The sequence below is a fragment of the Dyella sp. PARNA 12/25 genome, from assembly GCF_055702865.1.
Genome location: NZ_JBVQCI010000006.1, coordinates 115,343 through 172,472 on the forward strand (window position 1 = coordinate 115,343; position 57,130 = coordinate 172,472).

Annotated in this window: 50 protein-coding genes and 1 other RNA gene (1 of these 51 only partly in view); 28 read left to right on the forward strand and 23 right to left on the reverse strand. The window is 62.0% G+C overall.

Features of this window, described 5'->3' with window-relative positions; genetic code table 11:
- The 6 genes from AC0GUR_RS13535 to AC0GUR_RS13560 all read right to left on the reverse strand — a co-directional run.
- Positions 1-178 carry the beginning of a hypothetical protein gene (locus tag AC0GUR_RS13535; RefSeq protein WP_472878015.1) on the reverse strand. The gene continues 218 nt to the left of window position 1, outside the view, so only the first 178 of its 396 coding nucleotides appear in the window; its start codon is at positions 176-178; the stop codon falls past the left edge of the window.
- A 65-nt stretch (positions 179-243) separates the two neighbouring features.
- The gene (locus AC0GUR_RS13540; protein WP_472878016.1) at positions 244-1,149 is read right to left on the reverse strand and encodes a hypothetical protein; all 906 of its coding nucleotides are present in this window, start codon (positions 1,147-1,149) and stop codon (positions 244-246) included.
- Between the two features lie 576 nt (positions 1,150-1,725).
- Entirely contained in the window at positions 1,726-2,304 is a 579-nt protein-coding gene (locus tag AC0GUR_RS13545) for a methyltransferase family protein (protein ID WP_472878017.1), read from the reverse strand.
- Positions 2,305-2,464: 160 nt separating this feature from the next.
- Positions 2,465-3,490, reverse strand: a complete 1,026-nt coding sequence (locus AC0GUR_RS13550) for a hypothetical protein (protein WP_472878018.1) — start codon at positions 3,488-3,490, stop codon at positions 2,465-2,467.
- Positions 3,491-3,844: 354 nt separating this feature from the next.
- Complete coding sequence (locus AC0GUR_RS13555) at positions 3,845-4,876, reverse strand: IS110 family RNA-guided transposase (protein ID WP_472878019.1); 1,032 nt, start codon at positions 4,874-4,876, stop codon at positions 3,845-3,847.
- Between the two features lie 207 nt (positions 4,877-5,083).
- Positions 5,084-11,227 carry a putative Ig domain-containing protein gene (locus tag AC0GUR_RS13560; RefSeq protein WP_472878020.1) on the reverse strand — a complete coding sequence of 2,048 codons (6,144 nt, stop codon included), beginning with the start codon at positions 11,225-11,227 and terminating at the stop codon, positions 5,084-5,086.
- Positions 11,228-11,566: 339 nt separating this feature from the next.
- Here AC0GUR_RS13560 and AC0GUR_RS13565 point away from each other — a divergent pair, with 339 nt between their 5' ends.
- The 4 genes from AC0GUR_RS13565 to AC0GUR_RS13580 are packed head-to-tail and all read left to right on the forward strand — an operon-like array spanning position 11,567 to position 13,788.
- Positions 11,567-12,073, forward strand: coding sequence for a phage tail protein (locus tag AC0GUR_RS13565; protein WP_472878021.1), 507 nt, complete (start codon positions 11,567-11,569; stop codon positions 12,071-12,073).
- Positions 12,074-12,091: 18 nt separating this feature from the next.
- Positions 12,092-12,619, forward strand: coding sequence for a phage tail protein (locus AC0GUR_RS13570; RefSeq protein ID WP_472878022.1), 528 nt, complete (start codon positions 12,092-12,094; stop codon positions 12,617-12,619).
- Positions 12,620-12,670: 51 nt separating this feature from the next.
- Positions 12,671-13,210, forward strand: coding sequence for a phage tail protein (locus AC0GUR_RS13575; RefSeq protein ID WP_472878023.1), 540 nt, complete (start codon positions 12,671-12,673; stop codon positions 13,208-13,210).
- Between the two features lie 8 nt (positions 13,211-13,218).
- A complete protein-coding gene (locus tag AC0GUR_RS13580) occupies positions 13,219-13,788 on the forward strand; it encodes a GNAT family N-acetyltransferase (RefSeq protein ID WP_472878024.1) in 570 nt (189 codons plus the stop codon).
- On the opposite strand, the gene AC0GUR_RS13585 is transcribed toward AC0GUR_RS13580, so the two are convergent.
- Together AC0GUR_RS13585 and AC0GUR_RS13590 are read right to left on the reverse strand one after the other, a co-directional pair.
- Positions 13,781-14,083, reverse strand: a complete 303-nt coding sequence (locus AC0GUR_RS13585) for a DUF6916 family protein (protein WP_472878025.1) — start codon at positions 14,081-14,083, stop codon at positions 13,781-13,783. The two genes, AC0GUR_RS13580 and AC0GUR_RS13585, sit on opposite strands and share 8 nt — an antisense overlap.
- A 925-nt stretch (positions 14,084-15,008) precedes the next feature.
- A complete protein-coding gene (locus AC0GUR_RS13590) occupies positions 15,009-15,938 on the reverse strand; it encodes a LysR family transcriptional regulator (RefSeq protein WP_472878026.1) in 930 nt (309 codons plus the stop codon).
- Positions 15,939-16,076: 138 nt separating this feature from the next.
- Here AC0GUR_RS13590 and AC0GUR_RS13595 point away from each other — a divergent pair, with 138 nt between their 5' ends.
- The 3 genes from AC0GUR_RS13595 (at position 16,077) to AC0GUR_RS13605 (ending at position 19,069) form a co-directional block, all read left to right on the forward strand.
- On the forward strand, positions 16,077-16,622 hold the full coding sequence (locus AC0GUR_RS13595; protein WP_472878027.1) for a lipocalin-like domain-containing protein: 546 nt from the start codon (positions 16,077-16,079) through the stop codon (positions 16,620-16,622).
- Between the two features lie 754 nt (positions 16,623-17,376).
- Positions 17,377-18,480: an AI-2E family transporter gene (locus AC0GUR_RS13600; protein WP_472878028.1), complete on the forward strand. Its 1,104-nt coding sequence runs from the start codon at positions 17,377-17,379 to the stop codon at positions 18,478-18,480.
- A gap of 205 nt (positions 18,481-18,685) precedes the next feature.
- Positions 18,686-19,069: a potassium channel family protein gene (locus AC0GUR_RS13605; RefSeq protein ID WP_472878029.1), complete on the forward strand. Its 384-nt coding sequence runs from the start codon at positions 18,686-18,688 to the stop codon at positions 19,067-19,069.
- Positions 19,070-19,134: 65 nt separating this feature from the next.
- Here the strand turns inward: AC0GUR_RS13605 and AC0GUR_RS13610 are convergent, their stop codons facing one another.
- Positions 19,135-19,593: a hypothetical protein gene (locus AC0GUR_RS13610; protein WP_472878030.1), complete on the reverse strand. Its 459-nt coding sequence runs from the start codon at positions 19,591-19,593 to the stop codon at positions 19,135-19,137.
- A gap of 455 nt (positions 19,594-20,048) precedes the next feature.
- On the opposite strand from AC0GUR_RS13610, the gene AC0GUR_RS13615 reads away from it, so the two are divergent.
- The 3 genes from AC0GUR_RS13615 to AC0GUR_RS13625 all read left to right on the forward strand — a co-directional run bounded on the left by AC0GUR_RS13615 (position 20,049) and on the right by AC0GUR_RS13625 (position 23,795).
- Positions 20,049-21,611 carry an efflux transporter outer membrane subunit gene (locus AC0GUR_RS13615; RefSeq protein ID WP_472878031.1) on the forward strand — a complete coding sequence of 521 codons (1,563 nt, stop codon included), beginning with the start codon at positions 20,049-20,051 and terminating at the stop codon, positions 21,609-21,611.
- Positions 21,612-21,732: 121 nt separating this feature from the next.
- On the forward strand, positions 21,733-22,782 hold the full coding sequence (locus tag AC0GUR_RS13620) for an HlyD family secretion protein (protein ID WP_472878032.1): 1,050 nt from the start codon (positions 21,733-21,735) through the stop codon (positions 22,780-22,782).
- Positions 22,779-23,795 (forward strand): DUF2955 domain-containing protein, encoded by a 1,017-nt coding sequence (locus AC0GUR_RS13625; RefSeq protein ID WP_472878033.1) that lies wholly within the window; start codon positions 22,779-22,781, stop codon positions 23,793-23,795. The genes AC0GUR_RS13620 and AC0GUR_RS13625 overlap by 4 nt, the downstream gene beginning before the upstream one ends.
- A gap of 141 nt (positions 23,796-23,936) precedes the next feature.
- On the opposite strand, the gene dcp is transcribed toward AC0GUR_RS13625, so the two are convergent.
- From dcp to bioD, 3 genes are all read right to left on the reverse strand, one after another.
- The gene (gene dcp, locus AC0GUR_RS13630; RefSeq protein WP_472878034.1) at positions 23,937-26,144 is read right to left on the reverse strand and encodes a peptidyl-dipeptidase Dcp; all 2,208 of its coding nucleotides are present in this window, start codon (positions 26,142-26,144) and stop codon (positions 23,937-23,939) included.
- A 232-nt stretch (positions 26,145-26,376) separates the two neighbouring features.
- The gene (locus AC0GUR_RS13635; protein WP_472878035.1) at positions 26,377-26,727 is read right to left on the reverse strand and encodes a hypothetical protein; all 351 of its coding nucleotides are present in this window, start codon (positions 26,725-26,727) and stop codon (positions 26,377-26,379) included.
- Between the two features lie 55 nt (positions 26,728-26,782).
- Entirely contained in the window at positions 26,783-27,454 is a 672-nt protein-coding gene (gene bioD / locus AC0GUR_RS13640; protein WP_472878036.1) for a dethiobiotin synthase, read from the reverse strand.
- A gap of 77 nt (positions 27,455-27,531) precedes the next feature.
- Between bioD and AC0GUR_RS13645 the strand changes: the two genes are divergently transcribed.
- Positions 27,532-28,023 carry a GAF domain-containing protein gene (locus tag AC0GUR_RS13645; RefSeq protein WP_472878037.1) on the forward strand — a complete coding sequence of 164 codons (492 nt, stop codon included), beginning with the start codon at positions 27,532-27,534 and terminating at the stop codon, positions 28,021-28,023.
- A 30-nt stretch (positions 28,024-28,053) separates the two neighbouring features.
- On the opposite strand, the gene AC0GUR_RS13650 is transcribed toward AC0GUR_RS13645, so the two are convergent.
- Together AC0GUR_RS13650 and yihA are read right to left on the reverse strand one after the other, a co-directional pair.
- Positions 28,054-28,129: non-coding RNA, sX9 sRNA (locus tag AC0GUR_RS13650), on the reverse strand.
- Between the two features lie 61 nt (positions 28,130-28,190).
- Positions 28,191-28,826, reverse strand: coding sequence for a ribosome biogenesis GTP-binding protein YihA/YsxC (gene yihA, locus AC0GUR_RS13655; RefSeq protein WP_472878038.1), 636 nt, complete (start codon positions 28,824-28,826; stop codon positions 28,191-28,193).
- A gap of 110 nt (positions 28,827-28,936) precedes the next feature.
- Here yihA and AC0GUR_RS13660 point away from each other — a divergent pair, with 110 nt between their 5' ends.
- The 5 genes from AC0GUR_RS13660 (at position 28,937) to AC0GUR_RS13680 (ending at position 32,705) form a co-directional block, all read left to right on the forward strand.
- The gene (locus tag AC0GUR_RS13660) at positions 28,937-29,716 is read left to right on the forward strand and encodes a c-type cytochrome (protein ID WP_472878039.1); all 780 of its coding nucleotides are present in this window, start codon (positions 28,937-28,939) and stop codon (positions 29,714-29,716) included.
- 72 nt (positions 29,717-29,788) lie between these two features.
- A complete protein-coding gene (locus tag AC0GUR_RS13665; protein ID WP_472878040.1) occupies positions 29,789-30,649 on the forward strand; it encodes a thiol:disulfide interchange protein DsbA/DsbL in 861 nt (286 codons plus the stop codon).
- Positions 30,650-30,697: 48 nt separating this feature from the next.
- Positions 30,698-31,354, forward strand: a complete 657-nt coding sequence (locus AC0GUR_RS13670) for a thiol:disulfide interchange protein DsbA/DsbL (RefSeq protein WP_472878041.1) — start codon at positions 30,698-30,700, stop codon at positions 31,352-31,354.
- 110 nt (positions 31,355-31,464) lie between these two features.
- Complete coding sequence (locus AC0GUR_RS13675) at positions 31,465-32,274, forward strand: endonuclease/exonuclease/phosphatase family protein (RefSeq protein WP_472878042.1); 810 nt, start codon at positions 31,465-31,467, stop codon at positions 32,272-32,274.
- Positions 32,271-32,705, forward strand: coding sequence for a hypothetical protein (locus AC0GUR_RS13680; protein WP_472878043.1), 435 nt, complete (start codon positions 32,271-32,273; stop codon positions 32,703-32,705). The genes AC0GUR_RS13675 and AC0GUR_RS13680 overlap by 4 nt, the downstream gene beginning before the upstream one ends.
- Here AC0GUR_RS13680 and AC0GUR_RS13685 read toward each other — a convergent pair.
- Positions 32,607-34,226, reverse strand: a complete 1,620-nt coding sequence (locus tag AC0GUR_RS13685; RefSeq protein ID WP_472878044.1) for a glycoside hydrolase family 17 protein — start codon at positions 34,224-34,226, stop codon at positions 32,607-32,609. The genes AC0GUR_RS13680 and AC0GUR_RS13685 overlap by 99 nt on opposite strands.
- A 204-nt stretch (positions 34,227-34,430) precedes the next feature.
- On the opposite strand from AC0GUR_RS13685, the gene AC0GUR_RS13690 reads away from it, so the two are divergent.
- The 4 genes from AC0GUR_RS13690 to AC0GUR_RS13705 all read left to right on the forward strand — a co-directional run bounded on the left by AC0GUR_RS13690 (position 34,431) and on the right by AC0GUR_RS13705 (position 40,923).
- A complete protein-coding gene (locus AC0GUR_RS13690; protein ID WP_472878045.1) occupies positions 34,431-36,500 on the forward strand; it encodes a transglycosylase SLT domain-containing protein in 2,070 nt (689 codons plus the stop codon).
- A 14-nt stretch (positions 36,501-36,514) separates the two neighbouring features.
- Positions 36,515-37,459 (forward strand): complex I NDUFA9 subunit family protein, encoded by a 945-nt coding sequence (locus AC0GUR_RS13695; RefSeq protein WP_472878046.1) that lies wholly within the window; start codon positions 36,515-36,517, stop codon positions 37,457-37,459.
- Positions 37,460-37,555: 96 nt separating this feature from the next.
- Complete coding sequence (locus AC0GUR_RS13700) at positions 37,556-38,800, forward strand: multifunctional CCA addition/repair protein (protein WP_472878047.1); 1,245 nt, start codon at positions 37,556-37,558, stop codon at positions 38,798-38,800.
- A gap of 140 nt (positions 38,801-38,940) precedes the next feature.
- On the forward strand, positions 38,941-40,923 hold the full coding sequence (locus AC0GUR_RS13705; RefSeq protein WP_472878048.1) for an LTA synthase family protein: 1,983 nt from the start codon (positions 38,941-38,943) through the stop codon (positions 40,921-40,923).
- A 39-nt stretch (positions 40,924-40,962) separates the two neighbouring features.
- Here the strand turns inward: AC0GUR_RS13705 and AC0GUR_RS13710 are convergent, their stop codons facing one another.
- Both AC0GUR_RS13710 and AC0GUR_RS13715 read right to left on the reverse strand, forming a co-directional pair.
- Positions 40,963-42,156, reverse strand: a complete 1,194-nt coding sequence (locus AC0GUR_RS13710; RefSeq protein ID WP_472878049.1) for a class I SAM-dependent methyltransferase — start codon at positions 42,154-42,156, stop codon at positions 40,963-40,965.
- A 100-nt stretch (positions 42,157-42,256) separates the two neighbouring features.
- Positions 42,257-44,458: a TonB-dependent receptor gene (locus AC0GUR_RS13715; RefSeq protein ID WP_472878050.1), complete on the reverse strand. Its 2,202-nt coding sequence runs from the start codon at positions 44,456-44,458 to the stop codon at positions 42,257-42,259.
- A gap of 694 nt (positions 44,459-45,152) precedes the next feature.
- Between AC0GUR_RS13715 and AC0GUR_RS13720 the strand changes: the two genes are divergently transcribed.
- Complete coding sequence (locus tag AC0GUR_RS13720) at positions 45,153-45,716, forward strand: OmpA/MotB family protein (protein ID WP_472878051.1); 564 nt, start codon at positions 45,153-45,155, stop codon at positions 45,714-45,716.
- Positions 45,717-45,780: 64 nt separating this feature from the next.
- Here the strand turns inward: AC0GUR_RS13720 and AC0GUR_RS13725 are convergent, their stop codons facing one another.
- Complete coding sequence (locus tag AC0GUR_RS13725) at positions 45,781-46,704, reverse strand: transporter (protein ID WP_472878052.1); 924 nt, start codon at positions 46,702-46,704, stop codon at positions 45,781-45,783.
- Positions 46,705-47,095: 391 nt separating this feature from the next.
- Here AC0GUR_RS13725 and AC0GUR_RS13730 point away from each other — a divergent pair, with 391 nt between their 5' ends.
- Positions 47,096-47,722: a hypothetical protein gene (locus tag AC0GUR_RS13730; protein WP_472878053.1), complete on the forward strand. Its 627-nt coding sequence runs from the start codon at positions 47,096-47,098 to the stop codon at positions 47,720-47,722.
- A 58-nt stretch (positions 47,723-47,780) separates the two neighbouring features.
- Complete coding sequence (locus AC0GUR_RS13735) at positions 47,781-48,527, forward strand: pteridine reductase (protein WP_472878054.1); 747 nt, start codon at positions 47,781-47,783, stop codon at positions 48,525-48,527.
- A gap of 46 nt (positions 48,528-48,573) precedes the next feature.
- Here the strand turns inward: AC0GUR_RS13735 and AC0GUR_RS13740 are convergent, their stop codons facing one another.
- The 3 genes from AC0GUR_RS13740 to folB form a co-directional block, all read right to left on the reverse strand.
- Entirely contained in the window at positions 48,574-49,431 is an 858-nt protein-coding gene (locus tag AC0GUR_RS13740) for a DUF6159 family protein (RefSeq protein WP_472878055.1), read from the reverse strand.
- Positions 49,432-49,616: 185 nt separating this feature from the next.
- A complete protein-coding gene (folK, locus tag AC0GUR_RS13745) occupies positions 49,617-50,099 on the reverse strand; it encodes a 2-amino-4-hydroxy-6-hydroxymethyldihydropteridine diphosphokinase (protein WP_472878056.1) in 483 nt (160 codons plus the stop codon).
- Positions 50,100-50,109: 10 nt separating this feature from the next.
- The gene (gene folB / locus AC0GUR_RS13750) at positions 50,110-50,469 is read right to left on the reverse strand and encodes a dihydroneopterin aldolase (protein ID WP_472878057.1); all 360 of its coding nucleotides are present in this window, start codon (positions 50,467-50,469) and stop codon (positions 50,110-50,112) included.
- A 214-nt stretch (positions 50,470-50,683) separates the two neighbouring features.
- Here folB and AC0GUR_RS13755 point away from each other — a divergent pair, with 214 nt between their 5' ends.
- A complete protein-coding gene (locus AC0GUR_RS13755; protein WP_472878058.1) occupies positions 50,684-51,439 on the forward strand; it encodes a hypothetical protein in 756 nt (251 codons plus the stop codon).
- Between the two features lie 137 nt (positions 51,440-51,576).
- Here the strand turns inward: AC0GUR_RS13755 and tsaD are convergent, their stop codons facing one another.
- A complete protein-coding gene (gene tsaD, locus AC0GUR_RS13760) occupies positions 51,577-52,620 on the reverse strand; it encodes a tRNA (adenosine(37)-N6)-threonylcarbamoyltransferase complex transferase subunit TsaD (protein WP_472878059.1) in 1,044 nt (347 codons plus the stop codon).
- Positions 52,621-52,725: 105 nt separating this feature from the next.
- Here tsaD and rpsU point away from each other — a divergent pair, with 105 nt between their 5' ends.
- Positions 52,726-52,941, forward strand: a complete 216-nt coding sequence (gene rpsU, locus AC0GUR_RS13765) for a 30S ribosomal protein S21 (RefSeq protein ID WP_014404075.1) — start codon at positions 52,726-52,728, stop codon at positions 52,939-52,941.
- A 168-nt stretch (positions 52,942-53,109) separates the two neighbouring features.
- On the forward strand, positions 53,110-53,556 hold the full coding sequence (locus AC0GUR_RS13770; RefSeq protein WP_472878060.1) for a GatB/YqeY domain-containing protein: 447 nt from the start codon (positions 53,110-53,112) through the stop codon (positions 53,554-53,556).
- Positions 53,557-53,623: 67 nt separating this feature from the next.
- Here the strand turns inward: AC0GUR_RS13770 and AC0GUR_RS13775 are convergent, their stop codons facing one another.
- Positions 53,624-54,280: a GNAT family N-acetyltransferase gene (locus AC0GUR_RS13775; protein WP_472878061.1), complete on the reverse strand. Its 657-nt coding sequence runs from the start codon at positions 54,278-54,280 to the stop codon at positions 53,624-53,626.
- Between the two features lie 160 nt (positions 54,281-54,440).
- Here AC0GUR_RS13775 and dnaG point away from each other — a divergent pair, with 160 nt between their 5' ends.
- Both dnaG and AC0GUR_RS13785 read left to right on the forward strand, forming a co-directional pair.
- Entirely contained in the window at positions 54,441-56,231 is a 1,791-nt protein-coding gene (gene dnaG, locus AC0GUR_RS13780; RefSeq protein WP_472878062.1) for a DNA primase, read from the forward strand.
- Between the two features lie 222 nt (positions 56,232-56,453).
- Positions 56,454-57,080 carry a DedA family protein gene (locus tag AC0GUR_RS13785; RefSeq protein WP_472878063.1) on the forward strand — a complete coding sequence of 209 codons (627 nt, stop codon included), beginning with the start codon at positions 56,454-56,456 and terminating at the stop codon, positions 57,078-57,080.
- Positions 57,081-57,130: the final 50 nt, after the last annotated feature.

Below are 57,130 nucleotides of genomic sequence, written 5' to 3' on the forward strand. Positions count from 1 at the left end.
GGTCGGAAATGGATGCCGTCACCGCGTAGGTATCGACCCCTTCTGTGCGCTTTACTTGAATCTCAACCTTGGGACGCGCGTGACTCCAGTCGGTCGCCATACTGCCGCCAGCCGTGCCTTCGGCGAAAGCTAGTGATGCGATGCAAAAGAGGCCTACAGCTAGAACAAACTTGCCCATTACTTACTCCTGTTAGTAGAGGGTTGCATCAATGTAACTGACCCAGGACGCCTACCTTAGGTTCGCTATGGGTCGTTCGACGACATCCCCCGATAAGCGCCAGTTGTAAAGCGAGTCTTGGTTGAAGGCCGCCGATCCGGCTTGGTGCATTCATCGCCGAACAAGTTCATGGTGCCAACGGCGCGAGTTGGTGTCGTTTGTTCTAGGGTGATGCGATTTCCTGCACAGACTCCGGTCGCCAGAAGGTCCATCCCAGCCGCCAGACCGTCGTTAGCACCGTGGTCTAGTTCCACCCGATACCGGCACTCGAATTGCTCGGCATGGTTATCGTGCAGCCGATGCGCTGAAACCACGCCGACTTCCAACGGCACTTCGTGAATCAGCGACTGCTGAGCAGGTGGCAGGATAGGCATGCCGAATACCTTGCGCCGTTCATCTCCCTTGCGCATGAGAAACAAGCCCTGCGCTTCTTTCCGCGGCTCATCACCAAAATTCACTGCGCTGGCGAACGCGGGAAGTTCCTTCTCGGAAATCATGTACATGCGTTCGCCCCAGGCGACAGGCACTACGTGGTCAGCAAAGCCGATACCCCTCTGATCGTTGGGCTGCTCATACTTCAGCATCAGACTGCCGTCCGCTTGAGGAATCACCCTTCCCTTGTTAGCGGTGTAGGTACCAAGGCATCCCTGCCATGTGGCAGCAACGCCAGAAACGGGCGCGATAGATAGGGACACGTTCGCGCCCTCACCATCGCCGAAATAATAGTCGCCAGCCCAGGGAACTCTCGGAGTCGTCGAATTTTCTTTGGCTATAGCGGCGCGCTGTGCGTCAACGGCATGTTGGAAGGCTTCCTGTGTTGCGATGCTTTGGGGGTTCTCCGTCTGAGGTGACGCTGGCTGGGCTGAGAATGCATTGCCAGGCGACGCGACGGCCAGCAAGCACGCAAAAGCAAAAATCCTTTTGTATCGCATGTCCTCCTCCCTAGAACGTGACTATAAAGATCATCACCCGTTAGGTCCGCTATGGGTCGGAAGCGGACGTCCCTCAATTCTGCTTGCAGGGATATTTCTTTTGAAGATCCCGTATAGCTGACCAAAGACCAAATCTATCGGCTGTACCAGTATCTATGCATATGCCGTTAACCGATGCGCCGGACCAAGAGACGCGCACCTGACCGTTCGCTCTGTCTATTAGCAAGTAGTAGTCGAACCCGGTCACGGGCCGAGCAGAAGTAACGATTTCGCGTACTTGCTCCTCAGCCGCCTCCCCAAGCAGAACCTTTTCAGGCTTGAAGGTGAGGCGATATGTCCCATCAATAATGATGGTGTGCGTGGGCGGCGTGACATCTTCAACGCCCACCAACCGAGCCAAGACAAATGCAGCGCCAGGGGATGCCGCTGAGGCTCCAGATGACCCCAATAGAAAGGGGATGATCAGACTCGCTAACCGAACCTTCATCTGATTGCCTCACCTGCCAAAGGGATAGAAATTTGGGGTATTCCCTGATGTCCGCAATGGGTCGGAAGCGGACGTTGGCTATCCGTCTACTACAACAATCCGGGAATGAGCGCCTTTGTTCGGGCGGCATACTGACTGTATGCCTCACCAAAGAGTTCGGACAGCCAGCGTTCTTCGAGACGAAGCTTCCACCAGAACGAGAAGAACACGATGGCGACCGCCATAAGCCCACGCCAGTCACCTACAAGCACGGCGTTGCCGAGGAATAGCAGTAAGAGCCCCGTGTAAATTGGATGTCGGATGACCCTATAGGGCCCGCTCTTGATCAACTGGTGATCGTCCTTCAGTTGAACTGTGGCGCTCCAGTTCTCACCGAGGAGATGTCGCGACCAACAGGCAATAGCTGCACCGACAATGCAGAGGAACAGCCCCAGTGACTGAAAGGCCATGGAGTGCGGCACAAACTGCTCCCTGAGTGGGCATCCCGCGAACCACTCGCCCGGACCAAGGAGCACTACCGCGACAATCAATGGCAACCAATAGGCAACGAAGCGCTTGATCAGAGACTCGGTTTGCGCCGATGGTTTCACTCGGCGAGCGCTCCATAGCCAGTAGCCAAGGAGAGTCAACCAGACCACGTTCAGGGCGGTACCGAATCTGGGATCCATGCGATTCCTTTCGTTGGAGTTACGCTTGATAGCTGACTTTGCCTTAGGTCAGTCCTGCCGAGCAATGTCTGCTTTGGGTCGGAAGCGGACCTTTCGCTACCGTCAAGCTTTAGGCCAAGCTGACGCCAACTATCCCCAATTCGAAGCCTCTGGTCGCGGCTCAGTTCAGCCAGCCGGCGTCCGTGAGTCGGTCCAGAATCACGCTGCCATCACCGAGGTCATAAAGCTGCGTGCCTCCCCTGGCGAATGGATAGAACAGCAGATAACGCCCCCTTATCTTCGCGTCGAACTGGACGTTCGTGATGTCGAGAAGACGATCATCAGGTGCTTCGAGCTCCAAACCCATGGTCACGACGCCGTCGACGGTGTCGCCCATCGCGCGATAACTTAGCTTGGTGTAGCGCCCGTCGATCCGGAACACGATAGCGTTATTCTCCCTCATGCTCCCATCAAAACGTGCTAAGGCGACGCTCTTCGGTATGCGCTTCGCCACGTAAGGATCGCCTGCAACCGCATCGCTCCAGATTTCGTCGCGCCCCTTCCCGGATAAGTCGTCCAGGGCATGAGAGTCGAATGCCTGCTTGAACGGACAGCCGTTCTGGGGTGGAGGACAATGCACCTGCTCCACTACCGTCCAGGCCGTATCCTTGCGAAGGTAGAGGCGTTCGTCTGACGATGAATCGCCGTTACCCACGACCACTCGCAGTGCCAGCGCACCGTTTGGCGTGTAGCCGGCAAGAAGCGCTTGCGTATTCAGATTCATCGGCACGCCATCCGGCAACGGTACCGGCGTTCCGAGTTGGCCGGTGTTGAGATCGAACGTCTGGAGACCGGCGTCGCCGATCAATACAAGAACACGTGCATGTGCGGTCAAGCTCACTGCCTTGGGACATTTGGTCACGACCGAATTCAATAGCGCCTTCCCTTCCTTGGTGTCCCACAAACCCGCGACGCAGCCGCTATCCCGTTGCTGCACATAGAGCAGTCTGCCGTTCGTGGGCAGGGATGCCACCCCGTCGGCAAGGGCCGGCACTGGGTGCGCCATGACGCCCGCCAGGATCATGTTCGCCAAGCTGGCCACTGTGCAAATCCGTAGAGACGCCTGCTCTTTACCTAGCCTTGAGCAGATTCGGACGATCACCAGCGTGGTGACAAGAATCAGGACTGGCGCAGCAAAGGCGATCAACAGAGTCTCCCAATATGGTGAAGTTGAAGCCAACGTAACAACGCTCAAGACAATGGGCTCTCTGTATCGGCTCGACACATCCATCGTGCGTAATGTCCGTATATGGACTCCTCCCCTTTGCCAAGCATCCCCTAGCCCTGGCGTCCGTGTCGACTGCCTACGTATATCCGGCCTCTAGATGCTGCACCGCCAGGCGGTGCCGGGCCACGATGAGCTAGTCGCGCATCGGCTCCCAATCGCTATGGCGTGCTCGAAGCACACGGACATTTCAGGGGTTTGCCGACGCCGGTCCGACCGGTACGTCATCACTCGGGAGCTTCGCAATCGTGGAAGAGATGGTTTCGGACGTTCCTCTCAGGCGGCCGCCAGGGCCGGTTGGTAGTTAGTTCCATGGCGCAGCATGGCCCAGGCCATGCGTGCCGTCTTGTTGGCCATCGCAACGCAGGCCACGTTCGGATGAGCGCGGGCCGAGAGGCGGGTGACCCAGCGACTCAGTGGATCGTCATGACGCGGCGCCGTTCGCAACATGGCGCGCGCACCGTGCACTAACAACGAGCGCATATAGGCATCGCCTCGTTTGCTGATCCCCAGCAGGCGATCTTTGCCGCCCGAGCTGTGTTGCCGTGGCGTCAACCCCAGCGACGCAGCCATCTGTCGGCCGTTGGCAAATTGCCTGGCGTCACCGACGCACGCCACCAGCGCCGTGGCAACGACAGGACCCACGCCGCGCAACTGCTGCAGTCGACGCGCATTGGGATCGGACTTGGCCGCTTCGTTGATTTGGCCGTCCAGTTCCGCAATCCGCTCATCGAGCGTACGCAGGTCGCCCCACAAACCATCGAGCAATTGCCGGAAGCGCAGGCTCAAACCGTTGTCCGCATCTTCGAGCCAGTTAGGGATGGCGTGGCGCAGCGATGACATTTCCTTGGACGCAACCAGTCCGTATTCGGCGACCAAGCCGCGAATCTGGTTGCCCTTCGCGGTGCGTTGCTCCACCAAGCTCGCTCGCACCCGATGCATCGCCTGCAGATCCTGTTGGTCGACGCTCTTCACGCTCACGAAGCGCATGCTCGGCCGACTCATTGCCTCGCAGATCGCCTCGGCGTCATTCGCGTCGTTCTTGTTGCTCTTCACGTACGGCTTCACGAACTGCGGCGCGATCAACTTCACGCGAACACCGCGCGCTTGCAGTTGCCGCGCCCAGTGATGCGCACCGCCGCACGCCTCCATGCCGATCTCACAACCCGGCCCGGCCACATCTAACACGGCCTTCAGCCAACGATCTCGCGACAAGCGGCGACGCCATACCGGCTGCTCTTGCTTATCGACCCCGTGGACCTGGAAGACCTGCTTGGCCACGTCGACTCCAATGCGCGTAAGCTTCATGAGTGGACTCCTCTTCGTTCGCGACTGGTTCTATCGCTTCCAGTCTGGCACTTGATGCCGAAGACGGAGAGGAGTCCATCTCATTGCTATGGTTCGCGACTTCAGCCGGTCAACGCAACACACTATAGACGTGCAAGCGGAAGCATTGCTGCGTTGAGCGGCTGACGTCGCAGTCAGAAGCGGACATCTATGAATGCATTTCTCCAACTAGGGCTGGAACCTCTGCTCCACTCCGAACAAAATCGACTGATTGTCGTGACTGCTGTTGTCCAACAGATTCTGGTATTCGAATCGAAGCATTAATCCGCGCAGGGTTTGCAGCTGCACACCCAGACCCAGCAGCGTGTGGTTACGGGCCTGCTGATTGAGGGTGGCGCTGTAAAGCGGTCCTGTCAGGAGATCGGCGTAACGCATGGTGGCCTGGCTCGATCCTTCGAAGTCGCGTTGGTACTCGATACGGAAGCGTGGCATCCACACGCCATAATCGCGTTTGATCATGAAGTCACCGCGCAAACCGATGCTGCCTGTGCTGCTATCCACCGTTTGGCGCTGATAGTTCAGGGCGTAGACTCCGTCGCCATTCTCACCATAGGCGTCGAGCGTGGCATGCGCCACGTCCAGCCGTGCATATGGCGATAGCACCCAGGTATCCTGGCGTCGTTCGTAACCCACCGAAAGCGAACCAAACACCTGGTTGCCATCGCGGCTGCCCTGCGTTGTGCCGCCGTTGTCGGTGACGTAGCGGCGCGCATCGAACGAGAGCCATTGATAGCCGATCAGTGCATCGATATAGGTTGACACGGTCGGAACATAGCTTGCGTACGCTGCCACGTTGTAGCTGTCGACCGTGCTGCGACTGCCGTTGTGGCCGATGTCTGACGCGTCGTGGCCGTAGCCCACGCCCGCACCCAGCGCAAGCGAGTGATTGATCTGCTTGTCGGCGCCAACGCTGAGACCCGAGGTGGTGAAGTCGATGCCGTTGGCGCTGCCACCCAGCTCTCGCGTACCGAAGTTGGCTGCACCGCCGGTCCAAACCGAGATATCACCCGGCAAGCCACCACCACCTGCCGTGCCACCGGACCGCGTCGTCGTGGCCGTCGATGCATCCGGCTGTACGAGGTAGCGTCGATTCCACTCTTCGTCGCCGCTGGGGGACATCATTCCCATCAGCGGATCGTGCGTGCGGCGCCCACCGTCGGGCACCAGCGTGATGCCATTGCTGAAGCCACTGGCCACGTTGCCGGCATGCAGGCTTTCCAGGCGCCGCTGGAAGTTGTTGATCTGCCCCACGGCCAGTCGCCGTGTCGCATCGGCTTGCGCATCGAGAATTCCCAAGACCTCGGCATTCTTCGAAGGATCGCTGCGCGGCGTCACGGAAATGGTCACCGTTGCCGGTGCCGAAGTTGCGTAAGCATTGCTGAGGGTAAAGGCAATTTGGGCCGTGCCGCCGAAACCCGCAGCAGCGGTGAAGTCGAGCTCGTAGCCGTTGCCCGTACTCCGAATGCTCGCGTTGCCCGCTTGTGCCGGAGTCATCGACAGCATGCTGGCGGAAGTGAACGGACCACCCGTCGCACCACTCGTCAGGTCGATTTGCACTGCAGTTCCGGCCACGGCTTGCGCCGTCAGCGAGGCGGCGGGCTGTGGCAGCGGATTGATCGTGATGGTGATATTCGCAGGCAGGGAATGGCCGAACGCATTGGCCACGCTATAGCCGAAAGTGATCGAACCCGATGCATTGGCTGGTGGCGTGTAAACGATATCCATGCCCGAGACCGTCGCCGTGCCGGTACCCGGAGGCGTGGTGAGCATCACCGCGGTGAAGGGTCCACCCGTAGCGCCGTTGGTGACAGGAAGAGTAATCGGTTTGCCGGCCAGCACAGTCGCGTTCAACGGCATGACCACCGGTATCGCAAGCGGCGTCACCGTGATGGTGACGGTAGCTGGCGCAGAGGTTCCCCCCGGCCCCGTTGCCGTATACGTCAGCGTGTCTGTGCCAAAGAAATTGCTGGCCGGTGTGTAGGTCACCGACAAGCCGTTGATGCTCGCCGAACCATGTGCCGGCGCCTGCGCGACCGCCACACTGGTGATCGGCCCGGTGTCGTTGGCGGTCACCGCAACAGTCACTGGCGCATTGGCCTGCGTGGTGGCGTTGTCGTTAACCGCTACCGGCACCGGCTGATTCACGCCGACCGTGAAACTCTGCAATCCGGTGAAGCCGAAGCCATCCTTCGCAGTGATGATGAAGGAATAGCTTCCTGCCGCGCTTGGCATACCGGTCAGCGCGCCGTTGCTGGCAAGACTGAGCCCGGTCGGCAACGTGCCACCACTCACGCTGAACGTATAACTTCCGTTGCCGCCACTGGCGGTGAATTGCTGATTGAAGGCGGCTCCGACCTGCGCCGCTCCCAGCGTGCCTGGGCTCACGGTGATGCCAGGTGCATTGACGGTCAGCGTGTAACTGCGGGTGGCAAAGAAGGGAGCACCCACGCCGGTACTGCTGTCGTTAGCGTGAATGGTGATATTGAAGGTTCCCGCCGCGGTGGGTGTACCGGACAACACACCGGCCGAGCTCAATGACATACCTGGCGGCAATGTGCCTGCGTTGAGAGCGTAGGTGTACGGCGCGGTACCACCACTGGCAGTTAGCGTTTGCACATAGGCGCTCTCCGCCGTTGCGGTTGGCAAGGCTGCGGGGTTCAGCACCACCGATGGTGCGTTGATAGCTCCGCTAAACGCTTGCGCGCCGGTGAAACCCAAACCATCTGTCGCCCTGATGGTGAAGCTGTAGCTGTCGGCCATCGTTGGCGTACCTGCGAGCAACCCTGCCGAACTCAGCGTCATGCCCGCCGGCAGGCTTCCCCCACTCACCGTATAGGTGTAACTGCCATTGCCGCCGCCGGCGGTCATCTGTTGACTAAAGGCAACGCCCAGTTGCGTGGGGTTCAATGTTGCAGGGCTTACGGTAATGGTCGGCGCATTGACTGTCACCGTGTAGCTTTGCGTAGCGAAGAACGGCGCACCCGTACCGGTACTGCTGTCGGTGGCACGAATGGTGAAGCTGTAGGTTCCGGTTGCGGTGGGTGTACCCGACAGCACACCGTTGCTGGCATTCAGCGACAGGCCAGCAGGTAACGCACCAGCACTAATCGCAAATGTGTAAGGCGCTGTGCCGCCAGCAGCCAGCATGTATTGAGTGTAATTTGATTCGGCAGAAGCAGCCGGCAAGCTTGATGGTGCCAACACCACGACGGCCCCAGAAGTGACCAGGCTGTACGACTGCGCGCCAGTGGCACCGTGCGCATCGGTGGCCCGCACTGTGAAATTGAACGTACCGGCGGCAGTCGGTGTGCCACTGATGGCACCTGCACCACTCAGGCTAACCCCAGCCGGCAAGCTGCCCGAAATGATGGAAAACGTGTACGACGCGACACCACCGCTGGCGGTCAGGGTTTGATTGAAAGGTAGACCCACGGCTCCAGACAGCAGCGTGCTACTGGGTGTGATGGTGATGGTCGGCGTAGCAATGGTCAGCGTGTAGCTGCTTGATACAGTGAAAGGGGCGTTGGTACCCGTACTGCTATCGGTCGCTGTAATGGTGATCGGGAAACTGCCGGGTTGAGTCGGCGTACCGGAAAGCGTGCCGGTCGAGGCATTCCACGCGACACCGGCCGGCAAGGTACCGCTCTCGTTATACGCATACGGGCCCGCGCCACCGCTCGCCGCGAATGTCTGCGAGTAGGCCTGTCCGTAATTGCCACTGAGCGTCGAACCGGCGGGCGCCAGCACCACGGTGGGCGAGGCCACCGTGACACTGTACGTTTGCACGCCGGCATACGGACCCGATCCGGTGCTGCTGTCCAGCGCCTGCACCGTGAAGTTGTAGGTGCCGACACCACTGGGGACACCCGACAACGCACCATTGATTGCAAGGCTCAGGCCGGGCGGCAGCGCCCCCGCCGTCACACTGTATGTATAAGACGCCGTACCCCCGGTACCGCTAAAGGTTTGCGAATACGCCACACCATCCTTTGCCGAAGGCAGCGATACCGGACTAACCGTGACGGTCGGCGGGTTGGTTGTCAGCGTGTAGCTCTGGCTACCCGTATTGCTGTTGGCATCGGTAGCCGTCACGGTGAACGAGAAGTTGCCGCCGGCCGTCGGGGTACCGGACAACACGCCAGCACTGCTCAACGTCAAACCAGCGGGCAACGCGCCGGTAGTTACCGCATAGGTGTACGGGCCACTGCCGCCACTCGCCGCGATGAACTGGCTGTATGAAGCGCCCACCGACGCCGCCGGCAGGCTACCTGCGGGACTCAGCGTGATGGTCGGCGTACTCACTGTCACCGAGTACGACTGCGTGCCCGTATAGGGTCCGGAACCGGTACTCGAATCGGTCGCAGTAATAGTGAAGTTGTAGGTGCCGTTGATGGTCGCATTGCCACTCAGAACACCAGCGCTGCTAAGCAACATCCCGGGAGGAAGCGCGCCACTGGTCACGCCGAAGGTATAAGGGGCCGTACCACCCGAAGCGTTCACCGTCTGACTATAGGCAGCGTGCAAAGCCGTCGCGGGCAGCGTAGCGGGCCCCAACGTGATGGTTGCTGCATTGATAACCAGCGAGTACGTCTGCGTACCTGTGTTACTCAGTGCGTCGGTGACTGTGATCGACAGCGGAAACGTGCCACCGGCTGTCGGTGTGCCGGAAAGCACACCCGTACCGGTGTTCAAACTAAGCCCTGCGGGCAAACTCCCCGAGGTCACGGCAAACGTAAGCGGCGCGTTGCCATTGCTGACACCAATGGCCTGGCTATAGGAGGCTCCGACCGATCCCGCAGGCAGTGAGCCAGTCGTGATGACTGGCGCGAGCGCACGCACGGACAAAGAGTAGCTACGGCTCCCGGTATAAGGACCCGTGCCGGTGCTGCTATCCGTCGCGGTGACCTGGAACGTAAATGAGCCCGATTGCGTCGGCGTACCGGTAAGCGCGCCGCCGCTGGACAGCAACATGCCCGCCGGCAAGGAACCGGAGGTCACGGCATACGAATAGGTAGACGTGCCGCCGCTGGCAGTCACCGTCTGCGAATAACTGCTGTTTTGCGTGGCTACGGGCAACGTCGACGGTGACACAACGATGGTAGGCGCTGCTACCGTCAAGCTATAGGCCTGCGAGCCCACGCTCAAGCCCGCATCGTGCGCGGAGAGGGTGAAGTTGTAGGTGCCACCGGCGGTCGGCGTGCCCGAGAGCGTACCGCTGGATGTGTTCAAGGTCATGCCCGCCGGCAGACTGCCTGCGGCAATACTGTATGTGTACGGCGCGGTCCCGCCACTAGCGGTAACCGGGGCGCTGTACACCGAGGCGACCTGGGCATTGCTCAGAGAGCTTGGCGACAGCGTCAACGGTGGCGGCGCCAGCACGGTGACATTGTAGGTACGCGAGTTGAAATACGGCCCGCCCGCGCTGCTGTCAGTCGCGCGTATGGTGAAGCTGTAGGCGCCCTGCGTTGTGGGTGTACCCGACACCACGCCACTGGAACTCAGGGTTAAACCTGGCGGCAACGGGCCAACGTCCACGCTATAGGTATACGGCGCGATGCCGCCACCGGAGCTCAGAGTCTGGCTGTACGGCGCACCCCGCACCGGATTGGGCAGGGCGCTCAGCGAAATGGTGGGCACCGGCACGGTGACGGAGTAGCCCTTGGTCACCACCACGCTACTTGCATCAGTCACCTTGATGGAAAACGCATAACTGCCCGACGTCGTGGGCGTACCCGAAATCACATTGCCGCTCATAGTCAGACCAGGCGGAAGGCTGCCGGTGCTCAATGCATACGTATAGGGCGACGTACCACCGGAGGCGCCGAGCGCAACGCTATAGGCCGATCCAACGTTTGGCGTTGTCAACGAAGTCGGAGTGACGGTAATCGGCGACGCGGCCGATCCGATCGTCACGTTGACGGTAATTGGGTTGCCGGTGCTGTCGCTGAAGACAAAGCTGTCGCTTGTCGCGCCATCGCCAAAATTGACATAGGTGATGGAGTCGCTACCGCCGTTGCTTATCGTCGCGCTGCCATGCGCGGGTGGCGTAGTAACCCCACCGACACCCACAATACCCGGCGCAGAATCGCACGCAGTGACATTGATCGATATCGTTCCGTTGGACGCCATCGGTGATGTTGATGGCGTGGTATTCGAATCGGGAACGTTGAAGTTGGGACAGAGTCCGGCATGTGCTGGTGCCGTCCACAGGATCGCAATGCACAGCAATGCGAAGGCGCCGATCCGGCGCATCCAGAGCGCATTACTCCCCAACAGCACCGCGATGCGGCGCACCCAGCGACCAAACTCCATGTCCTTCCCCCTGATTGCGACTTCGACTGCGTGGTCAATCGCGCACACCAACCGTCGCCATCTGGCGACGGTTTGAAATCACTTGAAACCCCTGCTTCTTATCCCCCGGGCCTAATCACCCGAGGTGCACCTTGCGTGGAAGGACTGTCGTCTTGGGCAAAATCGAGTGGCAATACAGCGCCCAACATCAACCAGGTGGTCATGACAACCGCCTTACACCACGGCATACGACTGAACATAGTAGGTCGTCACGGAATGCACTTGTCAAGCTCTCAGCACTTGAGACAGAGTACGCGGCGCATGTCGGCCAGGAGCGCCGGCATCTTTCAGGGGGACAACATGGCAGATGTTTTTCTCGGGCAGATCATGCTCATGCCGTTCGGCGTGGTGCCCAAAGGCATGGCCCGGTGCGACGGTGCAGCTCTTCCCATCAACCAGAACCAGGCTTTGTTCTCGTTGCTCGGGACGTATTACGGCGGCGACGGAAGAACTTACTTCAATCTTCCCGATCTGCGCGGGCGCACACCACTCGGTATCGGCCCGAGCAATACCATCGGCCAAGTCGCCGGCGTGGAAGGCGTTACGCTGAATTCGCAACAGATACCGCAACACACGCATTTGGCCAATGCGAGCACCAATGACGGCAGTGCCCGCAGTCCGGCACAAGGTCTTTATGGCAAAACGGGCAGCGCAAACATCTACGGTCCGTCTGCCGGCAGCCCTGTCGTGCTCAATTCGGCCACCCTGGATGGGGGTGGGCAGAACCAAGCGCATACCAACATGCAGCCGTATCTCGTGCTCAACTTCTGCATCGCGCTGACCGGCATTTATCCGTCGCGCGGCTGACGCCACCGGAGTATTTCAATGACACCGTATCTCGGAGAAATCCGGCTGCTGGCGTTTACGTTTGCGCCTCTTGGCTGGGCCAACTGTGATGGTTCGCTGCTCAGCATTGCAGACAATGCTGCGCTGTTTACACTGCTCGGCACCACTTTCGGTGGCGACGGGGTGCAAACGTTCGCCTTGCCCGATCTGCGTGGCCGCGTGCCCCTGCATCAGGGCCAAGGCCAAGGACTTAGCGTGCGCATCCTGGGTGAGAAGGACGGCTACGAAGCCGTGACCCTTACGACCAACCAGCTGCCGGCGCACGTGCACGCATTTGCCGCCACCAGTGCCGCCGCCAATGCGGCCATACCGGGTGGCACCGTCGAGTTGGGAGCCTTGTCCGGCGACGTTATGTACACCGGCGATATCACAGGCAGCGCCAGTGTCTCTCCAGCAGCGACCATGATCTCCACTGCCGGCGCCAGCGTGCCCCACGACAACACGATGCCAACACTCACGGTGCGTTTTTGCATCGCGACCGAAGGCATGTATCCGTCACCGAATTGATGACAAACCTAGGCGCTCCGCAGAGCGATTGGTAGCGACAGGGATCACATCATGACCACACCGTTTATCGGCGAAATTCAGCTGTTCGGCTTCAACTTTGCACCCTATAACTGGGCGCAGTGCAACGGGCAAGTCATGCCCATTCAACAGTACGCGGCCTTGTTCTCGTTGATTGGCGTGACTTACGGCGGCAATGGCACAAGCAATTTCCAGCTGCCGAATTTTCAGGGCAATTTGCCTTGTTCAGTCGGACAGGGGCCGGGCTTGAGCATGCGCGACCAGGGCGAGACCTTCGGCGCGACCAGCGTCACGCTGGATAATTCTCAGATGGCCTCGCACAGCCACAGGATGCACATTTTTGGCCAGACGGATGCATCAAAGCGCCACGGTACGCCAGCCGCGGGGGATGCCGTATTGATACCCGGCAGCGCATCGACGACACCGTTCACCAAAGACAGCACATCCAACGCCTCCTTTCCCCAAGCCATGATCGGGGTTAGTGGTGGTGGTCAGGCACACGAGAATCAACAACCCTATCTCGCCGTCAATTTCTGCATCGCCCTGGTGGGTGAGTTCCCGCAACGGCCTTGAGCTCCGCCATGCTCACGACGCTGGCGTTTCCGGCGAGTCAGGAACCCGTGCTCCGCCTGCCCGAGTCGATCCGGGCAGGTGGTTTTTCTGCGCGCCCCGCCTGCGATGCGGACGTGCCTTTCATGCGTGGGCTCTATGGTGAACTGCGTCAGGGAGAGCTGGATCCACTCCCTTGGCCGGAGTCAGCAAAACAGGTGTTTCTGGATCACCAGTTCGCGATGCAGCACCGCCACTACACGCGCTACTACGCACCAGTCGACTTTCTGTTGATCGAACACAACGGAGCGCCCATTGGCCGGCTGTATTTGCACTACGGAACGCAAGACTTCCTGCTGGTCGACATTGCACTGTCGCCAGCTTGGCGCAGCCATGGTTTAGGCACCGCCCTGATCCAAGCAGCACAGGAGACCGCCCAGCGGGCATCGGTGCGTGGCCTCATCCTGCATGTCGAGCTGCGAAATACAGCTGCGCGTCGGCTCTATGAGCGGCTGGGATTTACCCTTTGCGGCGAAAGCGACGGCCAACGCGTCGAAATGCGCTGGCCGTGTCGCACCCATGGTGCCGAAACGCTCAATTGAACAGCGCCTGGTAGATGAAACCATGCTTGTCGCGCGCAATGGGCACCAGGAAGATCCCGAACTCGCCCATCGCATCGTGCGTCATCGGGTAGGTCTTCTGCGGAAACAGAATCGCCGATTCATTACGGAAGAGCAGCGAAAACGGCGCACGCACCATGCCCGGAAACAGGCGCTCGTCTTTCGCTAGTGGCCGCGCTTCGACCAGAACAAACGGCGCCCGGCTATCACCTTCAATCGACGCCATGAAAGTCTCGTTGAGGTGCGGAGCAAATTCATCCAGGGTAAAGAACTTCATTGCATTGTCGCCTTTTATGTATTGAGACAGCTCGAGCTTGGGGCATCATTGGAAGACCCGTCTTGGTTCATTCCTTAGTGATCAAAGCCCCCTAGCGCGCACTTTTGTCGGGTCCACCAGGGTGTTGCATGGGTCGGATGAAACGGCAGCCGGGAGCGGGCCTTGGCTACGTTGTTAGACGGCCCGGCGAACGAGGACAAGTTCATCGTCCTGTTGCGGGTAGTGCACCAGTCCGGCGAAATCCGTATCGACCATGGCGCCTGCGAGAACCCGTTGACCATCGGTGTACTTCATCGCCAGCCTCCGCGCCGCCAACCGGCAAAATATCAAGGTCCGCCTGGCGGCGGAAGCAGGCCATCATTCTTTCTCTGACGCAGCCCTTTTCTCTGACAGCCAACTCGCCAGGCGACCAAGGATTGCTAGAGCGATGCCAACGGGTATCAGCCAATGGAGAAGAACGTTTTGCAACGAAGTTATGTAGACATCGTGGCCATGATTTGGCACAGGCACGACGCGCTGTGTAGCTGGATCTGGCGATAGCGGCCCATTCACTATCGCCAGCCAAACCCAAAACCATGTCAACACCATTGAAGCTGTCGCCCAACGCAACACGGTGGATGCCACTTGCAAGACCTTGCCTGAAATCACCACGCCCCTCCCTCCTTGCGTTGGTCTTTGATGATGTTGCGATGATCGAAAAGCATCGTGCCTCCCCATGGATCAGTTCGCCGTAGTGCGTCGACGGGAGGAGGTCCGCTCCAACGTGCCGTACGGCGCGAGGACATCAAACGTGCGCAAAAGCCAGGCTACAACCTGGCATTCCAAGCGCATGGCGTAGTGACTGCATGCAGCCAGGAAGAACAAGTGCTCATGGAAGACAATGTCAGCGCTGAGTTGCGACTTCCGTTGACAGCGGACGTTTAGGTCATGGCCCCTTTTTGCATGCCGACACCAAGGCGTCCTCGCCCCCGGTGGGAAACCGCTGAGAGAATTCTGCCTGAAGGAAATCGACGAAGCGACGTACGCGTGATGGCTGAAATACATTGGGGTGGTACATCGCGTGGATGGGAGAAGGGGCTGACCAGGCAGGTGCATGGATCAGCTTCAGCCTGCCTGCGCTTACATCCGCGGTGACGGCCCAAAGTTGCCGGTACGCGAATCCGCGTCCCATAACGGCCCATGTGCGTATCACTTCACTATCAGTGCACTCGTGATATCGCCGGACGCGTACGACATGCTCGCCCAGTTGCCACTCATTCCTTGGCCCCGCATGGGTGGTCAATACCAGTGTGGGAAGCGTGGCGAGTTCCTCGGGTTTTTCTGGCATGCCGTGGATCTCGATGCATGCGGGCGACGCACATACGACCCGCCAGCTGTCAGCAAGGTGACGCGCGACAAGTTCGCTGTTCTCCAAAGGGCCGACGCGTATGGCAACGTCGACATCGTCCGGCACGAAGCGCGAGAGTGAATCTGACAGCGTCAGCACGACGCGCACGTCGGGGTGAAGCGCCATGAAGTGGTTGAGGATATGAACCAGCAGGTTGCGCCCGAGATCCGACGGCGCTGACACCCGCAGCGTTCCGCTGACTGCGTCGGTGCCGCTGCGTACCGCGCGCTCGGCTTCTTGCATGGTTTCGATGGCGGTTCGGCAGGAGGCGATGTAGATGCGGCCTTCGTCCGTCAGGCGCAGTTGGCGTGTCGTGCGCTCGAACAGGCGTGCGCCAAGCATCGTCTCTACACGCTGCACACAGGCGCTGGCAGCTGCAGGCGAAAGTCCGGCCCGACGCCCAGCCGCCGACAAGCTGCCGAGGTCGGCCACATCGACAAGAAGCTGCATGTCGCTGAAGCGGTTCATGAGTTCCGATCCCGGTGCGGAAGGCTTGAGCCGGATCATCTTCAAATGGGATTTGAAGGTCAATGAATACTGAGGCCCATTATCAAAACCAAGGGCGTGAGTGACTATCGAACCTCCCCACCCACCGGAGGTGTCGCCATGTCATTCGCCAAATCAGTACGCGTTGCTTGCCTCATGGCCGCCATCGCCGCTGCACCGGTCCTCGCCGCGCAGGACACCATGAAGCCTGACGTAAACGCCGGCCACAGCGTGGTTCCAAGGGAACTGGTCGGCGCGTGGACGCTTGTCCGTTGCGACAACGTCTATCCCGACGGCCATCGCGTAGAGCTCTACGGCCCCAACCCCACGGGCATGTGGCTTATCGATGCCCAGGGCGACTACATGATGCAGATCGTGCGCGCACAGCGCATGCCGTTTGCGGCCAACGACAAATCCAAGGGAACGCCCGAGGAGTATCGCGCCGCATCCTTGGACAGTAATGCGCACTTCGGTCACGTGAGCGCCGATGCCCATGTCATGCACAGTGAAATCGTGCGCGCATCGTTCCCCAATTGGGACGGCCGTAGCAGCGACTCCAGTTACACCATCCACGGCGACGAGCTGACCTATCGCGTTGCCAAGCCATCGAGCGGCGCGGCTGAGGGCGCCCATGGCGAAGTCGTGTGGCGTCGCGTTCACTCATAGACATGCCTACCGACCATGCGGAAGGATCGCATGGTGATGCAACCCATCAGCAGGACCTCACCTGACCCGCCATGATCACGTTCACGCGCTGATCGAGCAGCTTGATCCAGAGCCAGTTGCTCCTGTCGGCTGCTCCGGAACACGCACCACGGACCTTCCCCCCGAAGTTGAAGGCTTGCCAGGCACCTGCCGGGTGAGAAGGCACCCGGAACCAACTTTTGACATCGGTAAGCGTCATTCCACGCCACCCAAGGCCGCCAAGTAGTGCCATCGTTGTTTACGGCTGTAATGCAGGGCATCGATTGATGTACCGCGCGACATTGACGGCCACGTCATCTCGCTGATAGCAGGCGCGGGCGGAGGCGTTGAAGCCGCGGCAGCTCACACACAACAGGTCAAGCACGTGGAATGGACGAATCGAAACCTATCGCCATCCCCAAGATGTCTTTGTCGGGTCGAAACCAGACGCTATGCGCTGGACATCCTGATGATCTTCCCTAAGTAAATCTACCTACATAGCTCCTGCCAGAAGAGCGGTACGTACTCACCGTTCTGAATCACCCCATCGGCGCCGCCCGCTTCCATCGATCCGATTCGTCACCTGGCTTCGCCGTGACCCAGGTTTTTTCGCCGGGTACACATAAGTATGCGTACCGTGAGTGCGGCCTGCTCCCGTCGCCGAAAGGTGTCGGTTGCCCAGCATGCTTGGCTCTCCGCTCGGATATCTCTACTGCAACGCGCAAGGAGATCATCGATGCTGCCCGCGCTACCTTCTGAGAAGATCTTGTCCCGAGGCATGCTCGATGTGCTGATTCGGGCCGGACTGATCGCCATCCTGGTCTTCGTCTGTTTCAGGATCTTTTACCCATTCGGCAACCTGCTTGTGTGGTCGCTGATTCTGGCGATCACCCTCTATCCACTGCATTTGCGTTTGCGAAAACGGTTAGCGAACAAGAACGGGCTCACGGCCACGCTAATCGTCCTCTTCGCCCTCATCATTGTCACGGTGCCCACGTACCTCCTCGGTGTCGCCCTGGTGGATTCGATGGAGCATGCGGTCGAGATGGCCAAGGGCGGCAATCTCCATATTCCGCCACCCGCCGAATCGGTCGCTGGTTGGCCGGTTATCGGAAAGCAGGTCTATGCCTTCTGGCTTCAGTCGTCCACCGACCTGACTGGCCTGATCCAGCGATTCACGCCGCAGATCAAGGAGGTCGGCATGGCGCTGCTGGGCGCCGCTACCGGCGTGGGCACTGGACTTCTGATCTTCATCGCCGCTGTGATCATTTCGGGCATCTTCATGGCCTATGGCGAGGCGGCCAGGCGCAGTGCACTGCTCATCGCGTCGCGCATCTTTGGCCAAGATAGCGGCCCGGCGATTACCGAGCTCTGCTCCGCCACGATTCGCGCGGTAGCCCAAGGGGTGGTGGGCATTGCGTTTATCCAGATGCTGCTTGTCGGTGTCGCTTTCGTCATGAAAGGCATCCCCGGCGCAGGCTTGCTGGCACTCGCCGTATTGCTGTTGGGCATCATGCAACTGCCGGCGACATTGATAACCGTCCCGGTGATCGCCTTCGTCTTCGCTACCGAGGGCTTCACCGCGATCACGATCATCTTTGCGATCTACGTTTTTGTGGCAGGGCTGGCCGACAACGTACTCAAGCCCCTCCTGCTAGGCAGAGGTGTCGACGTGCCCATGCCGGTGGTGCTGATCGGCGCACTGGGCGGCATGGTGACGGGCGGCGTGATTGGCCTGTTTATCGGGCCAGTAGTACTTGCCGTGGGTTATCAACTGTTCTGGCGATGGGTTAAGGACCAGCCGCAGACCGAAGAGCCGAGTGAGCCTAAGCCCCCTTGATCAGTGACGTACTCTCCGGCGGCTCGGTGCGGGCGTCGATGCCCGCGATGGCGATGCGAATAGCGCTTTGTTCGCTGCCACCCTATATGCGAGCCCGAGGCGCTAGCTAATCGACATCTGCCAGCGTGCGCAATAACTGCCACCGGGTGCGTGCCCGATCACCGCGCCGACAAGGCGAAACCGCGTGCCACGAGAGGATCCTGCGATGGATGACCATCAACCTCCTGAACCTCCACACCTGGAGGCCAGAGATGTCATCAGAGAGTTCTTTGACACCCTCTGGTACTTACACAGCATCCTCGCCACCTTGCTCCTTCTTCTGGTCGTGCTCACCTTCGGCATGTATTACTTTGGCGGACCGGTCGAAACATTGAACCGAACACATTCCACGCCGGGCGAAACCATCTACTTCTGCATCATCACGGCACTCACCATCGGATATGGCGACGTCGTGCCCACCACGACCTTTGGCCGCCTGGATGCGGCATTGCTTGGCCTCATTGGCCTGCTTCTGAGTGGGTTGGTCATCGCCGCGGCGGTACGAGGCGTCCAGGAGGCCGCGCGGAACGTCGGTAAGCCCGACGACTGATCCGGCCGACACTCGGCGTGCCGGTTACGACTCTCTGCCTTATCGCCATCTCGCGCCTAGCTGGCTCAGTCGCCCAGCTTTCGATAGAGGCGGACCACCAGCTCCTCGGCGACAAGCATCACGACGACCACGATGATCAGCGTCACCACGCCGTGGAACACACCGTAGAACCGCACATCATGGCCAAAGAGTTGGGCGATTGCCTCGAGTATCACGAACTTCGATCCGAACAACACCACCCAGGCGGAAAAGTACCGCAGAAACTTCATGAAGCCGCCCGGCTTCCCCTTGAAGAATCCTGCGACCCAATGTTCCACGGCTATGGTCGCCTTCAATAGCACCTGCAATACGATGGCGGCCAACAACGATGTGGTGAACGTATCGATGTAGACGTTCTTCCAGTACTCGGCGAACAGGTTCAGTACGACGAGATCTATCAGGATTCCGGAGAAGTAACGTACGAACAAGCGCTGCTTGCTCGATGGGGCCTCGACCGAGGCAGGAAGGATTCCTTCACTTTGCATGGCGAAATTCCTTCGGCATCAGAACATGACGTCTGGTAGCACCTATCCGCTTACAACACGCCTCCCCAGTGACGCTTCAAGATAGCTCAGAGTTGGCCTTCGCGGTGACTCCAGCATCAGCCCGTTACGCCTTGATGGCGATGTCGCGTGCCTCCTTCGTCGTGCATGCGACACCATCAAGATACTTGGCTTAGGTAGATCTACTGAGCCAGGCCGTGCAGCGCGATGCGCTCCGGACCCGCAGCCGCCCTACCGCGATATCCACCTGATTTCACGCGAAGGTTACGTGAAGATATCCATGCTGAATCGACCAAAGGTGCAGTGGCAAACAGGGACATGTCCAAGGGTATGGATGCCAGCGCCGCGAGGCGTAACTTGGCCAGGCAAGGCCGAATGTGTTTCCGGGCGAGTGGTTGCCAATCGTTGGTGATTTCGACCACTGGAAAGGGTGGCGCATGAGTCGCGGACCGCGAATTGAGAAGCTTCCGTCGCCCATCGCTTTGTCCTTGGTCGCGGCCGCATGCCTCAATGCGGGTTGCACGCTAGGCCCCAACTACGAGCGCCCCACCACCCAGGCGCCACAGTCTTACCGCTACGCCAGCGAAATGATGCCGGCCTCTGAAGCAAGCTCGACACTGGCAAAGGTGCCTGAGTGGTGGCGCGCGTTTGGCGATGACCAGCTCAATGCGTTGGTAGCCGAAGGCCTGGCTGCCAACCACGATCTTCGTATTGCAACGGCGCGCGTGCAGGAGTTTGCCGCAATCGCAGTGACTACACGGGCACAGGGGCTGCCACAGGTGGGTTACAGCGCCAGTGCGGGCCGTCAACGTGCAAGCCCGAACGCGACACCGCTTCCACCCGGCGCCAACCCTATCGGGAATAGTTACACCGCGCTGCTTTCTGCAAGTTGGGAGCTGGACCTTTGGGGCCGCATTCGCCGCGAAAACGAGGCCGCTCAAGCCAATCTGTTTGCAACGGAAGAGGCGCGCATGGGTGTCGCCCTGACCTTGGTCTCCACCATTGTTTCGGGCTACATCACGCTGCTTGACCTGGATCGCCAGCTTGAAGTGTCGCAGGCAACGCTCGATGGCCGAAAGGACACCGTAAAGGTGTTTCAAATGCGCCTGGATGGCGGTGCCGTATCCGAGTTCGAAATGATGCAGGTGACGGCGGAGTACGAAACCGCGGCAGCGTCGATACCCGTGCTTGAGCAGGCCATCGCCCAGCAGGAACACGCGCTGTCGGTGCTGGTAGGACGCAACCCTGGCCCCATTCGACGCGGACGCACGTTGCAGCAACTGACAGCGCCACCCGTACCCGCCGGACTGCCCTCCGACCTGCTCGACCGTCGCCCGGATATTCTGCAGGCCGAGCAGCAACTGGTGGCGGCCAACGCACTGATTGGTGCGGCACGCGCACTTTATTTCCCTTCCCTGGCGCTTACGGCTTTTGGCGGGGGTGCCAGCAGAGACCTCGACAATCTGTTCAGCGGCTCTTCTCGCACGTGGTCGTTCACCGGCCAGCTGCTCGGCCCCCTGTTTGCCGGTGGCGCGATCAAAGCGGCAAACAAGCAAGCCGAGGCGCGCCGGGACCAGGCGCTGGATGCTTACCAGCAGACCATTCAAAACGCGTTTCGAGACGTCGACGATGCACTGATAGCCATCCAGAAAAGGAAGGCATTGATCGCCTCGCTTGAGCGCCAGGTGACAGCGCTCAAACGCGCGGTCGAACTCACGCGCGAGCGCTACGACAACGGCTATACCGATTATCTCGAAGTGCTCGACACCGAGCGCAGCCTGTTTTCATCTGAGCTGTCGCTGAGCTCGGCACGCGGTGACGGTTACCGCGCCTTGGTTGACTTGTACCGCGCCTTGGGTGGCGACTGGATCGATCGGGTGGCTCCACTTCCGGTAGCGCAACAAGGCGCAAAGCCAGAATCCAACACCGATACAGCGCCAGCTTCCGTCGCCAGGCAAGCTCACCGTCCATCAAGCAGCGAGAGCATCGATGCCCACTGAGCCCGTAGCCGAGCACAACGCGACTGCCTCCGCTGCTGCGGGGAGCACTGCGACGGATGCGCCATCTGCGACGGCACCGCCTGGCAAAGGGGCAGATAGTGCGCGGCGCACGCAGCGCACCGTGCGAATCACGCTAGTGGTGTTACTCGTCATTTTTATCTATCACGTGGTGGCCGACCGAATCACGCCTTACACGTCGCAGGCGACGGTCGACACATTCCTCGTGCAGATTGCACCGGAAGTCAGCGGGCCGGTGGTGTCGGTAGATGTGTCTGACAACCGCGAGGTGACTAAAGGGCAAGTCTTGTTTCGCATCGATCCACGACCGTTTGAAATTGCCTTGAGGGCAGCGCAAGCCAATGTGACGCTGGCGACGCAAAACGCCGATGCATCGGTCGCCGATGTGCGCGTGGCGGATGCACAACTTAGCAAACAACGTGTCGATCTGGCGGCAACGCAGGAGCTTGGCAAGATTGCGATCGACCTATCGAGCAAGCGTGCGCTCGCGGAAACTGCCGCAATACGAGCTCGCGCGGAAATCGATAAGACTCGCGCCGACATCAGTCGCGGGGAGGCCGAAGCAGAGCGTGCACGGATACGCATGGGCGAAATCGGCAATGACAACGCCCAGATCCGCCAGGCGCGAGCCGCCGCGGATCAGGCTGGGCTCGATCTTCGCCATACCACGGTGGTTGCGCCTAGCGATGGCATCGTTACCAATCTGCGCTTGTCTCCCGGCCAATTCGCCAGCCGCGGCCAACCCGTGCTGAGTTTTGTTGCGGCTGGGCCGCGCTGGGTGAGTGCTGCGATGCGCGAGAATCAACTCGGTCATATCGCGCCGGGCAACCGCGCCTATGTCGTGTTCGATGACCGGCCGGGCAAGGTGTACCCCGCCCATGTCGATAGTATCGGCTGGGGTATCTCGCAAGGCGGGGAAGCACCGAACGGTACGTTGCCCACCGTCACCTCCCCCACCGGCTGGCTGCGCGAGCCACAACGCTTTCCAGTACGCATTGTGCTGGATCCGCCCAGCGACTCCTCCGAGCAACTTCCGCCAGGACGTAGCGGTGCGCAGGCCAATGTGGTCGTACTTACCCACGATCGCACCTTCATGAATCCGCTGGCACGCCTGTGGATATGGGCTGTGGCCATGATCAGCTATCTGCGATGAACGCGACAGCCCCGGACGTCAGCTCGCGGGATGAGGTGGCCTGGCATGCCACGCTGCGATTCGCCGTGGGCATTACCGTGGCCTTTGTCGTTAGCGAAGTCATGCAATGGGCGCCTACTTTTCTGGCACCCGTGCTGGCGACCGTGTTGCTGACCAACTTGCCGGGGAGGCCACCGCTAAAGGTGGCACTAGGCTTGATGATTGTGATGACCTCAACGTCTCTGATCGCATTCGCCATCGCATCGTTGTTTCGTGGCACACCAACAGTGCTGTTCGGATTGATCGGGCTGTGCGTTTTCTTTTCTTTTCACGCCATGCTTCGCGGCAGCCCGCCGCTGCCCCCGTTGTTGTTTTTGATTTGCCTCGCGACGATCCCGGTGATTGTGATGATCGCGCCAGCCCAGGCTGGCCAGTTTCCGTTGGCATTGATCCGCAGCATGGGGGTCGCCTTGCTGAGCATTTGGGCGGTGTACATGCTATGGCCACGCGTAGCTCCGCCGAAGCCTGCTCCCGCCACGCCACCGAGCGCCACGGCCTCCGCACCGATGGCATTCGCCGGCGTCGCCATCGTCATGCCGCTGATGTTGGTCTATCTTTTGTTTGGCCTGGTTGACGCGCTGCCGACAATGATCGCCACGGTCATGCTGGTGGCCAATTTCGATCTGCAGCGTGGCCGCATGAATGCACTGGGTATGATTGTGGGCAATTTTGTCGGCGGCTTGATCGCCCTGCTGCTGCACATGCTTCTGCGAACCACGCCAACGCTGCCTTTTCTCACCGGGTTGCTGTTCGTGACACTGCTGGGTTTTGCACAACGCATCGGCGCTGGCGGGCCGGCTGCGGGGGTCGCGGTGCTTGCCTGCAATGCCATGCTGATCATCCTCAGCACCGCCATCTCGTCAGATCAGGGCACCTTTTCCTTGTGGATCGTACGCGTGTTGCAGTTTGCAGCGGCCGGCGCTTTTGCGGTGGGCATGATGACTGCGTTCTGGCGTCGATATGCCTCTACTTGAGAGGTGACCCGGCTCGAGAGCAAGCGCCTTTGGCTCACCCCTGCCCGTTTCTCTTCCGCTGGGCTTAGGTTGTCTCCACTGGGAACAGCTAAAAAAAAGGGCCGGCATGGCCGGCCCTTCTTCGCGTAACAAGAAGAAGCATTACTTCTTCTGCGGTGCTTCCTTCAGACCACGGTTGAGCAGCATCGGCTCGATGCTCGGGTCCTTGCCGCGCCACTCGCGGTAGAGCTTGCTCAGTTCCATGGTGTTGCCCTGCGAGAGAATCATCGCGCGGAAGCGGTCACCGTTCTCGCGGGTCATGCCACCCTTGTCGACAAAGCCCTGGAAGGCGTCGTCGGCGAGCATCTGCGTCCACAGGTAGGCGTAGTAGCCGGCAGCGTAGCCGTTACCCCAGATGTGCTGGAAGTAGCTGGAGCGATAGCGCGGCGGCACGTAGCTGAGATTGAGCTTGGCCTTGGCCAGTGCGTCTACTTCGAACTTGTCGGGATCCTGCTTCGGCGCGTCGGCACCCAGGGTGTGCCAGCTCATGTCGAGCATGGCAGCCGAGACCAGCTCGGTCATGTCGTAGCCCTTGTTGAAGGTCTTGGCCTTCTTGATCTTCTCGACCAGCTCCTGCGGCATCGGCTCGCCGGTCTTATAGTTCTTCGCGTAGTTGGCGAAGATCTTCGGATCGGTAGCCCAGTGCTCGTTGAACTGCGACGGGAACTCCACGAAGTCACGCGCGGTGGCCGCACCCGACAGGCTGGGGTACTGCGTGTTGGCAAAGATGCCGTGCAGGCCGTGACCAAACTCGTGGAACATGGTGATCACGTCATCGAACGACAGCAGGGCCGGCTGGCCCGGCGCAGGCTTGGTGAAGTTGGCGACGTTGAAGATCACCGGCTTGGTGCCCATGAGCTTGGACTGGTCGACCAGGTTGCTCATCCAGGCGCCGCCGTTCTTGTTGTCGCGCTTGAAGTAGTCGCAGTAGAACAGCGCCAGCGAGCTGCCGTCTTTGTCGAACACTTCAAACACGCGCACATCCGGCTGCCACACCGGAATGTCCTTGCGCTCCTTGAAGGTCAGACCATAGAGCTGGTTGGCGGCGAAAAACACGCCGTTCTGCAGCACATTGTCGATCTCGAAGTACGGCTTGATCTGTGCTTCGTCAAGATCGTACTTGGCCTTGCGCACCTGCTCGGCGTAGTGGTTCCAGTCCCATGCTTCGACCTTGAAGCCACCCTTCTGCTGGTCGATCACTTCCTGGATGTCTTTGGCTTCACGCTCGGCGCGCGCGGTGGCGGCCGGGGCGAGCTTGCCCATGAAGGTCAGCGCATTCTCAGGCTTCTTGGCCATCTGGTCTTCGAGCTTCCAGGCGGCGTAGCTGGGGAAGCCAAGCAGCTTGGCCTGTTCGGCGCGGATCTGCGCGATGCGCGAGATCATCTCACGCGTGTCGTTGGCGTCGCCCTTTTCGGCGCGGTTCCACGAAGCCTTGAACAGGGCCTCACGAGTCGGACGGTCATTGAGGCTCTGCAGCGCCGGCTGCTGCGTGGTGTTCTGCAGCGGGAGCACCCACTTGCCGTCGAGCTTGCGGCCCTTGGCAGCTTCGGCGGCAGCGGCGACATCACCTTCAGACATGCCGTCGAGCTTGGCCTTGTCGTCGATCACCAGTGCGCCGTCCTTGGTGGCAGCGAGCAGCTTGTTGGTGAACTGCGTGCTGAGGCTGGACTCTTCCTTGTTGAGGTCCTTGAGCTTGGCCTTGTCGGCGTCGGACAGCTTGGCGCCGCCATGCACGAAGTTCTGGTAGGTCACTTCGACCAGGCGCCTGGATTCCGGATCGAGCTTGAGCGTGTCGCGCTGGTTGTAGATGGTCCCGATGCGAGCGAACAGCTTATCGTTCATGACGATAGCGTCCTGGTGCTCGGCAAAGCGCGGCGCTTCTTCTTCCTGCACCTTCTGCAGCGTGTCGTTGGTGTTGGCGCCGCTCACGGCGTCAAACGCGCGCATCGCACGCGTCAACAGCTGGCCCGACTTTTCCATCGGGATCAAGGTGTTCTCGAAGGTCGGCGGCTCCGGGTTGTTGGCGATCTTTTCGATCTCTACCAGTTGCTGCTTCATGCCTTCCTCGAAGGCCGGCTGATAGTCGCCATCCTTGATCTTGTCGAACGGCGGCGCCTGGAACGGCAGGGTGCTGGGTTCGAAGAACGGGTTCACGGCGCTGACCTCGGCGGAGGGCGCAGCCGCGGTGCCGGCCTTGGCCGGAGCAGTGCTGGCGGGCGCGGGTTGCTGCTGGGTTTGCTCATTCGACTGCTGGGAGCAGGCAGCGAGCGCGATGGAGGTGGCAATGACAAGCGAGCGGAGACGAAGCATTCAGGGTTCCCCATGTGGGCGGTGGTGCAAACCCCGAGCCTAACCACACCCCGACACAGGTGCCAAGGGCTGGAAGTACTGGTATTCACCCCCTGCCTGTAGGAGCCCGCTTGCGCGCGACCGCAGCATTGCGGCGCACCTGCTTGGCCTCCGTGGCATATAACCTCGCGAAACGGCGACATGGTGCCGCCTTGGTCGCGCGCAAGCGCGCTCCTACAGAGGTAAGGCCAGCTTAGGCCTTGCGCATATCGCGCAACTGCCAGCACGGCCCGATCAGCAGGTTCAGGCGGTGGCGCACGATGCTCATGGGCAGGTCGGTGATGAGATCCACGTCGATATGCAGATCGTCCACGCGCGCGCTCACCGTAGCGGCTGGATCGATCACGGCCAGCGACGGGTCGATGTCGTCCGGTTCGTCCTGCATGGCTCGCCAACGCTCGAACAGCACTGGCGAGCGCATGGCTTCCTGCACCGCAGCCGCAAGATCATCCGGCCCTGCACCGTCGTAGCTCAACGCCGGCACCGGCCCCTTGGCGCGTCTCAGGTCGTCGATGGACAGGTAATAGTGACTACGAATCGCCATGACATCAGCTCCCTGCGAAACGAATGGGCACATGCAAGCACACTTGCCGTGAAGATCAGTCCAGGATGGCCGCGAGATCCAGATGCGACCACGCCGCCTGCGGCGGCACGCCGTGCGGTAAGACGCCGAGGCAAGGTGCAGGCAACAGCTGGCGCAAAGTGTCCACGTTCTCCTGCACCGCATCCATCTCCGGATCAATGCGATTGCCAATCCAGCCAACCAGGCGACAGCCGTCGGTGGCAATGGCCCGCGCACTGAGCAGCGCGTGATTCAGGCAGCCCAGCCGCAAACCGACGACCAGGATCACCGGGAGCTGCCATTGCCGCGCGATATCCGATGCCATCAGGCTGCGTGACAACGGCACCAGCCAGCCACCCACGCCCTCGACCAAGACGGCGTCATGCACGCCGCGCAATCGTTCGAAGGCTTCATGGAGCGGTGCGAGGCGAATTTCCACCCCCGCATGTGCGGCCGCAAGATGCGGCGACAGCGGTTCGCGCAAGGCCACCGGGTTGACCCATTCGTAGGGCATCGGTGCGCTGCTTGCCGCCAGCAGGGCCAACGCGTCGTCATTGCGCAAACCTTCGGGTGTGTCGGCACAACCGCTGGCGACCGGCTTCATGCCGCAGGCATGGCTGCCCCCCGCGCGCAAAGCGTGCAATAACGCGCAGGTCGCGTGCGTCTTGCCGATGCCGGTATCAGTACCCGCGATAAAGAATGTCGACATGCACCTTTCCCCTGGCGGTCGCGCTGGATGGGGCCAGCCGGCGCATAATACGTCCTTTGCCGCCGAGGCTCATGCCCATGTACGAAGTGAAGACGCAGGCGTATGCCAGCAAGCGCGAGCACTACGAGGACCTTTGCCTGCAGGCGCGCGGCCTGCTCGAGGGCGAGAGGGACGTGACCGCCAACGCTGCGAACTTTGGCGCCCTGATCTATCACAGCCTGCCGGACCTGAATTGGAGCGGCTTTTATCTCTACGACGGCACCGAGCTGGTGGTAGGCCCGTTTCAGGGTAAGCCCGCGTGCATTCGCATCGCACTCGGCCGTGGCGTGTGCGGCACCGCTGCCCAGACGCGACAGACGCAGGTTGTGCGTGACGTGAATGCATTCGATGGTCACATCGCCTGCGACGCAGCGTCGCAGTCGGAAATCGTGGTGCCGCTGGTGCGCGCCGATGGCCGTCTATTTGGGGTGTGGGACGTGGACAGCCCGTCCATCGCCCGCTTTGACGATGAAGACCGCGCAGGCATGGAAGCACTGTGCACGGTCTTCATGGAAAGCGTGAACCGCTGAGAGCGGCACGCTTTCGCCGCGACTTAGAGTCGCTAACAAAACGTAGCGAGCGGCCGCCTGGTGGGCGCGGGCGGCGCGCAGGAGCCGGAGTGTACTGGTCGTACATGAGGATTCCGAGCACCGAGCGCGCCCGCCAGGCGGTCGCGCAGTAGTTTTGTTAGCGGCTCTTATTCGCGCGGCGTGTTGAGTAGCATCATCACTGCCGCGCGCGCTTCGTCCACACCTGTGGGCGTTTGCGACGAAAACATTTGCGCCGTGGCCTGGGTGCCACTGGCCACCAGCTCCTTGCGCAGAGCGGTCAGCGCCTGCGTCGCCTGGTTCCGCGACAATTTGTCCGCCTTGGTCAGCAGCAGGTGACACGGCAGATGTGTGGCGAAGCAGAAGTCCAGCATCATCCGGTCGAAGTCCTTGAGCGGATGACGAATATCGGCAATCAGCACGATGCCGCGCAGGCTGCGGCGATGATGCAGGTAGGCATCGATCTCCTGCTTCCAGTGCTCGCGCAGTTCTGGCGGTACTTTTGCGTAGCCGTAGCCAGGCAGGTCAATCAGCCTGGTGGCCAGTGCCGGCTGGCCCTCGGCCTGAATCGACGACGGCAACGAGAACGCCACCATCTGCTGGGTGCGACCCGGTGTCTTAGAGGTTCGTGCTAGACCGCGATGCCCAGTAAGGGTATTCAATGCGCTGGACTTGCCGGCGTTGGAACGACCGGCGAAGGCCACCTCTGCGCCTTGGTCGGCAGGAAGTTGTGAGATGCGGTGGGCAGCCAGTACGAACTGGGCACCCTGAAGCGGATTGGACATGGTTTGACCGGCTAAGATGGCGCAGAGATAATTCGTGAGTTTCTGCCAGTTGCGGACTCGCCTGTCGGCGTGGGCCGCGCAGCCATAGCAGTTTTTCGGGAGACAAGTGTATGAGTTTTCGGCCTGCCGGTTTTCGGCCCGCTGTTGTTGGTTATGCCGTAGCCCTCGTCTTTGCCCTGTCGTCTGGCGTGGTTCTCGCCCAGGAAGCGAAGGCCCCTGCCCCCGCGGCCACCGCCGCAGCCCCGGCTGCCGCCAGCGCCGAAGCGGCAAAGCCGGCCGAAGCCACCGCCGCCGCAAAGCCGGGTGATGCCGCTGCCGGTGCCGGCAAGGCCGCTGTCTGCGGCGCCTGCCACGGCATGGACGGCAACTCCAGCGATGCGCAGTATCCGAAGCTCGCCGGCCAGCACGAGTCGTACATCGTGCGCCAGCTCACCAACTTCAAAGGCAGCAAGCGCCAGAACCCGATCATGCTGGGCATGGCATCGCCGCTCTCCGAACAGGACATGCGTGACATCGGCGCGTTCTTCGCCACCAAGAAGTCGTTGCCGGGCGTAGCCGATCAGGCGCTGGTCGAGCGCGGCCAGCAGCTCTATCGCGAAGGCGACACCGCCAAGGGTGTGCCGGCCTGCATGGCGTGCCACAGCGTCGACGGTCGCGGTAACCCGGGCGCGATGTATCCGCAGCTCACCAGCCAGCACGCGCAGTACATCGAGGCCACGCTGAAGTCGTGGCACGACGGTGTGACCTGGGGTGACGACGCGCACGCACAGATCATGCCGGGCATTGCGAAGAAGCTCGACGAGAAGGACATCGCCGCTGTCGCCAGCTACATCGAAGGCCTGCACAGCGCCGAAGGCGCAGGAAGCTCCGGCAACTCTGCCGCCAAGTAATTGTCTTTAAACACGCCGGCCGCTGGCCGGCGTGTGCTTTCCAAGCCCCGCAAGTTTTTTTCGAGGATTCCCATGGTCAAGCGTTTGTCGTTCCTGTGTACCGCCCTGCTCGCGCTTGCCGCCTGCAGCAACAACAACGACAACGCCAGCCAGGCACCGCAGCCCGCCCCGGCACCGGCTGCCACCGCCCCGGCCGCGCAGCCGCCGGCGGCATCCACCGCCGCAGCTCCCGCCACCGCCAGCACTGCCGCCCCTGCCGCAGCCAGCACGGCAGCGCAGGCACCGGCTCCGAAGCCGGCCGCACCGTTCGTGGACGACGGCAAGTGGGTGGAGGGCAAGAACTACACCCGCCTCGAGCCGACCCAGTCCAAGGTCAGCAATACTGACAAGGTCGAAGTGGCCGAGGTGTTCTCGTACGGCTGCCCAGCTTGCAACGCGTTCCACCCGTCCATGAACAAGCTGGCGCAGGAGCTGCCCTCCGACGCAGTCATCGCCTATCTGCCGGCATCGTTCATGCCGCAGGAAAACTGGCCGATGCTGCAGCGTGCATTCCTCACCGCTCAGGCACTGGGTGTGGCGGAAAAGGCTAACGACGCGATGTATGAGGCGGTGTGGACCACCAAAGAACTGAGCGCCATGCAGACCGAAACCAGCCTCAAGCCGACTTCGGCCCTGCCGACGCTGGAAGACGCATCCAAGGTCTACGCCAAGTACGGCGCCGACCCGAAGGAATTCGTGGCGGTAGCCAACTCCTTCACCATCAATACCAAGGTCAAGCGCGCCGACGAACTGCTCAAGGCCTACGGCATTGAGGAAACCCCCACCATCGTGGTGGACGGCAAGTACCGCCTCACGCCGCGCTCAGCCGGTGGCTATGACCAGGCGGTGGAGCTGACGAAGTGGCTGGTGGCCAAGGAAGCAGCCGGCAAGTAAGCCCGGCCCGTCTGCAACCACCCCATCTGCCCATCGAGATTACCGCCCATGTTCAAGCGTTTTACCTCCCTGCGCACCATCGCCCTGTTTGCCGGTCTGTTGCTCGCGAGCGCGTGCACGGCCGCCGGTTCAAGCGAGCCGGCGCCTTACACCGAAGGCAATGAATACGTGACCCTTCCGGCCCCGGCCCATCGCATGAGCGATACGGGCAAGGTCGAAGTGGTCGAGGTGTTCTCCTACGGCTGCATCCACTGCGCGCACTTCGCTCCCCTTGCCGATCAGATGAGCAAGCAGCTGCCGAAGGGTGTGGTGTTCAAGCTGATGCCCGCCGCCTTCAATGACCAGTGGGTGCCGTATGCCCGCGCGTTCTATGCGGCGCAGAAGCTGGGCGTGCTTGACCAGACCCACCTGACCCTGTTCAAGGCCAAGTTTCAGGACCAATACCCGATCAGCACGCTGGATGAGCTGGCCGACTTCTACGCCCGCAACGGCGTGAAGCGCGAAGACTTCATGCGTGTCGCCACCTCTGATGAAGTGACGGCGCAGATCCGCAAGGACGCTGCCCTCGTGCAGCAGTGGCAGGTGGACGGCACGCCGAGCATCGTGGTGAACGGCAAGTACCGCACGGCCAATGTGAAGACGCTCGACGAGCTCGCGGCCGTAGCCCAGTGGCTGGCCAAGCGTGAGCTGGCAGGCGCCAAGTAAGGCTTGTCCGGGGGACTTTCCCCACGTTCACACCCTGCCGGGCATCCTTGTAAGGTTGACCGCCGCCCAAGTCGCTGGCGGTCACCTTTTGCGACTACTCTGCCCGCCCCATGAATCGCGCCCATCCCGCCCCCGCTGCCGTCCCTGAGCGCCGCCTGCGCCTGCTGAGCTGCAATATCCTGGCAGGCGCCAGCGTGCAGCGTTACAGCGAGTACGTCACACGCAGTCTCAACGCCGTGCTGCCCGGGCGCAGCAAGCTGGACAACCTCGATCGCCTGGCCGAAGTGCTGCCCCAGTTCGATGTGATCGGGCTGCAAGAGGCGGACGCCGGCAGCCTGCGCTCGGGCTTTCTCAACCAGACCCGCTACCTGGCCGAAGCGGCCGGTATGCCGTTCTGGAGCCATCAGCCGAACCGGCCCATGGCCCGGCTGGCGCATTCCGCCAATGGCCTGATCTCCCGACTCGAACCCAGCAGCGTGCTCGACTATCCGCTGCCTAGCCGCATCCCTGGACGCGGCGCGCTGCTCGCACGCTTTGGCGAGGGCGATGATGCGCTGGCGGTGATGATTGCCCATCTGTCGCTCAGCGCCCCAGCCCGCGCCAAGCAGCTGGGCTTCATTGCCGAAGTGCTGCAGGACTACCCGCATGCCGTGCTGATGGGCGATCTCAATACCGAGATCCGCAGCAGCGAAATGAAGCACCTGTTCGCCAAGTCCAGTCTCGTGCCGCCCGAGCAAGCCACGCCGACGTTTCCAAGTTGGAAGCCGCGCCGCGCGCTCGACCATATCCTGACCTCGGAAAAGATCCACCTCGACAAGGTCTGGGCGTTGCCACAGGCTTTTTCGGATCACCTGCCGCTGGCGGCCGAAATCCGGCTGCCCAACCATATCGCCCCCCGCCCCCACCGATTGCGCCGATGAAACGAGTCCTGAGCCTTACCCTGCCCTGGTTGCTGTTGATTGCTATCGGCGTGGGTGCCGGCGTACTGCGCTATGGGCTGGTGGAGTCCGTCGATGTGGCGCACACCTGCGAGACCAGCAAAGCGCTCGCCTGCACCATCAGGCACCTCACGGTGGAGGGCTTTATCCGGGGCCGGATCCTGGGCTATCAGATGGGCATCTACGGCTGGGTTGCGCTCGCTGCGGCGGCGCTGGCGCTGGCCTGGCAGAGGCGCCTCTTTGCATGGCTGGCCGCCGCCACCGGTCTGGTGGCGCTGATGCTCTATTGCTTCGCCCCAGGCGCGTTTGCGCTGTTAGTAGGCTGCCTGCGGCTGGTACGCCTGCAGTCGAAGTCCACCACGCCACTCGACCATCACGGCGCCGGCGAAAGCCAGGTTCAGACCCAGCCATAGCCAGGTCGACGGGTTGAGCCCGCTCTCCTGCGCCACCACCACGGCGGCCAGCAGCGGCAACACGCAGGCGATGAAGCGCTCCTCCACCGTGGGCACGATGGTGCTGCGCCCGGTTTCCAGCAAGGCGGCCAGCAGGTAACCGAACGCGGGCGGCCAGAACAGGCCCAGCGGGAAGTCGCGGTAGCGGCCATCAAAGACCATCAGCAGGCCATAGAAGCTGAGCCCGAACAGCCAGGCAAAGCGCAGGCCCCGGCCGGGTGCCGCATTGGCGGGCACATGGGCCAGTCGCGCCGCGATCCAGCGTGCCAGCAGGAGGGCGGTGACCAAGGCGGCGGCACACAGCAGGATGGAAAAGACCCATTCCGTCTCATTGCGACAGTCGAACAACATACGCCGCCCCTGCCACGCGATGGAGGTTCCGGTGGCGAAACCCGCGATGGCCAGGGCGAACCGGCCGGCGTGGGTGCGCAGGTAGCGCCGCCACATGCCCGCCAGCACAAACAGCACGGCACCTGCCACGCCCGCGCCCCAGCCCAGGTACCAGCGCGGCTCTTCCACCACCGGGCCCTGCATGGAGATCTTGGGCCGTGCGTTGACGTCGAAGATGCCCCAGTAGCCACCCACAGTGCCTTCCTGCGCACGCTTCCACGGCTGGTCGAAGGCTTCGATGACGTTGTACGGCATGTCCACGCTGCCGGCGTAACGAAGGAAGTCACGCAGGTAGCGCGCTTCGTTCACCAGACTGGCGCTGGCGCGGCGGCGTGGCCGTCCTTCGCTGGGCCAGCCGGTTTCGCCGATCATCACTGCGCGCCCGGGGAAGCGGGCCTTCATGCGGGCGTAAACCTCGGCTACGTGCTGTAGCGCATCCTTCGGCGCCACTGGCTCGTCTTCCCAATACGGCAAGATGTGGATGGTGATGTAGTCCACGGCATCCGCCATCTGCGGGTAGCGCAGCCAAAACTCCCACACATCGGCATAGGTCACCGGCACATGCGTCTCGTGCAGGGCGTCGCGCACCTGGTTGAGGTAGGCGGCCAGCGCTTTCGACGACTGCTCGCCACGCAACAGCACTTCGTTACCCACGATGACGCCGCGCAATACTTCCGGGTGCGCCTTGGCGGTGGCGATGCCCATGGTGATTTCACGGTCGTTGGACGCTTGATCGCGACCGAGCCAGATGCCCATCAACACTTTCATGCCGTAGCGCTGGGCAATTTCCGGCACGGCGTTGAGGCCGAAACCCTGCGAGTAGGTGCGCACGCAGTCGAAGCGCTGCGACAAGGCGCGCAGATCGGCATCGATGCGCTCCGGGCTCACGAACGCCTTGGGGTTGAGCGGCGTTTCGCCCGGCATGCGAAACGGTGCATAGGAGACGCACGCTATGCGCGCCGTCGGCGCGTCAGGCAGCGGCACCGGCTGGCCGATATGCCACCACCACTGCGCACCCCATACCGCGGCGGCGATAAGGATCAGCCACACAAGCGGCACTACACGGGACGACGGCGAGGACGTAGGCGACATGCACTTCCTGGGGTGCGCCGACTGCGGCGCCGTGGGTGGCAGATTCTAACAGGCCACTTGGCTACGCCATGTACTTGCTCGACCCCGAACACCGTTTCACGCCACGCTCAGCGGGCATTGGCCATGCTGCCGTGTCCCGCGCAACGCGCCGCCCCTGCGGAACTCGCGAAGTACCTTGCGCAGGGGTAGGAAAAAGGAGTTGTCATGTCCCTACGCGCAGCACCGCGGCCATTCGCCCGACGCCTGTTCACCGTGATGGCCAGCCTGTTGCTGGCCGGCGCCGCCAGCGCCGCCGAACCCACCGAGGCCCAGCGCAGCGCCTTCAAGCAAGCCTTTGCGGCGGCCCAGCAAGGTGGCGACGGCTGGCGGGTCTCAGCGAAGGGACTGGAGAACTATCCGCTCTATCCGTATCTGGAAGCCGCCGCGCTCACGCACGATATTCGACAGGTGACGCGTCCGCAGGTGGAGGACTATCTCAAGCGTTATCCGGGCCTGTTGACCGCGAACGACCTGCGCCGCGACTTTCTCACCGAACTGGCGCGCCGCGAGGACTGGGACAATTTCCTGGCGATGTACCAGCCCGGTATGGGTGATGCCCTCAGCTGCAACGCACTGCAGGCTAACCTCAGCCGCGGCACGCCGCTGGATTTCGACCGCGACCTGAGTGCGCTGTGGGCCAAGCCCAAGCTGCCCAGCGCGTGCGATCCGGTACTAAGCGCCGCACGCAATCAGGGCCTGCTCAACACGCAGCGTGTGTGGGATCGCATCGATCGCGCCGCGGACGCCGTGCAGCCCGGCACCATCAATGCCATGGCCGACTGGCTGCCGGCCGACCAGGCGCCCATGGCCAAACGCATCGCCACCGCGCTAAGCGAACCGGGCAGTGCCGTCGTCGCAGCGAACCAGTGGCCCGATACGCCACGCGATCGACAGGCCGCCATGCTTGCGTTGGAACGACTGGCACGGAAACAGTCCGTCACCGCCGATACCGCATGGCAGAAGCTGCAGGATCGTTTCGCCTTTACGCCGGACCAGCGCAATCGCGTGGTCTACGCGCTCGCCCTGTTCCACGCCACCGACTATGACGCAAGTGCGCTGGAGCGCCTGATTGCGCTGCCGCCCTCCGTGCAGACCGATGTCAGCCGCGAATGGCGCGTGCGCGCGGCACTCGCACAGAAGGACTGGAAGGCGGTGCTCGCCGCCATCGACGCCATGCCGCCCGCGCAGCAACAAGATGGTGAATGGCGCTGGTTTCGCGCCCGCGCACAAACCGAACTCGGTCGCGACGGCGACGCCAAGGGCGTGCTGAGTTCGCTGGCGCAGGAGCCCACGTTCTTCGGCTTCCTTGCCGCCGATCGCGTGAACGCGCCCTACGCCATCTGCCAGATTTCGCTTAACAGCGATCCGCAACGCGAACGGTCATTGCTCGCCAATCAAGCATTGCAGCGTGCGTTCGAGCTGTATGCCGTGGACATGCCCAAGCTGGCGCGCCGCGAATGGACACAAGCACTCGACGGCGCCGACCTCGACACACAGAAAGCCGCGGTCAATCTCGCCTACCGCCGTGGCTGGTATGACCGCGCGGTATTCACCTTCAACAACGGCGATGCCCTGCGCTACTACGAGCAGCGCTTCCCGCTCGTCAGCCAGGATGGCCTGGTCGCGCAAGCCCAGGAGGCGGGCATCGATCCTTCGTGGGCCTATGCCATTCTCCGCGCCGAGAGCGCCTGGATGAGCGACGCCCGCTCCGGCGCCGACGCACGCGGCCTGATGCAGCTGCTGCCCTCCACCGCCGCCCTTGTCGCCAAGCGCAACAGCCTCACCTGGGGCGGTGGCGACACGCTGTACGACCCGGTCACCAACATCATTCTCGGCACGCGCTATCTCGCGCAGATGGCCGCCCGTTTCAGCGGCTCCATCTGGCTGGCCAGTGCCGCTTACAACGCCGGCCCGGGCAAGGTAGACCAGTGGCTCGAAGCCCGTGGCTCGCTGCCACCGGACTTGTTTGTCGCCACTATCCCGTACAAGGAAACCCGCGAGTACGTCGCCCGCGTCATGTCCTTCGCCGTGATCTACGATTGGCGCCAACATGGCAACGCGATGCCTCTGTCGCAACGGATGACATCTATCGGCGATCCGTTCCGACTGACCGGCAGCGGCGGTGAGCGTAAGCTGGTGGCCTGCCCCGTCGTCCCGACGCCGGCTCCGGCCGCCTCGGCGGCACCCGCCAGCAGCATGGCACCGTCGGCAACCACGACTGGCAACGCACATTGAAGGGGAGGTCATCGGTGATCCGCAAGGCACAGCAGCTGGTCGTACTGGGTGGTACCGGTTTCGTGGGTTCGCATCTGCTGCCCCGGTTGGCAGCGGATGGTCACGAGATTCTGCTGCTGTCGCGCAACCGCGAACGGAAGCGGGAGATGAGCGTGCTGCCGTCGGTCCGCGTCCGCAGTGTGGACGTCTATGACGGCAACGCACTGCGTCGACAGTTCGAGGGCGCGGATGCCGTCATCAACCTGGTCGGCATCCTCAACGCCTTTGGTGAGCAGACGTTCCACCACGCCCATGTGGAGCTGACGCAGCGAGTGATCGCCGCCTGCAACGCCGCTGGCGTACCGCGCCTGCACCATATGAGCGCACTCAAGGCCGGCCAGGGCTTGTCGCAATACCTCAAGACCAAGGGCGAAGCCGAGTCGCATGTGCGCAACGCCGCGATGGACTGGACCATCTACGAACCCAGCATCATGTTTGGCGAAGGCGGCGGCCTGGTGGATCGTTTCGCCAAACTGCTGCGCCAGATGCCTGCCCTTCCGTTGGCACGCGCACCTTCGCGTATTGCACCGACGTGGGTTGGCGACGTGGTTGAAGCGATCGCACGCTGCGTGGCCGACGACAAGCTCGGTGTTGACCAGAGCTTTGAGCTTTATGGTCCGGAAGTGCTCACGCTGGGCGAGATCGTGCATCAGATCCGCGATGTGATGGGGCTGCGCACGCCCATCATTTCGTTGCCTGACAGCCTTGGTCGTTTGCAGGCGCAGTTTGCTGAGTTGTTGCCGGGCAAGCCGTTCTCGCTGGATAACTTTCGCTCGCTGCGTACGGATTCGGTGGGCAAGGTGGATGGTTATGCGACGCTGGGCATCGTGCCGCAAGCATTCTCAGCGTGGTTGCCGGTCTTGTTGGGGCAGTCCTCGCGGCAGCGGCGGATTGCGGAGGCGCGGGGGCGGAAGCGGTAAGGTCGTGGTGTGACGCCTTAGCGCGGCGTGCACCCAGCCCCCTATGGCGCAGGCATCCACCGATGCCTGTCGCCATACCATGGCAAAATCCCCCTCATGCGCATCTACCTCGTCGGCGGCGCCGTCCGCGACAAACTCCTTGGCCGACCCGTTGCCGACCGCGACCACGTCGTCGTCGGCGCGCATCCGGATGACTTGCTTGCTCAAGGCTACCGCCCCGTCGGCAAGGACTTCCCCGTCTTCTTGCACCCGCAGACCGGTGAGGAATACGCGCTGGCGCGCACCGAGCGCAAAACCGGTCATGGCTATCATGGCTTTGCGTTCCACGCGGACTCTTCCGTAACGCTTGAAGAGGATCTGGCCCGACGCGACCTGACCATCAATGCGATGGCCGAGGCAGAGGATGGCCATCTGGTTGATCCCTTCAACGGCGCGCGCGACCTTGAGCAACGCTTGCTGCGTCATGTGTCGTTGGCTTTCGCGGAGGACCCCGTGCGCCTGTTGCGTGTCGCGCGTTTCGCCGCGCGCTTTGCACCGCTGGGTTTCACCGTGGCACCCGAAACCATGGCGCTGATGCAGCAGATGGTGCGCGAGGGCGAGGTGGACCACCTGGTACCCGAACGCGTGTGGCAGGAGACGCGCAAAGCACTTGGCGAAGCGCAGCCATCCGCTTTTCTGCGAGTGTTGCGCGAGTCGGGTGCGCTGGCCGTGTTGTTCCCCGAGGTAGATGCGCTCTATGGCATTCCGCAGCGCGCGGAGTTCCACCCGGAGATCGATACCGGCGTGCATGTGGAGATGGTGCTGGACATGGCGGCGCGCATCGCACCACGCAACGATGTGGTGGGCTTCTGTGCCCTGACTCATGACCTCGGCAAAGCGCTCACACCCACAGACACGCTGCCGCGCCATGTCGGCCACGAGCACGCGGGCATAGCGCCACTGCAACGTTTGACCGCTCGCCTGAAGGTGCCTACCGAGCATGCGACGCTGGCTGAGCACGTATGCCGCGAGCATCTCAATGCGCATCGTGCCTTCGAACTGAAGCCCGCGACCGTGCTGCGCCTGTTGTCGTCACTGGATGCGCTGCGTCGCCCGGAGCGGCTGGAGCTGTTCCTCGCGGCGTGCGAAGCCGACAAGCGTGGCCGCCTTGGTCACGCGGACGATGCGTATCCGCAAGCCGACTATCTGCGGCTCGCACGTGATGCGGCGGCGGCAGTCAACGCAGAGCCGTTTGTCGCTGCCGGGCTCCAGGGGCCCGCGATTGGTGAGGCCATGACAGCCGCGCGCGTGGCCGCCATCGCCACGGTGAAACTGGGCGTGGCTTCGACCCACGAGCACTGAACAGACTCCGACAGTGCCGCGAGATGATGGCCTCATCAGGTAGCTGACTGATACCCAGGCCAATAGGTTGCCGTGTATAAAGGCGGGCTGCCTGTCACCGTTTGGTCAAACGGGGCACTTTCTCTACCCCGGAGCCATACGTGTCGACTGCGTCTACCCCTACTTCGCCGCTGTACCAGCGGTTTCGCCCGCTGTTGTGGCTGGCCATCTGCTATGTGGTGATCGGCGCACTTACGCGCGGCGCGCTGCTGTTCATGGCGGGCAGCGGCGTGCCCATGAATCCGCTGTATTGGGCCTATGCGTTTGGCGTCGGCCTCGCTTATGACCTGGTCGCCTTTGTCTACCTTGCCTGGCCGCTGGTGCTCTATCTGTGGCTGACGCCGCAGCGCGTGTACGTGTCACGCACCGGGCAGTGGCTGCTGTATGGCGGCGGCGCGGTGCTGCTGTTCGGGCTGATGTTCGTCGGTGCGTCCGAGCTGGTGTTCTGGGGCGAGTTCGGTACGCGCTTCAATTTCATCGCGGTGGACTATCTGGTCTATACCACCGAGGTGATCGGCAACATCCGCGAGTCGTATCCGCTGGGCACCTGGGTCGCCCTGCTGGCACTGACCACCCTGGTGGTTGTCTGGCTGACCCGTGGAGGCCTGCAGGCTCGTGATGGCGGCACGCGCTTCTTGCAGCGGGGCAAGGTGGCGCTGACGTGGTTGCTGATCACCGTGGTGACGGCGCTGGCCGTCAAGGGCACGCACAAGGACCGCACCGACAACGCCTATGTCAACGAGCTCTCCGGCAATGGCGTGTACGAGTTCTTCGCCGCCTTCCGCAGCAGCCATCTCGACTATGCGCGTTTCTATCACACGCTGCCGGAGGACGAGGCATTCAAGCGTGTGCGCGAGTTGGTCAAGACGCCCGAAGCCACCTTTATCAGCGACGATCCGCACGACCTCACCCGCGAGATTCGTCATGCCGGGCCCGAGAAGCATCTCAATGTCGTGCTGATCAGCATCGAGAGTTTTTCGGCCGACTTCCTCGAGGAGTTCGGCGATACGCGCGGCATCACGCCCAATCTCGATGCGCTGATCGGCCAGAGCATGTTTTTCGACAACCTCTATGCCAACGGCACGCGCACGGTGCGAGGCCTGGAGGCGCTGTCGCTATCGGTGCCGCCGACGCCGGGCGACTCGATTGTGAAGGCGCACAACAACGAGAACCTGTTCTCGGTGGCCAACGTATTCAATGACCGTGGTTATCAGTCGGATTTCGTCTACGGCGGCTACGGCTATTTCGACAACATGAACTACTTCTTCTCGCATAACGGCTATCGCGCGGTGGACCGCAGCGACATCGCCAAGGGCGAGACGATTCATCATGAAAATGTGTGGGGCGTGGCCGACGAGGATCTCTACACCTTGGCCCTGAAGCAGATGGATCAGGCGAACGCGCAGGGCAAGCCGTTCTTTCTGCACGTGATGACCACCTCCAACCATCGCCCGTTTACCGTACCAGCCAATCGGGTGACGCCGCCGGATGGCACGCGTGAAGCCGCCGTGGCCTATACGGACTGGTCCATCGCCGACTTCATCAAGCGCGCGAAATCCAGGCCGTACTTCGACAATACGGTGTTCGTGATCACCGCCGACCACTGTGCATCCAGCGCGGGCCGCACCAGCGTGCCGATCAACCGCTACCACATCCCGATGTGGATCTATTCACCTGCACACATCCAGCCACAGCGCGTCACGCGACTGATGTCGCAGGTGGACGTTATCCCGACCATGCTGGGCCTGCTCAACTTCAGCTACCGCAGCCGCTTCTTCGGTGCGGACATTTTCCAGCTTGAGCCAGGGCGCGAGCGCGCGTTTCCCGCCACTTACGAGAAACTTGGTTATCTGCAGGGCGAGGTGCTCACCGTGCTTGAGCCTCAGCGCAAGCTGGAGCAGGTGCGCCCCGACTTCGATAGCGGCGACGCCGTGCCCCACCTGCCCGTCGATCAGCATCTGGTGGATGACACGGCCGCTTACTATCAGGTCGCCTCGTATCTGTTCAAGCACGGCAAGCTGCAGCGCCGACAGGACGACAGCGCGCCGGTGCAACGTGACGATGCCGTCGCCGAGTCGCCATGAGCAGTTGCCGCATGGGAACGGCCGCGGCAGCGGCCCGCTTTAGAGCCGGTCGCCCTGATCCGATTCCAGCAACTCGGCAGGTAGCGGCACCACCTCCATGTTGCGGGCGAACAGCATGGCCTGGAAGCGCTCACCCATCTGGTCGGGCAAGGTGAGTTTCTTCACTTCCTGCGCCAGGCGATAACGTGCCGTTTCGTCGGTAGCGCTTTCATATGCGGACTCAAATGCACCCTGCAAACCACTGCCAATCAGGAACTGCGCCTGCGACAGATAGCCGGCCACTCCGAAGCCGGCGCTGTTGCCTGCCTCAGCCAATGCGGTGAAATCCACGGACGCGGTGAGATCGTTCAAACCGGGGAGGTGCAGCGGGTCGTTATGTGCGCGATGGCGATAGTGCGCCATCAGCGTGCCGTCGCTGCGCTCGGGCAGGTAGTACTCGCGGCGCACATAGCCGTAATCGATAAACAGCATCAGGCCAGCGGTGAGCGAACCGGCGACGGCCTGAATCCAGTACGGCAGTTGCGGCAGGATTTCCGAGCGGTAGCCATCGGGAAACTCGGTTTCGATATCCCGCTCGACGTGGCGCACCGCACCCGATACCAGTGCATCGGCCGGTCGATCGATACGCATCAGTCGGCCTTCGCCATCCAGCGCCACGTACTCTTCGTAGACCTCACCCTTACGCATCGCAAAGCGCGTGGTGGGCAAGGCGTCGATCACTTCGTTGGCGAACAGCACGCCGTGCCAGTCTTGCTCCGGCGGGCGATCCAGCCACAACACGCGCGCAAACACGTCGGATGGCAGCGCCCTGAGCAGACGGTCGCGCTGACGCTCACGCAGATCCGCGCTGGGTTCGAGAATGTAATAGCGGCGCGGCAGCGTGCCGCTGGCGAGGAACGCCTTCAGCGCGGCTTCGGCGAATGAGCCACTGCCGCCACCTAGCTCGAGAAAATCGGCATCCGCACCCAGCAGTTCCAACACGGGATAGGTCGCGTTCACGACACAACGAGCAAAGAGCCCACCCAGTTCCGGCGCGGTGATGAAGTCGCCGGCTTCGCCGAATTTGGTCTTGCCCGCACTGTAGTAGCCCAGCCCGGGGGCATACAGACAGCGCTCCATGTATTGCGAGAACGGCATCGGCCCGTGCGCGGCGATTTCCTCGCGCAGGCGCGTCAGCAGCCGGTCGGAGTGGGCGCGTTCATCCGCGCCAGGTTCGGGAAGTTGGAAAGACATGAGCGGGGCCTGCCAGGAAACCTGCGAAGGATAACCCAAGCCCCGCCATAGCCTCGCGTAGGGGGGAGGAAGACTATGGCGGAACCGGGCCCAGCTGACCTTAGAAACTGAAGTCTTTCTGCAGACTCAGGTAGACGCCACGACGCGGGCCGTACTGCGGCGCGCCGACGCCCACGCCGGTACCGCTGCGCAATTGGTAGCTACGGTCGAACAGGTTAATGACGGACAGTCGTGTCTTCACCAGGCCGAGGCTATCGAAGTTGAAGTCATGCGCCACGTTGGCGTTCATCTGGAAGTAGTACGGCAACGATGCGCCATTCGGCACGCCCGGCGCGGCTTCGCGCAGGCCGCTGCCGAAGAGGTAGTCCATGCCGACCCGCGTAGTCGGGTTGAAGGCATAGGTGATGCCGCCCGACGAGGCAAGCTTCTGGTCATGGTCCAGATGGATGTAGTTGTTCTGGATGTAACTGAGTTCTTCCTGCCCGAAGTTGTACTGACCCGTGATGATGTCCTTGCCCATGGCGCGGCTGATCGCTGCGTTGAAGTAGGCCGAGATGGGGCCGTTCTCGTAGCTGGCAGTGAACTCCACGCCATGGATGCGGCCCCTGGCGTAATTGAAGTTGGAGAAAATCAGCGCCGTGCCGAACTGGCCTTCGTCTTGTAGACGGCGGACGTCACGGTAGTACGCATCGACGCCCAGAGTGAGCGTGGAGCCGACCTGCTGCTGGATGCCAATGTCGTAATAGTTGGAACGCTCGGTCAATGGCGTGTTATTGCCGCCACTGGGCAACTCGCCCGTGGTGCCATTGAAGCGTGCAATGTTGGCGTCGTCGATCACTTCGGTCGCAGGCGGCGTGAAGTAACGCGCATAGCCCGCATGGATGGTGGTGCTGTCGGTGGCCTGGTACACCACACCCAGACGCGGGCTCAGCTGGCTTTCTGTGCGGAACAGCTCATAGTGGTCGCCGCGCACACCGTAGTTGAGCGTCCACTTGTCGCCGATGCTCCACTCGTCCTGCACGTAAGCGGACCAGGTGCGCGCCAGCAGCTGGTTGGCGTCGTAGATGTTGATCGGCGTGGTGCTGGCCTGGGTGCCATCGGCATTGGCCGGAAACACCAGCGAGTTGTTGCTGGTGTTGCCGCGCTCGAATTCACCGTACAGACCGTAACGCAGCGTGTGGCTCTGGCCCAGCGGCGTGGAGAAATCCGCCTGCAGCGTGCTGGCGCGGTTGGTGCGGCCAATGGTGGAGGCGATGCCGTTGAACATCAGGTCGCCGACATCGTCCGGCGTAAAGCCGACATGCGTGTAGCGCTGGCCCAGGGCCACCTGGTAGTCGGTCTTGCCCAGCTTGCCCTGCAGCGACAGCACGCCGAAGGTCAGTTTTTCCCGCTGACGCTCATTGAGATCGGCCGAGTCGAATGCCGTGCGGTCCAGATACTGGAACTGCGGTGTCTGGTTCGGGTTGTTGGGGATCTGGAAGCGATTGTTAGTCGCACCGAACATGAAAGTGATACGGGTGTCGTCGTTGATCAGATACGACAGGTCGCCGAAGCCCTTCACTTGATTGGTGTGATCGTGGATCGGCGTGCGGCTTGCCGTAGGGTTCTCGATCCCAACGTCACTTTCAAAGTAATTGGCGGTGACGTACCAGCTCCAACGGCCACTGGTACCCCACAGCGATGCATTGGGATTCAGCGTGCCGAACGAGCCCCCCATGATGCCAACGCTGCCGCCGTTACCCAGGTCGCGCGGGCTCTTGGTGGTGATGTCCACCACGGCGGCGGTACGCAAGCCGTACTGCGCTGGCAGTGCGCCATCGAGCAGGCTCACACTCTGAATGGTGCGAGCATCCAACGACTGGCCAAAACCCGAGATCGCCTCGGGAATGATGACGCCATTGATGCGGTACTGGAGGTTGGCGTGGTCGCCACGCACATGCAGCTGACCGAACGAGTCCTGTACGACTCCAGGCGCCTGCAGAATCACCTGATTGAGGGGGGTGGAATCACCCAGTGCCATTTGCTGGATGGATTTCTGGTCGATCACGTACTGGCTGCTGCCGGTGTCCGGCGACAACGCATTGCGCGACTGGTCGAGCGCCGCAGTGACATCCACCGCGCCAAGCTCCTTCACTTTGGCCGGCTTGTTGCGGTTGGCGGCGCTCGAGCCGGCCCCATTGCTACTTGCATCGCCGGGGGTAGCGCTGCTGGTATCGGCATTCGGGCTGGTCTGGGCAAACGCCGCAGGCGCAACGGCGCCCAGCGCAACGGCGAGACTCAAGGCTAGCAAGGTACGTTTCATCGGGCTTCCGGGAGGGGCGGCAGTGGCTATTTTCGATACGTTATAACATTGCCATTCTAGCCCAACGCTTGCCTGCCCCAAAAGTCATGCCCGGTCATGCCATGGGACAGAACGGAATCGTCTGGGTGGCTGAACAAGCCCCAGGGCTCGCGCCGGCGCCCGGGCGCGCCGTGAAGCCGCTGCGCCACCGCGGCAACCGTTTCCCGGGGCCGTCGCTCGTTCTTGCCAGGGGCCACCCAACTCGCGTAACCGATCTGGCTCTGGCGCGGCAGGAGCTCGACACGGGGAGGACCAAGACAGCGCGCCTTTGCCCGTTCGGTGACCCGCCGAATGAGTGCCGCACCCTAAAAGAATGGTTCAGTGCCGACCCATCCATGCGCGTACGAGCAGTCGGTATCGCCACGCCCGCCATGTGGCGATGACGCGCCGCCATCCCGTCGCCACCAGCATGGTCCCAGGCGCCCGGTGTGCTCACGACAACCATTCGCCAACTCTCGCTGGCGTCACCGCAGCAAATTTACGGATATGCGTTACGTAGATTTACGCAACGCGCCGCGTTGCCGGCGAAGCGATTCCGGGCTTTCCTTTTTGCTTTATTCACAGCCTGTTCGCGAAGATCAAAACGAGGGATGGCACTTCTTTCTGAAGGAACAGACATCGATTCGCACAACTTCTCGACAAGAGGGGAACTCCAATGATGAAGTCTTCGATCCTGTGCGTATTAGGCATGGCGGTGCTGATGGGGGGATGCGTTTCGCAGCAGAAATACAATGAGTCACAGCAAAGGAACGCTGAGCTGGAAGCGCAATACCAGCAACTCAACCAACAGATGGGCTCCGAGGTCGCTTCCCGCGACATGCACATCGACCGGATGCAGAACGCAATCAAGGTCTCGGTCAACAGCCAATTGCTGTTCCCCTCGGGCGGCTGGGAAATGTCTCCTGAAGCCAAGACCACCATTGCCAAGGTTGCAGCCATCCTTGCGCCGCATCAAAAGAACAAGATCAACGTCAATGGCTACACGGACACCACGCCGATAGGCCCTGTGCTGGCCAAACAGGGCGTCACCACCAACATGATCCTGTCGCAGAAGCGCGCCGATAACGTCATGCAGTTCATGATTTCGCAGGGCGTCAGGCCGGACATGGTCTCGGCGCACGGCTTCGGTGAGGAGAGTCCGGTGGCTTCCAACGACACAGCCGAGGGAAAGGCACAGAATCGCCGCGTGGAGCTGACCATCGCGAATCCTGGCAACTGACGTTGAGGCGTTGGGGCAGAGTACATGTCCGAGGAAACCGTACTCCGCCCCTCGCCTTGTTGCCTTAGCGATCAAACCAGCGATATTGGATGGCTAAAGAGCATCCGAAATAGTCGCCGCCAACGCGAGTGATCCATCCGTTCGATAGCGCAAATTTTGCAGACCACGCCTTCGACATCGGAACCGCCAGGGTGACGGCATAGCGTGTATTGGAAACCTCATTGTCGTCGGCGACACCGTTCTTGCTGGTTGCGCCGCCATGAGCATGGCCGATGGTGGCCGCCACCCAGAGTCCGGGCGCAAACGTGTAGCCCCCATGCAGTTGCAAAACAACTAACGGATCCTGGCTTCGCTCGTTTCCATGGAAGAAGTCGTGATTCGTGGTGAATAGCCAGACACCGCCCGAAGCTTCCATGAACCACTTGCCCATCGGCCGCGCGATACCAATCTCCGGTTTGAATGACCAGCGGTTGGTGCCAATGTTCACGAGTTGAGCAGGGTCGTATCGCCCGGTCGGTGCCGATACAGTCAAGCTCACGCCGATCGACGTGGTCGGCGTTCGATTCGCAAACTCCTCGCGGGATAGCGCGGAATCGCCCATCAGGTTGAAGGCGAGTCGCAATCGCGCATCACCCAAGCCAGATCGGTGAATGTCACGCGGAGCGTCAATCACTGTGCCGCTAAGGTTTCCGCTCACGCCTGGAATGGCAATACCCAGAGACGCACCATGGTCAGCGATCCCGAACGTGCGGACGTAGCCCAGTACTGCGGTATCAATTTGTGCTCTGACGTTAGTGACGGGCAGCGAGGGATCCGTCAGCACATCACCCGAGAGGTGCGTATAGGAAGCAACGATGAAGTTCGTGCCGACCGGCGATGACGAATAGGTTCGCGGCTCTAATTCCTGAGCCCACGCAGCGGCCGAATGAAGCGATATCCAGCATATCCCCGCCTGAAGCAAAGTACGGAAACCTGGTATGCGTTTCATGGTCGAATCAATCCCATGTGAAAGCACACATCCGGATACAGCACGCTTTCAGATACAGCACGCTTTGTCACCTGGACTTGAAGATAACTCAGAGCTGGCCTCGTCAGTGACCATGGCATGAGTCCATTGAGCGCGAGCGATTTCCGTTTGGACACGTCGCCGTTGCAAGCTTCCCGCGCTCTCCACTCATGCGGTGAGTCATCGGCGCACCTCACCCCTTGGAGCGGCATGATTGGCATGGCATGCGAATCAACATGCATGCGTACACCAGCGTTGACCCATGCCGCCCCGTCCGGCAGAACCCTGTGTCAGGCCTTGTCTTACGCGGGGTCAGCAGGCTTTCACTCGACAGGCCTAGACTGGCGGCCTTGCACCCACAGAGCCTAGCTCCATGTCCAAGCCCTCTTCCCAGCTACCGGCCATCATCACCGACCACAGCCGGGTGACCCAGGCCATCCTGGATTTCGTCAGCCAGATCCCGGATAGCGTGGTGCCCGGCAGCAAGACGCCAGAGAGCGAGGCGCGCCGGATTGCTACCCGCGCGTCCCAGCGTGCCGCACTCACCGCCAGCACGCTGGCGTTGCCACCTGGGCCGCTAGGCTGGCTGACGGTGCTGCCGGAGCTGATCGCCATCTGGAAGATCCAGGCGCAGATGGTTGCCGACATCGCCGCCGCGTATGGCAAGCACCCCGAGCTGGGCCGCGAACAGATGCTGTGGTGTTTGTTCCGCCACACGGCCGCGCAGGCCTTTCGCGATCTGGTGGTGCGCGTGGGCGACCGCCTGTTTTTCCGTCGGGCCACTTATTCGGTGATTGAGCGCATCGCCAAGACTGTAGGCGTCAAGGTGACGCAGCGCGCGATCGGTGGCGGCATCTCGCGCTGGCTGCCAGTAGTCGGCGCGGTGGGCGTGGGCACCTACGCGTACTACGACACCGCACAAGTGGGGCGCACGGCCATCGCCATGTTCAACGCCACCATCGAAACCGACACCACACCATCCGACCCCGCTGCCGGATGACGCTGCGCTTGCTTTGCGGCAAGCTCACCATCCCGTCGCGTCACGCAGGAGTCCGCGCATGAGTCCACGCCACGAGCGCCCCGTTGTCCTGATCACCGGCGCAGGCAAGCGCGTGGGCGCGGTGATCGCCCGCACGCTGCATGCGGCGGGTTACGATCTCGCGCTGCACTATCGCCATTCCTCGGCCGAAACCGAGTTGCTGGCCGCATCGCTGGAACGTCAGCGCGATGGCAGCACTTATACGGTGCAGGGCGAACTGGCGGATATTGAGGCCCTGCCCGACCTCGTCCAACGCGTACGGTCGCGTTTTGGCCGACTGGATGCGCTGGTTAATAACGCCTCCGCGTTCTATCCCACGCCAGTCGGCACCGCCACGCTCGCACAGTGGAACGAGCTGTTCGCATCGAATGCGCAGGCGCCGTTCTTCCTGGCGCAGGCCGCGTTACCCGCGCTGCGCGAAGCGCGCGGCGCCATCGTCAATCTGGTGGATATCTATGCCGAGCGCCCGCTCGCCAACCACCCGTTATATGGCATGGCGAAAGCCGCGTTGGCCGCGATGACGCGATCGCTCGCACTGGACTTGGGTCCGGATGTACGCGTGAACGGCGTGGCCCCGGGCGCGGTGATGTGGCCCAGCGACGGCAAGCCTTACGACGATCAGCAGGCCATGCTGGCCCGCACGCCACTGCAGCGAGCAGGCTCGCCTGAAGACGTCGCCGGCGCCGTGCTTTGGTTGCTTCGTGACGCCCCGTTCGTGACGGGACAGATCATCCGCGTGGACGGCGGACGGACGCTTTCCGTCTGACCACTGGGCCGGGCGCCAAGCAAGCGCCCGGCCACGTGTCACTCGATTACTTCTTTGGCTTGAAGGCCTGCTCGAGCATTGCCTGATCGAAGCCGTAACCCACCTGACCTTCTTCGGCGTAGCGATAGAGCGCCGCCGCATAGATACCCTGCAGCGATGCCTGGATCAGGCCCAGCAAGGTAATGCCGATAGCCACCACCGCAAACGCGATGACCACCGCGGCAATCGACTGCATGGCGAAAGCACCCATGATCAGCCCTGCCGACACCAGGATGGCCAGGAACATCAGCAGGCCGAACACCACGCCGATACCCGCGTTGCCGATGATGTTCTCGCCCCAGGTGCGCTTGAGCAGATCCACACTACGCTTGATCGCATCCGTGGGGCCTACCTCCTGGCTGGCCAGCACCGGCACCACCAGGAACGTGGCCACGGTCCACGCGAGACCAAGGAAACCGGCCACCAGCTTGCCGATCAGGCCCAGGCGCTCCTGCAACGCGCGCAACACCAGGCCCACGGTGGCCGCGATCAATGCGTAGCCGAAGATGCTCACGATGCGCGAGCGGGCGATAGCCATGCCCTCGCCGAAGCTGGTGGATTCACCGCGAAGGCGCATCAACGCCGCACCGGCCAGCGCTGTGTTGAAGAAGATGATCACGAAGTACTGCACGAGATAGAACAGGAACAGCGCAACGTATCCGCCCGCCGATAACGCTCGCTCGCCCGTCTCACCTGCCGCCCCGGAGCCGGCAAACGCAAGCCCGATGGGGATAAGAAAGCTCGCGGCCACCAGCAGACAGCACACGCCGGATACCAGCGGGAACATCAGCAGCGACTTGTCCGAGCGCAGCACTTCCGCGCTGGCCTTCATCAAACTCCAACTACGTGAAAACCGACCTGACATACACCTGCCTCCCTGTGATGATGAATTTATCTCGCACCTAAGCGAAGCGCCGCAGTGGAGCCGTCTTCGCAGATTCGAGAGCCTGCACGAAATTGTTCAAACGCTTCCTACTACCGTCATTCCCGCTTTCGCGGGAATGACGCTTCGTTTTCTGCGATTCGCTTTCTATCTTTGGCAGCCTCAACTCAGAGCGGCTCCAACTCAAGCGGTTCGCTTTCAACTGGAAATGCCGACCACAGCGCCGCCATGGTCTGCCCGCTTACCGGATGCACCAGCTGCGGCGCGATATCGGCGATCGGCTTGAGCACAAAGGCGTGCCGGAGTTCCTTGCGCGGAATATCCAGGTGCCCCTCGCCATGCCGCACCAGGTCGTCGTACAGCACGATGTCCACGTCCAGGGTGCGATCGGAAAACCGCGGCACATCGCGGCGGCGGCCGTGACGGTCTTCCAGCGCATGCAGCCACTCGTTGAGCGCTTCCGGTGAAAGATCGGTATCCAGTCCGACGGCAAGATTCACGAAATCCGCACCATCGAACCCCACCGACTTGCTGCGATAAGCCGGCGACACCGCCAACACGCCGAATCGCACGCCAAGTTCCTGCAGGGCGGCACGCAGATAGCGATGAGGCTCAAGATTGGAGCCGAGGCTCAGATAGACACGCGCCATCGTCAACCCATCACTGCGGGCGGATGCCGCGCTCAATGCGCACACCCACGGCCTTCGCACCACGCACGGCACCCGGCTTGGACAGCTTCAGGCGAACCCACGACACACCGAATTCTTCGCGAATGATCGCTGCGCAGCGCTCCGCCAGCGTCTCCACCAGGCCGAAGCTGGACGCACTCACGTAGTCGATCAGCCGCTTGGAGACATCTTTGTAATTGAGCGTAAGCGCAATGTCGTCACTGGCCGCAGGCACGGTGTTGTCAAATGCCATCTCGATGTCGAACGACAGGGTCTGGCGCACGCGGCGCTCCCAGTCGTAGATGCCAATGACGGCATCGATGCGCAGGTCTTCGATGAAGACGATATCCATGGGTGAAGACACCTGTAACAAGGTTGAAGACAGGTGGGCTTGGGCAACCTACACTTGTCTTAGCGTGCGCCATTGTAGCGATGGATCGACGCACGCGCTGCGCACCTGCCGGTGCCGCCCTGTCACCCTGTGAAAACAAGCGACTCACGGACGCCACTGGCGTGCCGTGATGGGGCACTGCCCCCTGTCGCGACACGTATAAGGAAATCACACGATGTTTCTGCAAAAACTCGAAAGCCTCTATGGCAGCCTCATCCGCCTGCTTACCGCACTGCTTACGCTGACGCTGCTCGTCGTAGCCGGGGCCGCCCTGATCAACTGGCAGCGCGCCACCGCCATCGAGCCGAAAGCCGAAGCCGCGCAGCAGACGCCGCCGAAAGTGGCCCATGACGACCTGGTCAAGCGCGTGGTGGCCAGCCAGACCGGCAACGCTGCCGATCCGATCAGCGCCAATGATCCGAACCGCGCCGCCTACGACCGCATGAGCAAGACCATTGTGGCGTTTGCGACCAAGCACGATGTGACCAAGGATGATGCCGATGTCGACAGCCTGATCTCGTCCATTCACGACAAGGTCGCGTATCAGGACAACACCACGTTGAAGGCCGCCTACGCCAACGGCCTGGCCGATGCGCTGGAGCACACGCTCGCCGATACCAAGATCGAAGCACTGCTGACCAAGCCGGCGACGAAGAAGGACGATGAGTGGTCCGAAGAGGTCACACCCATGGCCATCGTGAACGACGTCATCGACCAGTACGACACGGAGTTCACCCAGCAGGCCGATAACAGCGACTCGAAGGACGACGGCTACAAGACCTTCAAGGAAAAGCAGGAAGGCGCATGGCGCTCACTGGCGCGCGTCGGCGGCCCGTTGCTGCTGCTGATCCTGGTGCTTCAGCTGCTGACCTTCGGCCGCATCGAGCAGAACACCCGCCAGCTCAACGGCATGGGCGACAAGGCCAATTGATACAGCGAGCCACCGCGCACAAGGCGGGGTGGCTCGTTCTCTTGTAGGAGCGCACTTGTGCGCGACAGCCGTGCATTACGGTACGACGAAGCGCTGCGGTCGCGCACAAGTGCGCTCCTACAACACTGCCGCGGCGATCACATCGCGGGCGGCAGGCTCTCCAGATCCCAGCGCGGGAACACCTGCACCGATTCGTCCTGATGCTGGCCGTGGGCGAGACGGATGGCGCCAGCCAAAGCGATCATGGCTCCGTTGTCGGTGCAGAAGGCCAGGCGCGGGAAGTACACCTTGAAGCCGTCCTTCGCGCCGGCCGCCGCCAGCTCCGCACGCAGATGCCTGTTGGCACCCACGCCACCGGCAATCACCAGTCGCTTGGCACCGCTGGCCTGCAAGGCACGACGGCACTTGATGATCATGGTGTCGACAATGGCTTCCTCGAAAGCGCGTGCAACATCAGCGCGCGTCTGCTCGGTCTGATCCGATTGCTGCCAGGCCAGCAACACCTGGGTCTTGAGTCCCGAGAAGCTGAAATCGAGGCCGGGCCGATCGGTCATCGGGCGCGAGAAACGGAACACGCCGGGACGTCCCTGCTCCGCCAGCTTCGCCAGCGCCGGACCACCGGGATAGGGCAGGCCCATCAGCTTGGCGGTCTTGTCGAAGGCCTCGCCGGCGGCGTCGTCCAGCGTGTCGCCGAGAATCTTGTATTCGCCGATGCCCTTCACTTCCACCAGCATGGAGTGGCCGCCCGATACCAGCAGGGCCACGAACGGCGGCTCCGGCGGATCGTCTTCCAGCAGCGGGGCCAGCAGATGCCCTTCCATGTGATGGACGCCGATGGCCGGCACGCCCAGAGCCCAGGCCATGGCCCGGGCGGCCGAAGCGCCCACCAACAGGGCCCCGACCAGACCGGGGCCGGCGGTATAGGCCACGCCACCGAGATCGGCCGGGGTCAGGCCCGCCTGGGCCAGCGCCTCGCGCACCAGCGGCAGCAGTTTGCGCACGTGATCGCGGCTGGCCAGCTCCGGCACCACCCCGCCGTACTCGGCGTGCAGCTTGATCTGGCTGTAGAGAGTGTGTGAAAGCAGGCCGCCACCAGGCGCGCCAGGCTCCCAGCGCAGCAGGGCCACGCCGGTTTCGTCACAGGAGGTCTCGATGCCCAGCACCGGCTTATTTGCCGGCATGTCAATCTGGGGCTTTGAAATTGCTGTCGTTTCCACGTTATACTTCGCGGCTCACCGTATTCAAACGGCCCGTTCAGGCGAGCCAGTCTACCACTTGGAGTTTCCATGCCCAGCGTAAAAGTCCGCGAGAACGAGCCGTTCGAGCTTGCCCTCCGTCGCTTCAAGCGCACCTGCGAAAAGGCCGGCGTCCTGGCCGAGACCCGCAAGCGCGAGTTCTACGAAAAGCCGACCCAGGAGCGTAAGCGCAAGCGTGCAGCAGCCGTGAAGCGTCACCTGCGTCGTCTCTCGCGCGACACCTCGCGTCGCACGCGCCTGTACTGAGCCCTTCGTCCGCTCTGCGGACGGTTTGAGGCTCCGGCGCCCCCGGGCGTCGAATCAGGTAGCCTGGCAGCTGGCGCGTCCATCCGCTGCCGCTAAGTCAGTAGACCTACACTAGCCGGCGTTGCCCTGCGCAACGCCGGCTTTGTGTGCTTCCAAGGAAATGAGTCCATGACCCTGAAACAGCAGCTTACCGACGACATGAAGACCGCCATGCGTGGCGGCGAAAAGAACCGCCTGGGCGTCATCCGACTGATCCTGGCCGCGGTCAAGCAGCGCGAAGTGGATGAGCGCATCGAGCTCGACGACGTCCAGACCCTGGCCGTGCTGGAGAAGATGGTCAAGCAGCGCAAGGACTCCATCACCCAGTACGAGGCAGCCAACCGCCAGGACCTGGCTGACGTGGAACGCGCCGAGATGAAGATCATCGAGGCCTACCTGCCGGCCAAGCTCAGCGACGAGGAAATCGACGCGCTGATCGCCGCCGCCATCGCCGAGACGGGCGCCAGCTCGGCCCGCGACATGGGGAAGGTAGTCGCCGCCGTGAAGGAAAAGGCCGCCGGCCGCGCCGACATGGGCGTGGTATCCGGTCGCATCAAGGCCCGCCTGGCCGGCTGAGCCCGGCCAAGGCATTCGACGGGCCGCCTGCCGGCCCGCTTGCTACGACGGCTGCCATGCCGCCAGATCAATCGATTAATCGTTCCATGCGCCGGTGATCGGCCACCTTGCCCAGCGCGTTGCCGAGGCGCGATTTGCGCTCACCGACCACCAGAAAACCGACACGGCGATACAAGGCCTCGGCACGTGGATTGGAAGCTGCTACGTCCAGCACCACCCGCTGCCGCCCCGCCGCACGGGCCGTGCTTAACAGCTGCTCGATCAACGCACGACCCATGCCCTGCCCGCGCAGTTCCGGCGCTACGGCCAGGTGTGCGAGGTAATACATGTCGCCAGCCGGCGGTCGGATCACCGACTCGACGCGCAAACCGCGCGAAATCACACCGGGGCCCCGCCCCAGGCCGTAATGACTCAGGATCTGCCGAGCCGCCGCCAGCGTAAACGGCCACTTGGTGTCCGCCCCGTAACCCGCGCCTACCGCCACCACGCGATCGCCCGACACGCCCACCCAATGATTGCGCCAGCCAAACTCGCCCGCGCCATCGACAAAACAGTAACGCAGGAACCCCTGCGCATCGCCACCGTCGCGGGTAGCAAATACATAGTCGAACGCCGCCGGGCCCGAGCTATAGATCAAAGGCACGGCAGCGGATGCGTCTTCGGGTGCCGCAGGACGAAAACGCACCTGCACGCCCGGCCTTGCCGTTTCGACGATATTCCCCATGTTTGCCACCCCAAGCCCAACGGCTTCCCCGGGACCAGCATAGGGCAAGCTTTTCACCACGCGCAGTGGCAACACCGGCCCGCCCTGGGGGGCTACGCGGCCACGAACCCTAAACACAGGCTACGCGCAACGCATGGGCAGGCCCTAAACTAAGCTGCTTATGCGCGGACGCATCCCTGACACTTTCATTGACGAACTGCTTGCCCGCGTTGACATCGTCGACGTGATCGAGCGGCGCGTGCCGTTGAAGAAGGCCGGCCGCGAGTGGACCGCCTGCTGCCCGTTCCACAACGAGCGCACGCCCTCGTTTTACGTCAGCCCGGCCAAGCAGTTCTTCCACTGCTTTGGTTGCGGCGCCCACGGCAGTGCGCTGAAGTTCCTGATGGATTACGAGCGCCTCGAATTCCCCGATGCGGTGGAAGAACTGGCGCAATCGGTCGGCCTGACCGTGCCGCGCGAGGGCGGCGACGATCGCCCGCGCGAGGACAAGACCGATCTCTACGCACTGCTCGACGCAGCCGCCGGCTGGTACGAGAAGGAGCTGCCGCGCAACCCCGAGGCTCAGGCGTACTGCAAGAAGCGCGGACTGGATGCGCAGACCATCCAGCGCTTCCGCATCGGCTGGGCGCCGGCTGGATTCGATGGCGTGATCAAGGCGCTGGGCGGCAGTGACCGCCGCATGCAGTTGCTCAACGAAGCCGGCATGGTCGCGAGCAATGAGCGCGGCCATCGCTACGACCGCTTCCGCGAGCGCCTGATGTTTCCGATCCTGGATCGCCGCGGGCGCGTGATCGCCTTCGGCGGCCGCATTATTTCCAGCGCGCCTCCTGCGCGCGAAGGTCAAGAAGCGGGCATCCCTGCCCGCACTCCTCAAAAAGAGCCGGGCCCTAAGTACCTCAACTCACCCGAAACGCCGCTGTTCCACAAAGGCCGCGAACTGTTCGCGCTGTGGCAGGTGAAACAGGCCAACCCGAGCCTGCAGCGCATCGTAGTGGTCGAGGGCTATATGGACGTAATCGCCATGCATCAGGCGGGCCTGCCGATTGCGGTGGCGACGCTGGGCACGGCGACGACGCCGGAGCACACCGAAGTATTGTTCCGCGCAGCGCCTGATGTGGTGTTCTGTTTTGACGGCGATCGCGCTGGTCGCGCAGCAGCATGGAAAGCGCTGGAATCGGCGCTGCCGCGATTGCGTGATGGCCGTCAGGCGTACTTCCTGTTCCTGCCCGACGGCGAGGACCCGGACACTCTGATCCGCAAGGAAGGCAAGGAGGGTTTCGAGAAGCGTCTGAAAGCGGCAACGCCATTGTCGGAATACTTCTTCAGCGAACTCGCACACGACGTGGATACCGCGAGCCTCGATGGCCGCGCACGTCTTGCCGAGCGCGCACGACCACTGATCGCCAAATTGCCGGATGGCGCATTCCGCGACCTGATGGCGCAGGAGTTGGAGAAACGCACGGGCGCTCGTGCCGTACTCGAGGCCGATCCTTCGGCGCGACGCACGGTGCAACGACCCATCGTGGTGCAGCGCTCGCTGGTGCGCAGCGCTATCGCGTTGCTACTGGCACAACCGGGCGTGGCCGATCAGGTGGAGCGCCCTTACGGCTTCCTTCGTCTCGACAAGCCCGGTGTGGAGTTGTTGGCCGAGCTGATCGACATGGCGCGCTCGCGCCCCGGCATCAATCCCGCCATGCTCGTCGAGCACTTTGCCGAGCGTTCGGAATATCCCGCGCTGCAGAAATTGATGGCCGCGATGGTGGTTGGCGAACCAGAAACACAGCGCGCGGAGTTCTTCGACGCGCTCAAGCGCATGGAGCATCAGGCCACCGTGCAGCGGCGCGATTTGCTGACCGCCAAGAGCCGCGAGGGCACACTGAACAGTGCGGAGAAAGCGGAGCTGCGCGAGCTGCTGGCGGCGCGCGTCGCCCCGCCGGCTGAGGCCGGCTGACACGCTTACGCACCTGCGGGCTAACGGGGCGAGCGCTCGCGATGGGCGCAAAAGAACAAGCTTCTAACCACCCACCCCGCAAGATTGCCCCTTCACCCAGCCCACTCCTGGGGAGGGGGAGGAAGATCACACCCTGCGCTGCGGCAAGCGTAGTGTCGTCTTCCTATGGGATCATCGGCCCCACTTGTAATGCATGGGTCGTCCACCAGGGCAAGGACGTAGATGGAACTGCTTGAAAAACTGGTGACCCTGTTTGCCGAACACGGCTATCTCGCGGTGTTCATCGCGTTGTTGCTGTGCGGCGCGGGCATCCCCTTGCCTGAAGACATCACCCTGGTCGCTGGTGGCGTGATCGCTGGCCTTGGCTATGCCAACGTGCACAACATGTTTGCCGTGGGTATGGCGGGCGTGCTGGTGGGCGATTCTGGCATGTTCCTGCTTGGCCACCACTTCGGCGCCCGCATTCTCAAGTTGCGCTTCGTGGCGCGTGTCCTCACGCCGGATCGATATGCCAAGGTGCAGGAGAAGTTTGAGCGCTACGGTAATCGCCTGATGTTTATCGCGCGCTTCCTGCCTGGTATGCGCACGGCTGTTTTCATTACCGCGGGTTCGACGCATCGTGTGTCGTTTCTGCGCTTTTTTTTGCTCGATGGGTTGGCGGCGCTGATCAGTGTGCCGATCTGGGTGTATTTGGGTTACTTCGGTGCAGACAACCACGAGTGGCTGGCGATGTGGATTCGTCGCGGGCAGAACGGGGTGTGGTTGCTTGGGGGAGCGGTTCTTGTCGCGGTGTTGGTGTTGTGGTGGCGGCATAAGCGGCGCGTGGCGTGTGAGTCGAGTTCGCGCTGATTGCGCAGGAACCTCGCCACCTCCCTAACGACACATCCACCCTCACCGTC

Excerpts from the sequence above, each read along its gene's own strand:
- AC0GUR_RS13540 (WP_472878016.1), bottom strand. The coding sequence starts at position 1,149 with ATGCGATACAAAAGGATTTTTGCTTTTGCGTGCTTGCTGGCCGTCGCG.
- AC0GUR_RS13545 (WP_472878017.1), bottom strand. The coding sequence starts at position 2,304 with ATGGATCCCAGATTCGGTACCGCCCTGAACGTGGTCTGGTTGACTCTC.
- AC0GUR_RS13555 (WP_472878019.1), bottom strand. The coding sequence starts at position 4,876 with ATGAAGCTTACGCGCATTGGAGTCGACGTGGCCAAGCAGGTCTTCCAG.
- AC0GUR_RS13560 (WP_472878020.1), bottom strand. The coding sequence starts at position 11,227 with ATGGAGTTTGGTCGCTGGGTGCGCCGCATCGCGGTGCTGTTGGGGAGT.
- AC0GUR_RS13565 (WP_472878021.1), top strand. The coding sequence starts at position 11,567 with ATGGCAGATGTTTTTCTCGGGCAGATCATGCTCATGCCGTTCGGCGTG.
- AC0GUR_RS13570 (WP_472878022.1), top strand. The coding sequence starts at position 12,092 with ATGACACCGTATCTCGGAGAAATCCGGCTGCTGGCGTTTACGTTTGCG.
- AC0GUR_RS13575 (WP_472878023.1), top strand. The coding sequence starts at position 12,671 with ATGACCACACCGTTTATCGGCGAAATTCAGCTGTTCGGCTTCAACTTT.
- AC0GUR_RS13580 (WP_472878024.1), top strand. The coding sequence starts at position 13,219 with ATGCTCACGACGCTGGCGTTTCCGGCGAGTCAGGAACCCGTGCTCCGC.
- AC0GUR_RS13585 (WP_472878025.1), bottom strand. The coding sequence starts at position 14,083 with ATGAAGTTCTTTACCCTGGATGAATTTGCTCCGCACCTCAACGAGACT.
- AC0GUR_RS13590 (WP_472878026.1), bottom strand. The coding sequence starts at position 15,938 with ATGAACCGCTTCAGCGACATGCAGCTTCTTGTCGATGTGGCCGACCTC.
- AC0GUR_RS13595 (WP_472878027.1), top strand. The coding sequence starts at position 16,077 with ATGTCATTCGCCAAATCAGTACGCGTTGCTTGCCTCATGGCCGCCATC.
- AC0GUR_RS13600 (WP_472878028.1), top strand. The coding sequence starts at position 17,377 with ATGCTGCCCGCGCTACCTTCTGAGAAGATCTTGTCCCGAGGCATGCTC.
- AC0GUR_RS13605 (WP_472878029.1), top strand. The coding sequence starts at position 18,686 with ATGGATGACCATCAACCTCCTGAACCTCCACACCTGGAGGCCAGAGAT.
- AC0GUR_RS13610 (WP_472878030.1), bottom strand. The coding sequence starts at position 19,593 with ATGCAAAGTGAAGGAATCCTTCCTGCCTCGGTCGAGGCCCCATCGAGC.
- AC0GUR_RS13615 (WP_472878031.1), top strand. The coding sequence starts at position 20,049 with ATGAGTCGCGGACCGCGAATTGAGAAGCTTCCGTCGCCCATCGCTTTG.
- AC0GUR_RS13625 (WP_472878033.1), top strand. The coding sequence starts at position 22,779 with ATGAACGCGACAGCCCCGGACGTCAGCTCGCGGGATGAGGTGGCCTGG.
- dcp (WP_472878034.1), bottom strand. The coding sequence starts at position 26,144 with ATGCTTCGTCTCCGCTCGCTTGTCATTGCCACCTCCATCGCGCTCGCT.
- AC0GUR_RS13635 (WP_472878035.1), bottom strand. The coding sequence starts at position 26,727 with ATGGCGATTCGTAGTCACTATTACCTGTCCATCGACGACCTGAGACGC.
- bioD (WP_472878036.1), bottom strand. The coding sequence starts at position 27,454 with ATGTCGACATTCTTTATCGCGGGTACTGATACCGGCATCGGCAAGACG.
- AC0GUR_RS13645 (WP_472878037.1), top strand. The coding sequence starts at position 27,532 with ATGTACGAAGTGAAGACGCAGGCGTATGCCAGCAAGCGCGAGCACTAC.
- yihA (WP_472878038.1), bottom strand. The coding sequence starts at position 28,826 with ATGTCCAATCCGCTTCAGGGTGCCCAGTTCGTACTGGCTGCCCACCGC.
- AC0GUR_RS13660 (WP_472878039.1), top strand. The coding sequence starts at position 28,937 with ATGAGTTTTCGGCCTGCCGGTTTTCGGCCCGCTGTTGTTGGTTATGCC.
- AC0GUR_RS13665 (WP_472878040.1), top strand. The coding sequence starts at position 29,789 with ATGGTCAAGCGTTTGTCGTTCCTGTGTACCGCCCTGCTCGCGCTTGCC.
- AC0GUR_RS13670 (WP_472878041.1), top strand. The coding sequence starts at position 30,698 with ATGTTCAAGCGTTTTACCTCCCTGCGCACCATCGCCCTGTTTGCCGGT.
- AC0GUR_RS13675 (WP_472878042.1), top strand. The coding sequence starts at position 31,465 with ATGAATCGCGCCCATCCCGCCCCCGCTGCCGTCCCTGAGCGCCGCCTG.
- AC0GUR_RS13680 (WP_472878043.1), top strand. The coding sequence starts at position 32,271 with ATGAAACGAGTCCTGAGCCTTACCCTGCCCTGGTTGCTGTTGATTGCT.
- AC0GUR_RS13685 (WP_472878044.1), bottom strand. The coding sequence starts at position 34,226 with ATGTCGCCTACGTCCTCGCCGTCGTCCCGTGTAGTGCCGCTTGTGTGG.
- AC0GUR_RS13690 (WP_472878045.1), top strand. The coding sequence starts at position 34,431 with ATGTCCCTACGCGCAGCACCGCGGCCATTCGCCCGACGCCTGTTCACC.
- AC0GUR_RS13700 (WP_472878047.1), top strand. The coding sequence starts at position 37,556 with ATGCGCATCTACCTCGTCGGCGGCGCCGTCCGCGACAAACTCCTTGGC.
- AC0GUR_RS13710 (WP_472878049.1), bottom strand. The coding sequence starts at position 42,156 with ATGTCTTTCCAACTTCCCGAACCTGGCGCGGATGAACGCGCCCACTCC.
- AC0GUR_RS13715 (WP_472878050.1), bottom strand. The coding sequence starts at position 44,458 with ATGAAACGTACCTTGCTAGCCTTGAGTCTCGCCGTTGCGCTGGGCGCC.
- AC0GUR_RS13720 (WP_472878051.1), top strand. The coding sequence starts at position 45,153 with ATGATGAAGTCTTCGATCCTGTGCGTATTAGGCATGGCGGTGCTGATG.
- AC0GUR_RS13725 (WP_472878052.1), bottom strand. The coding sequence starts at position 46,704 with ATGAAACGCATACCAGGTTTCCGTACTTTGCTTCAGGCGGGGATATGC.
- AC0GUR_RS13730 (WP_472878053.1), top strand. The coding sequence starts at position 47,096 with ATGTCCAAGCCCTCTTCCCAGCTACCGGCCATCATCACCGACCACAGC.
- AC0GUR_RS13735 (WP_472878054.1), top strand. The coding sequence starts at position 47,781 with ATGAGTCCACGCCACGAGCGCCCCGTTGTCCTGATCACCGGCGCAGGC.
- AC0GUR_RS13740 (WP_472878055.1), bottom strand. The coding sequence starts at position 49,431 with ATGTCAGGTCGGTTTTCACGTAGTTGGAGTTTGATGAAGGCCAGCGCG.
- folK (WP_472878056.1), bottom strand. The coding sequence starts at position 50,099 with ATGGCGCGTGTCTATCTGAGCCTCGGCTCCAATCTTGAGCCTCATCGC.
- folB (WP_472878057.1), bottom strand. The coding sequence starts at position 50,469 with ATGGATATCGTCTTCATCGAAGACCTGCGCATCGATGCCGTCATTGGC.
- AC0GUR_RS13755 (WP_472878058.1), top strand. The coding sequence starts at position 50,684 with ATGTTTCTGCAAAAACTCGAAAGCCTCTATGGCAGCCTCATCCGCCTG.
- tsaD (WP_472878059.1), bottom strand. The coding sequence starts at position 52,620 with ATGCCGGCAAATAAGCCGGTGCTGGGCATCGAGACCTCCTGTGACGAA.
- rpsU (WP_014404075.1), top strand. The coding sequence starts at position 52,726 with ATGCCCAGCGTAAAAGTCCGCGAGAACGAGCCGTTCGAGCTTGCCCTC.
- AC0GUR_RS13770 (WP_472878060.1), top strand. The coding sequence starts at position 53,110 with ATGACCCTGAAACAGCAGCTTACCGACGACATGAAGACCGCCATGCGT.
- AC0GUR_RS13775 (WP_472878061.1), bottom strand. The coding sequence starts at position 54,280 with ATGGGGAATATCGTCGAAACGGCAAGGCCGGGCGTGCAGGTGCGTTTT.
- dnaG (WP_472878062.1), top strand. The coding sequence starts at position 54,441 with ATGCGCGGACGCATCCCTGACACTTTCATTGACGAACTGCTTGCCCGC.
- AC0GUR_RS13785 (WP_472878063.1), top strand. The coding sequence starts at position 56,454 with ATGGAACTGCTTGAAAAACTGGTGACCCTGTTTGCCGAACACGGCTAT.